Source organism: Chromobacterium fluminis (genome assembly GCF_011602385.1).
Taxonomy (GTDB): Bacteria; Pseudomonadota; Gammaproteobacteria; order Burkholderiales; family Chromobacteriaceae; genus Chromobacterium; species Chromobacterium fluminis.
Map to the genome: position 1 here is coordinate 110,295 of NZ_JAAOMA010000009.1, position 42,561 is coordinate 152,855.

At 63.4% G+C, this 42,561-nt stretch carries 41 protein-coding genes, 1 pseudogene and 1 riboswitch (1 of these 43 cut by a window edge); of the genes and pseudogenes, 18 read left to right on the forward strand and 24 right to left on the reverse strand.

Annotated elements, in window-relative coordinates:
• The 5 genes from HA052_RS08685 to glpK form a co-directional block, all read right to left on the reverse strand.
• Positions 1 to 246, reverse strand: the 5' end (the start) of a protein-coding gene (locus HA052_RS08685; RefSeq protein WP_166451620.1) for a CitMHS family transporter. 1,056 nt of this gene lie to the left of the window's left edge; only the first 246 of its 1,302 coding nucleotides appear in the window; it begins with the start codon at positions 244 to 246; the stop codon falls past the left edge of the window.
• Between the two features lie 468 nt (positions 247 to 714).
• Positions 715 to 2,232, reverse strand: a complete 1,518-nt coding sequence (glpD, locus tag HA052_RS08690; RefSeq protein ID WP_166451621.1) for a glycerol-3-phosphate dehydrogenase — start codon at positions 2,230 to 2,232, stop codon at positions 715 to 717.
• A gap of 245 nt (positions 2,233 to 2,477) precedes the next feature.
• Complete coding sequence (gene glpT, locus HA052_RS08695) at positions 2,478 to 3,824, reverse strand: glycerol-3-phosphate transporter (protein WP_081547545.1); 1,347 nt, start codon at positions 3,822 to 3,824, stop codon at positions 2,478 to 2,480.
• A gap of 124 nt (positions 3,825 to 3,948) precedes the next feature.
• Positions 3,949 to 4,650 carry an MIP/aquaporin family protein gene (locus HA052_RS08700; RefSeq protein WP_081547547.1) on the reverse strand — a complete coding sequence of 234 codons (702 nt, stop codon included), beginning with the start codon at positions 4,648 to 4,650 and terminating at the stop codon, positions 3,949 to 3,951.
• Between the two features lie 86 nt (positions 4,651 to 4,736).
• On the reverse strand, positions 4,737 to 6,242 hold the full coding sequence (glpK, locus tag HA052_RS08705; RefSeq protein WP_166451622.1) for a glycerol kinase GlpK: 1,506 nt from the start codon (positions 6,240 to 6,242) through the stop codon (positions 4,737 to 4,739).
• Positions 6,243 to 6,973: 731 nt separating this feature from the next.
• On the opposite strand from glpK, the gene pyk reads away from it, so the two are divergent.
• From pyk to HA052_RS08720, 3 genes are all read left to right on the forward strand, one after another.
• A complete protein-coding gene (gene pyk / locus HA052_RS08710; RefSeq protein ID WP_166451623.1) occupies positions 6,974 to 8,380 on the forward strand; it encodes a pyruvate kinase in 1,407 nt (468 codons plus the stop codon).
• A 113-nt stretch (positions 8,381 to 8,493) separates the two neighbouring features.
• Positions 8,494 to 9,270, forward strand: a complete 777-nt coding sequence (locus tag HA052_RS08715; protein WP_166451624.1) for a substrate-binding periplasmic protein — start codon at positions 8,494 to 8,496, stop codon at positions 9,268 to 9,270.
• Positions 9,271 to 9,341: 71 nt separating this feature from the next.
• Entirely contained in the window at positions 9,342 to 10,541 is a 1,200-nt protein-coding gene (locus HA052_RS08720) for a winged helix-turn-helix domain-containing protein (RefSeq protein ID WP_166451625.1), read from the forward strand.
• A gap of 5 nt (positions 10,542 to 10,546) precedes the next feature.
• Here the strand turns inward: HA052_RS08720 and HA052_RS08725 are convergent, their stop codons facing one another.
• Positions 10,547 to 11,005, reverse strand: a complete 459-nt coding sequence (locus HA052_RS08725; protein ID WP_166451626.1) for a GNAT family N-acetyltransferase — start codon at positions 11,003 to 11,005, stop codon at positions 10,547 to 10,549.
• Between HA052_RS08725 and HA052_RS08730 the strand changes: the two genes are divergently transcribed.
• A complete protein-coding gene (locus HA052_RS08730) occupies positions 11,004 to 11,495 on the forward strand; it encodes a hypothetical protein (RefSeq protein WP_240937314.1) in 492 nt (163 codons plus the stop codon). The two genes, HA052_RS08725 and HA052_RS08730, sit on opposite strands and share 2 nt — an antisense overlap.
• Positions 11,496 to 11,604: 109 nt before the next feature.
• Positions 11,605 to 12,174: a PTS sugar transporter subunit IIA gene (locus tag HA052_RS08735; protein WP_166451627.1), complete on the forward strand. Its 570-nt coding sequence runs from the start codon at positions 11,605 to 11,607 to the stop codon at positions 12,172 to 12,174.
• A 315-nt stretch (positions 12,175 to 12,489) separates the two neighbouring features.
• On the opposite strand, the gene HA052_RS08740 is transcribed toward HA052_RS08735, so the two are convergent.
• The 4 genes from HA052_RS08740 to thiC form a co-directional block, all read right to left on the reverse strand.
• Positions 12,490 to 13,011 (reverse strand): hypothetical protein, encoded by a 522-nt coding sequence (locus HA052_RS08740; protein WP_166451628.1) that lies wholly within the window; start codon positions 13,009 to 13,011, stop codon positions 12,490 to 12,492.
• Positions 13,012 to 13,405: 394 nt separating this feature from the next.
• Positions 13,406 to 14,167, reverse strand: a complete 762-nt coding sequence (locus tag HA052_RS08745; protein WP_166451629.1) for an SDR family oxidoreductase — start codon at positions 14,165 to 14,167, stop codon at positions 13,406 to 13,408.
• Positions 14,168 to 14,379: 212 nt separating this feature from the next.
• Entirely contained in the window at positions 14,380 to 14,613 is a 234-nt protein-coding gene (locus tag HA052_RS08750) for a DUF2789 domain-containing protein (RefSeq protein ID WP_048412849.1), read from the reverse strand.
• Positions 14,614 to 14,728: 115 nt separating this feature from the next.
• The gene (gene thiC, locus HA052_RS08755; RefSeq protein WP_166451630.1) at positions 14,729 to 16,639 is read right to left on the reverse strand and encodes a phosphomethylpyrimidine synthase ThiC; all 1,911 of its coding nucleotides are present in this window, start codon (positions 16,637 to 16,639) and stop codon (positions 14,729 to 14,731) included.
• 83 nt (positions 16,640 to 16,722) lie between these two features.
• A riboswitch (TPP riboswitch) is annotated at positions 16,723 to 16,873 on the reverse strand.
• 93 nt (positions 16,874 to 16,966) lie between these two features.
• Between thiC and HA052_RS08760 the strand changes: the two genes are divergently transcribed.
• The 4 genes from HA052_RS08760 (at position 16,967) to HA052_RS08775 (ending at position 20,211) form a co-directional block, all read left to right on the forward strand.
• Positions 16,967 to 17,626, forward strand: a complete 660-nt coding sequence (locus HA052_RS08760) for a protein-L-isoaspartate O-methyltransferase family protein (protein WP_166451631.1) — start codon at positions 16,967 to 16,969, stop codon at positions 17,624 to 17,626.
• Positions 17,626 to 17,949 carry a rhodanese-like domain-containing protein gene (locus tag HA052_RS08765; RefSeq protein ID WP_166451632.1) on the forward strand — a complete coding sequence of 108 codons (324 nt, stop codon included), beginning with the start codon at positions 17,626 to 17,628 and terminating at the stop codon, positions 17,947 to 17,949. Before HA052_RS08760 ends, HA052_RS08765 begins: the two co-directional genes overlap by 1 nt.
• A gap of 116 nt (positions 17,950 to 18,065) precedes the next feature.
• A complete protein-coding gene (locus HA052_RS08770) occupies positions 18,066 to 18,788 on the forward strand; it encodes a uracil-DNA glycosylase (RefSeq protein ID WP_166451633.1) in 723 nt (240 codons plus the stop codon).
• Positions 18,789 to 18,891: 103 nt separating this feature from the next.
• Positions 18,892 to 20,211, forward strand: a complete 1,320-nt coding sequence (locus HA052_RS08775) for a CNNM domain-containing protein (protein WP_166451634.1) — start codon at positions 18,892 to 18,894, stop codon at positions 20,209 to 20,211.
• Between the two features lie 93 nt (positions 20,212 to 20,304).
• Here the strand turns inward: HA052_RS08775 and HA052_RS08780 are convergent, their stop codons facing one another.
• The 5 genes and pseudogenes from HA052_RS08780 to HA052_RS08800 all read right to left on the reverse strand — a co-directional run bounded on the left by HA052_RS08780 (position 20,305) and on the right by HA052_RS08800 (position 23,079).
• A complete protein-coding gene (locus tag HA052_RS08780) occupies positions 20,305 to 20,811 on the reverse strand; it encodes a GNAT family N-acetyltransferase (RefSeq protein ID WP_166451654.1) in 507 nt (168 codons plus the stop codon).
• Positions 20,808 to 21,482, reverse strand: a complete 675-nt coding sequence (locus HA052_RS08785; RefSeq protein WP_166451635.1) for a S66 peptidase family protein — start codon at positions 21,480 to 21,482, stop codon at positions 20,808 to 20,810. The genes HA052_RS08780 and HA052_RS08785 overlap by 4 nt, the downstream gene beginning before the upstream one ends.
• A 40-nt stretch (positions 21,483 to 21,522) precedes the next feature.
• A pseudogene (locus HA052_RS28235) lies at positions 21,523 to 21,777 on the reverse strand (LD-carboxypeptidase); the annotation flags it as partial.
• Between the two features lie 39 nt (positions 21,778 to 21,816).
• A complete protein-coding gene (locus HA052_RS08795) occupies positions 21,817 to 22,257 on the reverse strand; it encodes a GNAT family N-acetyltransferase (protein ID WP_166451636.1) in 441 nt (146 codons plus the stop codon).
• A 66-nt stretch (positions 22,258 to 22,323) separates the two neighbouring features.
• Positions 22,324 to 23,079 carry a glycosyltransferase family 2 protein gene (locus tag HA052_RS08800; RefSeq protein WP_166451637.1) on the reverse strand — a complete coding sequence of 252 codons (756 nt, stop codon included), beginning with the start codon at positions 23,077 to 23,079 and terminating at the stop codon, positions 22,324 to 22,326.
• A gap of 511 nt (positions 23,080 to 23,590) precedes the next feature.
• Here HA052_RS08800 and waaC point away from each other — a divergent pair.
• From waaC to HA052_RS27930, 4 genes are all read left to right on the forward strand, one after another.
• Positions 23,591 to 24,550 carry a lipopolysaccharide heptosyltransferase I gene (waaC, locus tag HA052_RS08805; RefSeq protein ID WP_166451638.1) on the forward strand — a complete coding sequence of 320 codons (960 nt, stop codon included), beginning with the start codon at positions 23,591 to 23,593 and terminating at the stop codon, positions 24,548 to 24,550.
• Entirely contained in the window at positions 24,547 to 25,809 is a 1,263-nt protein-coding gene (gene waaA, locus HA052_RS08810; RefSeq protein WP_166451639.1) for a lipid IV(A) 3-deoxy-D-manno-octulosonic acid transferase, read from the forward strand. The genes waaC and waaA overlap by 4 nt, the downstream gene beginning before the upstream one ends.
• A gap of 270 nt (positions 25,810 to 26,079) precedes the next feature.
• Positions 26,080 to 26,682, forward strand: a complete 603-nt coding sequence (locus HA052_RS08815; protein WP_166451640.1) for a CBS domain-containing protein — start codon at positions 26,080 to 26,082, stop codon at positions 26,680 to 26,682.
• 89 nt (positions 26,683 to 26,771) lie between these two features.
• Positions 26,772 to 27,632 (forward strand): methylated-DNA--[protein]-cysteine S-methyltransferase, encoded by an 861-nt coding sequence (locus HA052_RS27930; protein ID WP_166451641.1) that lies wholly within the window; start codon positions 26,772 to 26,774, stop codon positions 27,630 to 27,632.
• Positions 27,633 to 27,645: 13 nt separating this feature from the next.
• On the opposite strand, the gene HA052_RS08825 is transcribed toward HA052_RS27930, so the two are convergent.
• The gene (locus HA052_RS08825; protein ID WP_166451642.1) at positions 27,646 to 28,509 is read right to left on the reverse strand and encodes a LysR substrate-binding domain-containing protein; all 864 of its coding nucleotides are present in this window, start codon (positions 28,507 to 28,509) and stop codon (positions 27,646 to 27,648) included.
• Between the two features lie 97 nt (positions 28,510 to 28,606).
• Here HA052_RS08825 and HA052_RS08830 point away from each other — a divergent pair, with 97 nt between their 5' ends.
• Positions 28,607 to 29,026, forward strand: a complete 420-nt coding sequence (locus HA052_RS08830; protein WP_166451643.1) for an EamA family transporter — start codon at positions 28,607 to 28,609, stop codon at positions 29,024 to 29,026.
• 176 nt (positions 29,027 to 29,202) lie between these two features.
• Here HA052_RS08830 and HA052_RS08835 read toward each other — a convergent pair whose 3' ends face one another.
• Together HA052_RS08835 and ompR are read right to left on the reverse strand one after the other, a co-directional pair.
• Positions 29,203 to 30,507, reverse strand: coding sequence for an ATP-binding protein (locus HA052_RS08835; protein ID WP_081547589.1), 1,305 nt, complete (start codon positions 30,505 to 30,507; stop codon positions 29,203 to 29,205).
• A 3-nt stretch (positions 30,508 to 30,510) separates the two neighbouring features.
• Positions 30,511 to 31,236: an osmolarity response regulator transcription factor OmpR gene (gene ompR, locus HA052_RS08840; RefSeq protein ID WP_081547591.1), complete on the reverse strand. Its 726-nt coding sequence runs from the start codon at positions 31,234 to 31,236 to the stop codon at positions 30,511 to 30,513.
• Between the two features lie 384 nt (positions 31,237 to 31,620).
• Between ompR and HA052_RS08845 the strand changes: the two genes are divergently transcribed.
• Positions 31,621 to 31,875, forward strand: coding sequence for a hypothetical protein (locus tag HA052_RS08845; protein ID WP_166451644.1), 255 nt, complete (start codon positions 31,621 to 31,623; stop codon positions 31,873 to 31,875).
• Positions 31,876 to 32,200: 325 nt separating this feature from the next.
• Positions 32,201 to 32,671: a hypothetical protein gene (locus HA052_RS08850; protein WP_166451645.1), complete on the forward strand. Its 471-nt coding sequence runs from the start codon at positions 32,201 to 32,203 to the stop codon at positions 32,669 to 32,671.
• Positions 32,672 to 32,677: 6 nt separating this feature from the next.
• On the opposite strand, the gene HA052_RS08855 is transcribed toward HA052_RS08850, so the two are convergent.
• Positions 32,678 to 33,592 (reverse strand): transporter substrate-binding domain-containing protein, encoded by a 915-nt coding sequence (locus HA052_RS08855; protein ID WP_166451646.1) that lies wholly within the window; start codon positions 33,590 to 33,592, stop codon positions 32,678 to 32,680.
• A 237-nt stretch (positions 33,593 to 33,829) separates the two neighbouring features.
• Here HA052_RS08855 and alr point away from each other — a divergent pair, with 237 nt between their 5' ends.
• Together alr and HA052_RS08865 are read left to right on the forward strand one after the other, a co-directional pair.
• A complete protein-coding gene (gene alr, locus HA052_RS08860; RefSeq protein WP_081547599.1) occupies positions 33,830 to 35,059 on the forward strand; it encodes an alanine racemase in 1,230 nt (409 codons plus the stop codon).
• 117 nt (positions 35,060 to 35,176) lie between these two features.
• A complete protein-coding gene (locus HA052_RS08865) occupies positions 35,177 to 35,470 on the forward strand; it encodes a hypothetical protein (RefSeq protein WP_166451647.1) in 294 nt (97 codons plus the stop codon).
• A gap of 213 nt (positions 35,471 to 35,683) precedes the next feature.
• On the opposite strand, the gene HA052_RS08870 is transcribed toward HA052_RS08865, so the two are convergent.
• The 5 genes from HA052_RS08870 to parC form a co-directional block, all read right to left on the reverse strand.
• Entirely contained in the window at positions 35,684 to 35,899 is a 216-nt protein-coding gene (locus tag HA052_RS08870) for an HP1242/YdcH family protein (RefSeq protein WP_043593468.1), read from the reverse strand.
• Between the two features lie 322 nt (positions 35,900 to 36,221).
• Positions 36,222 to 36,980, reverse strand: coding sequence for a substrate-binding periplasmic protein (locus HA052_RS08875; RefSeq protein WP_166451648.1), 759 nt, complete (start codon positions 36,978 to 36,980; stop codon positions 36,222 to 36,224).
• Between the two features lie 385 nt (positions 36,981 to 37,365).
• Positions 37,366 to 38,697, reverse strand: a complete 1,332-nt coding sequence (locus HA052_RS08880) for a sigma-54-dependent transcriptional regulator (RefSeq protein ID WP_166451649.1) — start codon at positions 38,695 to 38,697, stop codon at positions 37,366 to 37,368.
• Positions 38,690 to 40,243, reverse strand: a complete 1,554-nt coding sequence (locus tag HA052_RS08885; protein WP_166451650.1) for a sensor histidine kinase — start codon at positions 40,241 to 40,243, stop codon at positions 38,690 to 38,692. Before HA052_RS08885 ends, HA052_RS08880 begins: the two co-directional genes overlap by 8 nt.
• The gene (gene parC, locus HA052_RS08890; RefSeq protein ID WP_166451655.1) at positions 40,240 to 42,558 is read right to left on the reverse strand and encodes a DNA topoisomerase IV subunit A; all 2,319 of its coding nucleotides are present in this window, start codon (positions 42,556 to 42,558) and stop codon (positions 40,240 to 40,242) included. The genes HA052_RS08885 and parC overlap by 4 nt, the downstream gene beginning before the upstream one ends.
• Positions 42,559 to 42,561 lie beyond the last annotated feature (3 nt).

Consider the following 42,561-nt stretch of genomic DNA (forward strand, 5'->3'; position numbering starts at 1 on the left):
GGGACGAAAAACCCCCGTGTCCTGCATTACGCCAAAGAAGGTAATGGCAAAGATGAACATGGTCGCCACTTGGATGACGGAGTTCAGGCCGGCGCTATAGAACTTGCCGATATCGGCGAACCCGAAGCCGGCCAGCAGCGCGCCGATAAAGGGGATCAAGGTGAGACAGACAACGGGCGCAAGCTTGCGCAGGATCAACAGGGACACCACCATGACGATGATGGCGAGGCCAGCAAAAGTAAGCATGAGCTTCTCCGGGAGGCTGAATCGGATGATTCCGGAATTCAGTCGCCAACTGGACTGGCTATCGCCGTATTCCATCAGACGCTGAACAGACCGGGTGCAATGGCGTTTTTTTTATGGTCCGACTTTTGGTCGAACTTGCTTGCACAGCGAGCGGAGCTTTTGTGGGAGCCCTTCCGCTTGTTGAAAGCCAAACAAAGGGACTGGGCGGAAAAGCCTACACGGACAGCGGGATTATTGTCTATACATTTGCGATTGGGATACGAAGCTCCCTGATACCGTCTTGCCCGGCGCAAGACGCGGAAACGACAAAGCCCGGCATCGCCGGGCTTCTATTTCAGAACCTGTTCACGTCGCGGAACCTTACACGGCGAGAGTCGCTTCGGCATCCTCATTTACCGCATGCGCGCTTGGCTTTCTCAGCGATCTCCGCCTTGTCCCGCCATTGAACAGGCCTCGACTGACTGTCGTTCAGGCGGTCAGCCGTTGTTCCCGCGCGGCGCTCTGGCCCTGCAACCAGGCGTCGATCACCTCGGCGGCGTGCGCCGGCAGGTGCAGCTTGAGCTTGGAACGGCGCCACAAGATGTCCTCGCTGCGCGTCGCCCATTCTTCGTCCGCCAAGTAGCGCAGCTCGGCCTCGTACAAGCCGGGCAGCAGTTCCGCGCCCAATTGCTCCAGGCCGGCGGCCTGGCCGATCAGCCTGGCCACGCGGGTGCCGTAGGCGCGCGCCCAACGCCGCGCCAGCGCTTCCGGCAGCCACGGGTATTGCTGACGCAGGTTTTGCAGGAAGCGCTCGAAATCCGCGCCCGGCATGTCGCCGCCCGGCAAGGGAGAGTCCGCGGTCCAGGTGGTCTTGCGGTTGCCCAGCAGCGGCGCCAACTTGTCCACCGCCTCTTCCGCCAGTTTGCGGAAGGTGGTGATCTTGCCGCCGAACACCGACAACAACGGCGCGCCGTCCAGATCCATTTCCAGCGAGTAATCGCGGGTGACGCTGGCGGCGTTGCTGGCTTCGTCGTCCAGCAGCGGGCGCACGCCGGAGTAGGTGGACAGCACGTCGGCCGGGCGGATCTGAGTCTGGAAGTAACGGTTGCTCATCTGACACAGATAGGCCACTTCCTGATCGTCTATCGCCACCTTGGCAGGGTCGCCGTGGTATTCCACGTCGGTGGTACCGATCAGGGTGAAATCCTGCTCGTAGGGAATCGCGAAGATGATGCGCTTGTCCGGATTCTGGAAGATATAGGCATAGGGGTGGTCGAACAGTTTCTTGACCACGATGTGGCTGCCCTTGACCAGGCGGATGGATTTGCTGGACGGCAGCGCCAGCGTGTCCTTGATCAGGCTTTCCACCCACGGGCCGGCGGCGTTGACCAAGGCGCGGGCGCGCACCTGGCTGCGGCTGCCGTCTTCGGCCTGCAGCTCGCACAGCCAGTGTTCGCCGTCGCGGCGGGCGCCGACGCAGGCGGTGCGGGTCTGCACGCGCGCGCCGCGTTCGGCGGCGTCCTTGGCGTTGAGCACCACTAGCCGCGCGTCCTGCACCCAGCCGTCGGAGTAGACGAAACCGCGCTTGAACGCCGGCTTGATCGGCTGGCCGGCCGGGTGGCTGGCGAAGCTGACGGTTTCGGAAGCGGGCAACACTTCGCGGCGCGCCAGGTGATCGTAGAGGAACAGGCCGCAGCGTATCATCCATTCCGGGCGCTGGTTCTTGTCGTGCGGCATCACGAAGCGCAGCGGCCAGATAATGTGCGGCGCGGCCTTGAGCAGCACTTCGCGCTCTTGCAGCGCTTTGCGCACCAGGCCGAATTCATAGTATTCGAGATAGCGCAGGCCGCCGTGAATCAGCTTGGTGCTGGCGGAGGAGGTGTGCGCGGCCAGATCGTCCTTTTCGCACAGCATCACCGACAAGCCGCGTCCGGCCGCGTCGCGCGCGATGCCGGCGCCGTTGATGCCGCCGCCGATCACCATCAGGTCGTAAATCTCCACTGCCATCTTCCCTACCTCTTTCTTTCCAGGGGCGTTGTTCCCTCACTGGCGCGCGTTCAGCGCCCCAGCGATGCCATTCTACCCAGAATAATTATAAACGAACAAAAATACAACATTTTGCTTTCGTTTTAATGTGATTGGAACGCGGTTTTGTCGATATATCTGCCTAAACGCGGAAATACGCAAAAAAACAGGCGGCAACCAGGGTCGCCGCCTCGTAAAGCGCCCGGCAGCGCCGGGCCCTGCGGGATCTAAACTCGGTTCAAGACGGCGCTCTGATCGCGACCATGCCAGGTGGTCAGCGCCAGCAGCACAAAAGCCGCGATGCAAGAGCCCACCATCAACATGAAACCGCCGTCCCAACCGAAGTGATCGACGGTGTAGCCCACCACCGCGTTGGCGGCCACCGAGCCGCCCAGATAGCCGAACAGACCGGTGAAGCCAGCGGCGGTGCCGGCGGCTTTCTTCGGCGCCAGTTCCAGCGCGTGCAGGCCCACCAGCATTACCGGGCCGTAGATCAGGAAGCCGATGGCGATCAGCGCCAGCATGTCCACGGTGGGGTTGCCGGCCGGGTTCAGCCAGTACACCACGGTGGCCACGGTCACCAGGGCCATGAACAACATGCCGGTGGCGCCGCGGTTGCCCTTGAACAGTTTGTCGGACATCCAGCCGCACAGCAGGGTGCCGGGAATGCCGGCCCACTCGTACAGGAAGTAGGCCCACGAGGATTTATCCACCGAGAAGTGCTTGACCTCTTTCAGATAGGTGGGGGCCCAATCCAGCACGCCGTAGCGCAGCAGGTAGATGAAGACGTTGGCGAAGGCGATGTACCACAGCAGCTTGTTGGGCAGGATGTATTTCTTGAAGATGTCGCGCGCGCTCAGTTCTTGCTCGTGACTGGCGTTGTAGTCTTCCGGGTAGTCGTTCTTATAGGCTTCCACCGGCGGCAGGCCGCAAGACTGCGGGGTGTCGCGCATAGTCAGGTAGGCGAAAATGGCGACGCCGATGGCGGCGGCGGCCGGCACGTAGAAGGCCGCGCGCCAGTCGTTGAACCAGCCCATGCCCAGGATGAACAAGGGGCCGATCAGACCGCCGCCCACGTTATGGGCGCAGTTCCAGATCGACACAATGCCGCCGCGTTCCTTCTGCGACCACCAGTGCACCATGGTGCGGCCGCTGGCCGGCCAACCCATGCCCTGGAACCAACCGTTAAGGAACAGCAGCACGAACATGATGCCCACGCTGGACGTGGCCCAAGGCACAAAGCCCATTAGCAGGAAGACGGCGGCGGACAGGATCAGGCCGACGCAGAGGAAGACGCGGGGATTGGAACGGTCCGACACCGCGCCCATCAGAAATTTGGAAATACCGTAAGCAATGGCGACGCCGGACATGGCGAAGCCCAGGTCGCCGCGCGAATAGCCTTGCTCCACCAGGTAGGGCATGGCCAGCGAGAAGTTCTTGCGCACCAGATAATAACCGGCGTAGCCGATGAAGATGCCGAGGAAGATCTGCCAACGCAGTCTTCGGTACAAACTGTCTTGCTCAGAGGAGGGCAATAGCGGCTGATGCGCCGCCGGTCGGAACATGCTGATCATGGGAACACCTCATTTTTTAGTGTGGCAACTACGGTCCGATCTGTGCCGGCTCCGGATTACAAGCGCGGCGGCTAAAGCGCCGCCGCGCAAAAACGGCGGCCGGTTCCAAAGAACCGGCCAGGCATCACAGGGTATAAGCCAAAGCCGCCAGCGCGCCGCCGACCAGGGAGCCCACCACCGGCACCCAGGCATAACCCCAGTCGCTGTCGCGCTTGCCGGCAATCGGCAGGATGGCGTGCATGATGCGCGGCGCCAGATCGCGCGCCGGGCTCATCGCGTAGCCGGTGGTGCCGCCCAGTGACACGCCGATGCCCAACACCAGCAAGGCCACCGGCAGCGCGTCGATGGCGCCCAGCGACATCTTGGGCGCCACCATGCTGAGGATGGCGAACACCAGCACGAAGGTGGCGACGATCTCGGACACCAGATTGCCCGGCAGGCTGCGAATGGCCGGGCCGGTGCAGAAGGTGGCCAGCTTGGTGTCGGCGCAATCGGTGCTGTCAAAATGCTTGCGGTAGATCAGCCACATCAGGCCGGCGCCGGTCATGCCGCCCAGCATCTGCGCCAGCACGTAGCCCGGCACCTTGGCCCACGAGAACTTGCCGGCCACCGCCAGCGCCACCGACACCGCCGGGTTCAGGTGGGCGCCGCTGATCGCCGCCACGCTGAACACGCCGACGAAAACCGCCATCGCCCAACCAAAGGCGATGACGATGAGGCCGCTATTGTGGCCCTTGGTGTTTTTCAGCAGCACATTGGCCACCACGCCGTTGCCCAGCAGCACCAGCAAGGCGGTGCCGATGAATTCGCCCATTAAAGGATTCATGATTGTGTCTTCCGGATAAGGAGTGCGTCCGCCGCGCCCGGGCCGCGGAGCCTATCAGTCGTCGCGTCCGAGGCGGACCGCGTTCATCAAGCCTGTTCGTCGTTGGCCCAGACAGTGGCGGCGTTCACCGCGCGCTGCCAGCCCTTGATCTTGCCGGCCACTTGCGCGGCCTCAAGCTGCGGCTTGAAGCGGCGGTCCAGCTGCCACTGGCCCTGCACGTCGTCGACGTTCTTCCAGTAGCCGACGGCGAGGCCGGCCAGGTAGGCGGCACCCAGCGCGGTGGTTTCGGTGATCTTGGGACGCACCACGTCCACGCTCAAGATGTCGGACTGGAACTGCATCAGCAGTTCGTTGACGGTGGCGCCGCCGTCCACGCGCAATTCGGCGATGTCGAGACCGGCGTCGGCTTCCATCGCCTTGAGCACGTCCATGGTCTGGTAGGCGATGCTGTCCAGCGCCGCGCGGGCGATGTGGGCGGCCTTGGTGCCCAGGGTGGCGCCGACGATGGTGCCGCGCGCGTTCGGATTCCAATGCGGCGCGCCCAGGCCGGCGAAGGCCGGCACCAGGTAGACGCCGTCGCTGTCGGCCACTTCCTGGGCCAGCGGGCCCACGTCGGCGGAATGGCGGATGATGCCCAGGCCGTCGCGCAGCCATTTGACCACCGCGCCGCCGATGAAGATGGAGCCCTCCAGCGCGTACTGCACCTTGCCGTCCACCTGCCAGGCGATGGTGGTCAGCAAATTGTTCTTGGATTCGATCGGCGCGTCGCCGGTGTTCAGCATCATGAAGCAGCCGGTGCCGTAGGTGTTCTTCACCATGCCGGGGCGGGTGCACTGCTGGCCGAACAAGGCCGCCTGCTGGTCGCCGGCCACGCCGGCGATGGGAATTTCCACGCCCAAATGCGCGGCGTGGGTGTGGCCGTAAACTTCGCTGGAGCTTTTCACTTCCGGCAGCATGCTGGCCGGAACGCCCATGATGTCCAGCAGTTCGGCGTCCCATTCCAGGGTATGGATGTTGTACAGCATAGTGCGCGAGGCGTTGGACACGTCGGTGACATGCACTTTGCCGTGGGTGAAGTTCCAGATCAGCCAGCTGTCCACCGTGCCGAAGGCCAGCTTGCCGTCGCGGGCGCGTTCGCGCGCGCCCGGCACATTGTCCAGAACCCACTTGATCTTGCTGCCGGAGAAATAGGCGTCCACCAGCAGGCCGGTCTTGGAACGGATCAACTCCCCCAGGCCACGCGCCTTCAGTTCGTCGCAGAACTCCGCGGTGCGGCGGTCCTGCCAGACGATGGCGTTGTAGACCGGATGACCGGTTTCGCGGTCCCAGACGATGGTGGTTTCACGTTGGTTGGTGATGCCGATGGCGGCGATGCTGCGGCCGTCGATGCCGGCCTTGGCCACCGCCTCGGCCGCCACGCCCACCTGGCCGCCCCAGATTTCCTGCGGATCGTGCTCCACCCAACCCGGCTGCGGGTAAATCTGGCGGAACTCCTTTTGCGCCAACGACACGATGTCGCCGCTGCGATTGAACAAAATGGCGCGAGAACTGGTGGTGCCTTGATCCAAGGCCAACACGAATTGATCCTGCATGGGGTTTCTCCTGTTCAGCCGGTGGGCGGCCTAATGTCTGAATGTTCGTTCGTTGCATGCGGCGGCGGATGCCGGTTGCTGACCGTGCTCCATCGCTCAAGTTATTGATAATGTTTCTTTTTGTACTTATGACGTTCGTTTTATTTTCGAGCCATTCTAGGCCCCGGCAAAAGCTTGTCAATCGTTCTTCGTAAAAAAATCTTAATACTACGACTTTCCATGCCATCCCAATTCATGCTGCAGAGCAATAAAGACAAGGGTTTAGCTCTTGTAGCGCCTCACTACAAATAGTGCTGTTTCAGTAAGTTATCGAGCAAAAACCCTATGTTGCAGCGCATTGACCCGCATCATTCTCCACTGACTCTGTGTTGCAACAAAGTTTTTGTCTTTACATGGAGATAAAATAACCATGATCTGGTCCCAAGATCCACCCGGGGCTAGCTTTTTGGCGGCCAGTCCCTCGTGCCGCCAAGGAGGGAAAAACGCGCAAAAACGAACATTTTTCCCAGCTAAGTGGCGAGATTCGCACAAAGGCCGCTCATTTTCCGGCCCTCCATGCCGCCGCCCCTACGTAGTCAAGCCGCTACAACCTGACTGTGGCAGCATGACAGACAGTTCCATCAAGCGCGGCGCAGCCTCGATGGAAAGACACACGGATGTGATTGGCAAAACAACACCGCCATGTCCGGTCGCGCGCAAGGCCGCGGCTGGATCGGGCATAAAGGACTGTCATGCTTCGCAACACCAAAATCCTCGCCACGCTGGGCCCGGCCTCCAGCACGCCCGAAATCATCCTGGAACTGGCCCGCTCCGGCGTTAACGTGTTCCGCCTCAATATGAGCCACGGCAATCACGACGACCACCGCGCGCGCCTGGCTTCCATCCGCGCCGCCGAAGCCGTGGTAGGCCGCCCGCTGGGCGTGCTGGTGGACCTGCAGGGACCCAAGCTGCGCATAGGCCAATTCGCCTCGCCGGCTACGGTGAACACCGGCGACACCTTCGACTTCGTGCTGGACGAGGTGGACGGCGACGCGCAACGCGCCAGCCTGCCTCACCCGGAAGCCTTCGCCGCGCTCAAGCCCGGCCACCGCATTCTGGTCAACGACGGCAAACTGGCGTTTCACGTGGAACAGGTGGAAGAACGCCGCATCGCCACCCGGGTGGAAGTGGGCGGAGAGTTGTCCAGCCGCAAGGGCTTCAACCTGCCGCAAACCATACTGCCGCTGTCCGCCATCACCGATAAAGACCGGGTGGACGCCGAGTTCGCGCTGAAGGAAGGCGCGGACTGGCTGGCGCTGTCCTTTGTGCAAACCGCCAACGACGTGCGCGAACTACGCGAACTGGTAGGCCGGAAGCTGGGCATCGTGGTCAAGATTGAAAAACCGTCGGCGGTGGACGAACTGGACGCCATCACCGAACTGGCCGACGCGGTCATGGTGGCACGCGGCGATCTGGGCGTGGAGTTGCCGCCGGAAGACGTGCCGGTGGTGCAACGCCGCATCGTTCACCAATGCCGTCACCTGGGCCGCCCGGTCATCGTCGCCACCCAAATGCTGGAATCGATGATCACCGCGCCCACCCCCACCCGCGCCGAGGCCAACGACGTGGCCACCGCGGTTTACGAAGGCGCCGACGCGGTGATGCTGTCCGCGGAAACCGCGGCCGGCCAGTTCCCGCTGGAAGCGGTGCGCATCATGGACCGGGTGATCCGCCGCGTGGAAAGCGCGCCGGACTATCGTCGGGTGATGGCGCTGGATTACAGCGCCGCCGACGCGCCGGACCGCGCCGACGCCATCGCCGCCTGTGTGCGCAAGGTGGGCTCCTTGCTGCCGGTCACCGTATCCGCCGCCTTCACCACCAGTGGCTCCACCTGCCTGCGGCTGGCGCGCGAGCGCCCGCACACGCCCATTCTCGGCATTTCGCCGCGGCTGGACACCGCTCGCCGGCTGACCCTGGTCTGGGGCGTAGTGGCCTATAACGGCCCGGACGCGGAAAACCTGGAAGACATGGTGGTGAAAACCACCTTCGCCGCCACCAAGCTGGGCCTGGCGGAACAAGGCAAGCCCATGGTGATCATCGCCGGGGTGCCATTCGGCACGCCGGGCACCACCAATTTGTTGCGCATCGTCTACCCTTGAACGCCGGCTGAGCGACAAAGCAAACGGAACCCGCGGGTTCCGTTTTTGTTTGCCCCTCGCCGGCCGCGGCAACGACTATGCTTAGCTGATCAGCACGCTCCGGATTCGCCTCGATGACCGCTAGCATCCGCCGCCTCGGCCTGACCCTGCTGCTGCTCGGCGCTTGCCTGGCCGCGCCCTGCCGCGGACAGGACACGGAAACCCTGACCGTGGCGGTAGACGCCAACGCGCCGCCCTTCATGTACGAGGAGAACGAGCGGGTCGGCGGCCTCTACCCGCGCCTGGTCAGCGCCATTTGCGACAAAGCCGGCATTCCCCACATGTTTCGGGCCTTGACCTGGCGCCGCGCGCTGTTCGAACTGGACCGCAGCGCGATGGCAGCAGCCGGCATCTACAAAACCGTCAACCGAGAGCAACGCTACGACTTCAGCCTGCCGCTTTACCAAGAGCGCATCGTGGTGGTCTACCTCCGACAACGCCCTATCGAGTTCCGCGGCCTGCCGGATCTGGACAATAAGCGCGTCGGTGTAATGGCGGGCTGGAGCTACGGCGACGAGTTCGACCGCGCGCGCGCCGACAAGCGTTTCATCGCCTACGACGGCGACTCGGACCGCCAAAACCTTCAACTGCTGCAACGCGGCAATCTTGACGCAGTGCTGGCGATACAGGAAGCGATGGACGCCAGGCTGCAAAACGGCGCCTATGCCAACCTAGCGGTGGCGCCGGCCATCCTGGCCAGCAAACCCACTTATCTGGCCATCAACAAAACCTCGCCGCAACTGCCGCTGCTGCAGCGCTTCAATCAGGCTCTGGAGAAAATGCGCCAGGACGGCAGTTATCAGCAGTTGGTGAAACAGTTTTTCACCGGCCACGCCTCTTCCAAACCCTGAGCGGATCGCGCTCCCCCCGAGCAAAACGGTTTTTGCTATAGTCATCCACTTGTCCTACCGATGACTATGCCATGTCCATTTTGCACCTGTCACCGCAGCAAGCCCGCCATCTGCAACTGGCCGCTCAAGGCCTGCTGAGCCCGCCGCGCCGCAAAGCCGGCAAGGCCGACGTGCTGGCCGCCATCCGCCGCATGGCGCTATTGCAGATCGACACCATCCACGTAGTGGCGCGCAGCCCCTATCTGGTGCTGCACAGCCGGCTGGGATCTTACGATCCGGCCTGGCTGGACGAATTGCTGGCCGAAGGCCGGCTGTTTGAATACTGGGCGCACGAAGCCTGTTTCGTCCCCGCCGAGGACTACGGCCTGCTCCGTCACCGCATGCTCAAGCCGGAGGCGATGGGCTGGAAATTCTCCCTGCGCTGGTTGGAACAACACCGCGCCGACATCGACGCCCTGGTCGAAGGCATCCGCGCCAACGGCCCGGCGCGTTCGGCGGACTTTGAACGCAAGGGCGGCAAGGGCAACGGCTGGTGGGACTGGAAACCGGAGAAGCGCCACCTGGAAGTACTGTTCACGCTGGGACGGCTGATGGTCAAGGAAAGACGCAATTTTCAGCGCGTTTATGATCTGGCGGAACGGGTGAAACCCGGCTGGGACGACGCGCGCGATCTGCCCACGGAGGAACAGGCGCAATGGCGGATGCTGCGCAACAGCTGCCGCGCGCTGGGCGTGGTCAAAGCTGGCTGGGTGGCCGATTACTACCGGCTCAAGCGCGGCCGCTACGACGCCATGCTGCACCAGATGGCCGACGCCGGCGAACTGATTCCAGCCCGCATCGACGGCTGGCAACACGACGTCTTCGTCGACGCCGATCTGGCGGAAGCCGCCTCCGGCGAGCTCAAAGCCAGCGCCACCGCCATTCTGTCGCCGTTCGACCCGCTGGTCTGGGACCGCAAGCGCGCCTCGGAACTGTTCGACTTCGACTACCGCATCGAATGCTATACCCCGGCGCCCAAACGCCAGTACGGCTATTTCGTGCTGCCCATTCTCAACCGCGGCAAGCTGGTCGGCCGGCTGGACGCCAAGGCCCACCGCGCCCAGGGCGTATTCGAAGTCAAGGCGCTGTACCTGGAGCCCGGCGTCCGCCACAGCGCGCGGTTGACCGCCGATCTCAAGACCGCGCTACAAAAACTGGCCGACTGGCACGGCGCGCCGCGGCTGCGCGTGGAACGCGCGCCGGGATCGCTGGCGGCCGCGCTGATGGCCTGACGCTCCTAGATGGGCGTCAGTTGCTTGCGGTACTGGATATAGCCCAGGTTCTCCGCCAACTGGTCGTAGAGCCGCCTTGCCGTGGCGTTGGTCTCATGAGTCAGCCAATACACTCGCGAGCATTCCCGCTCGCGCGCCCACTGGTACACCCATTCGATCAACTGTCGCCCGGCGCCCAGGCCGCGGCAATCCTCAGCCACGAACAGGTCCTGCAAATAGCAATAATCACCCAGAGTCCAACTGCTGGGGTGCAATACGATATGCACCAAGCCCACCGCCCGCTCCCCGTCCCAGGCCAGCCAGCCGCGCATCGCGTGATCCGGCAGCAAATAACGCCGCCAGGTTCCGTTGATAGTGGCTTCGTCCATCGTCACTTGGTAAAAACGCTGATAGCCGCGCCAAAGCGGCAACCAGGCCTCGTAGTCTTCCGCCCGCAGCGGACGGATGGAAAGCGTATTGCTCATGCCGATCTCCAGTGGCGGCGCGAACGCGCCCAATACGCGCATTGTGGCTCAGCCAAGACGAAGTCATAAGAACCACTTGGCCTTGCCGCCAGGAGCCACCGCCGGAACTTCGGCCTTCGCCGACGCTCAATACAGCATTTTCCCCAACGAGGACGTTTACATGCGCGCCACGCTTTTGATCGCCGCCGCTTCCGCCCTGGCTCTGGCCGCTTGCAGCGAGAAGCAAACCAACCAATTGCAAGAATCCGCCTCCAGCGCCATCGGCACGGTGCACAACTCGCTGCAGGACAGCAGCGCGCCGCTGAGCCAACTCAAGGAACAAGCCAGCGCCGCCATCGGCGCGGCCAAGCAAGCCGGCGCCGCCGCCGCCGCGCTAAGCCCGGAACTGAAAGAACAAGTGGACAAGCTGAAAGAGCAAGCCTCCGCCGTGAAGGGCGCGCTGCAGGCTCAGGAGAAAAAGGCCGAACAGCCGCAATCCGATCAAAAATAAGCTCGGCCGCGTTGGCGGCATTTTTATGCCGCCGCGCGTTTTCTTTAGCGGATCTTTAGCCCCCTCTGACTAGGATGAGGTCGCACCCTAGCCAAAGGAGAAATCCGCCATGCTGACCCTGCCCGACCTCTGCGGCCCGCAAGACATCCTGCTCAATCAAACCCTGGCCGACAAGGCCGCGCTGCTGGAGCACGCCGCCTCCCAGCTGGCCCAGCGCCACGCGCTGCACCGCCCAACGCTGGCCGCGGCGCTGCATGAGCGCGAACAGGCCGGCAGCACCGCGCTTGGCCATGGCCTCGCGCTGCCCCACGCCCGCATCGAGGGCCTGACGGAAGCCCGCGCGCTGCTGCTGCGGCTGCAAGCCCCCATCGCCTTCGACGCCCCCGACCAGCAGCCGGTGCACACAGCGCTGGTGCTCCTTTTGCCGCGGCAAAGCCGCGAGGCCCATCTGCATATTTTGGCCAGCTGCGCGCGCATGTTCGCGGAACGCCCGTTCCGCCAGGCGCTGGACCGCTGCCACAGCGCGCAGGCGCTCTATCACCTGCTGTGCGATTGGGCCGATCCGGAAGAATTGAACGACCCGCACTTCCTGCTGGACAGCAACCGCTACTTCATGGACAGCGAAGCCAGCTTGCGGCCGGATTACACAGTGAAGCGCAAGATGGTGGCGCGTTTCTGAAGAACGTGTTTACGATCTCGCGAGCGAAGAGCCTGTTCAAAGTCTGCTGCGCTTCAGCGATACGGCGTTGAAAACGAACTCAAAATGCTCATGTACCACTCGTACATTCCGCTTTTTCGCTCGTTTTCGCCTTGTCTCGCCCTTGCTCGCGAGACTTTGAACAGGCTCTAAGGCCTTGCGGCTGAGGAAGCGGAGTTTACAAGTAGTAAATGAACATTCCGAAGCCGCACTCACCGTGTAATGTTTCACAACGCGCAGCAGATCGTAAACCGGTTCCAACAGCCAGCCCCACCGGGGCCGGCTGCCCTTCCCGGCTTAGCTCCTCTTCTTCCGCCGCAACTTACGCGGCAAGGCTTCCAACTCATCCAGGCTGAGATGGAGGCGGTTCACCGCCTCCACATGCCTCGGCAAGTCCACCTGCTCCACCCCCAGGTTCAACAACAACTCCAGATAGTTGAAGAAGCTTTTGCACATGCGGCGGCGGTGGCCGCGGGCGCTGAAATCCATATCGCTGGCGATGCGGAACAACAGTCCGCGCGCGGAGTGCTGGCGGTTGATTTTCAGCATCTGCGCCAGATGGGCGGCGTACTGATGGCCCAAGGCACGGGCTTCGAACTCATCCTTAGGTTCTGCCGGCTGCCAGTAATGCGGATAGGTGCGGCCTTTGATGCGGCGGATGAAGGGCAGGCTGAGGTCTTTGGCGTGGGGGCCGGCAAACCGGTAGCGGGAGCGCGGCCCTAGCGGCGGGAGTGGAGAGGCGTCCTGATGAACGTCTTGAGTTTCAGTAGTGGACGAAGTGAGTTCGATGCCTAGCACCGGACGGACAGGCTTTACCATTTGCAACCTCCTGTGATGTGTCGTACAAAGCCGGCGCGCCCGCGAGGGCGCCACTTGCCACGGCCCGCCCGAATAGGCAAAGCAATGGCAGCGTATCCGCTGTGGAAACAGCGCATCCGCGACGACATTTCAATTCAGGAGACTAAACCCGAGCGCCGCGATTGCTGCGGCGCGGGGGCTATTGTTGGGGAGGCGCGGGAGGGCGTCAAGCCGGCGGCATCCGGCGGGATGGGAATAGCCGCGCCGAGGGTGCTGCGCGCCGCGAACGGGCCGGCTCTAAAATGATCGACTCAATGTCTTTGGCAATAAACCTCTCCAAAAACATCACCAAAAGCGCCAAAAAGCAGTTAAACATTGACTGCGCGTCATTAAGCGAGGCTTGAAGCGGCGCGAATCACAGCTTGCTGATCGACACCCCGCCATCAACCATCAACGCCGCTCCGGTGACGAAACTGGACGCGTCCGACGCCAGAAACAAGGCCGCGCGCGCAATCTCCTCCGGCGCGGCCATGCGCTTGAGCGCGTGCAGGCCGGCCACCGCCTCGCGCTGCTCCGGCGTCGCCGCCGCCGCACGGCCCATCTCGGTGTCGGTGCCGCCCGGCAACAAGGCGTTGACGCGCAATCCTCTGGCGCCGTATTCCACCGCCAATGTGCGCGCCAGGCCCACCAGCCCCGCCTTGCTGGCCGCGTACGCGGCCATACCGGGAAAGCCGATGGCGTGGCCGACGAAGGACGAGGTGAAAATCATCGAACCGCCGCCTTGCAGCAAGGCCGGCAACTGGTGCTTGGCGCACAAAAAAGCGCTGCTCAGATTACCGTCCAGCGTCGCGCGCCAGTCGTCCAGGGAAATCTGATCCAGGCTGCCCAAGGCGCCCAGGCTGCCGGCGTTGTTGAAAGCGATGTCCAAGCCGCCGAATCTATCCAGCGCCAGTTCCACCGCCGCGCGCGCGCAATCCTCCGAGGTGAGATCGCCGGCCAAGGCTGCCGCCTGGCCGCCGTCGGCGACGATTTCCGACACCAGCCTATCCAGCTTGGCCGCGCGCCGCGCCACCAACACCACGCGCGCGCCTTCTCGCGCGAACAGCTTGGCCGCCGCCATGCCGATGCCGGAACTGGCGCCGGTGACGATGGCGGTTTTATTGATCAATGCGCTCATTGGGTTTCCTCCTGAAAGTGAATGAGGCCCGCGCCGGTCTTCGGTGCGGTGACAACTTCAGTTTCAGGCCGGCAAACCCGTTTGGCATTCCGATTCTTGCTGACTTGATGCGCGGTTTCTGAGACAGCGGAATGTACGAGTGGTACATGAGCATTTTGAAGCAGTACTCACCGTGCCACGCCTCACGACGCGCAGCAGATCGTGAACAGGCTCTAAGCCACCTGCAACAACACCGCCAACTCATCCACCTCCTCGCTCCAGTCCGCGTCCTCGGCCAGGGCCTGGCGCAGGAAATCCGCCTGCGCCGGCGTCCAGAACGGCGCGTCGGCCAGCACGGCGTTGCGCGGCAAGGGATGGCTGGCGATGAAGGCGCGGATGGCGGCGGGTTCGTCCGCCAGGCCCAACTGGCGGAACAGGCCGGACAGAGAGTGCTCGCTGGTGTCCATGACGCTTCTCCTGTGAAGGGATGTCTGATGATAGACCCGAATCGACGCCGCCGCCGCCGACCCTTGCGCCATGAAAAACGGCGGCCGCGGCCGCCGTTTTCTCATGACTCCGGGCTCACACCTTGTCGTAGAGCTTGGAACCACCCTTCAGAAACTCCACCGACTTGGTCTGCATGCCCCGCGTCAACGCGTCCTGATCGCTGATGCCCTGCTTGGCCGCGTACTCGCGCACGTCCTGAGTGATCTTCATGCTGCAGAAGTGCGGCCCGCACATGCTGCAGAAATGCGCGACCTTGGCGCTGTCCTTGGGCAGGGTTTCATCGTGGAAGGCGCGCGCCTTGTCCGGATCCAAACCCAGATTGAACTGGTCTTCCCAACGGAACTCGAAACGCGCCTTGGACAAGGCGTTGTCGCGAATCTGCGCGCCGGGGTGGCCCTTGGCCAGGTCGGCCGCATGCGCGGCCAGCTTGTAGGTGATGATGCCTTCCTTGACGTCGTTCTTGTCCGGCAGGCCCAAGTGCTCCTTCTGGGTGACGTAACACAGCATGGCGGTACCGTACCAGCCTATCTGCGCCGCGCCTATCGCCGAGGTTATGTGGTCGTAGCCGGGCGCGATGTCGGTGGTCAGCGGCCCCAGGGTGTAGAACGGCGCCTCGCGGCACCACTCCAGCTCCTTGTCCATGTTTTCCTTGATCAACTGCATCGGCACGTGGCCGGGGCCCTCTATCATCACCTGCACATCGTGCCGCCAGGCGATCTCCGTCAGTTCGCCCAAGGTTTTCAACTCCGACAACTGCGCCTCGTCGTTGGCGTCCCAGACGCTGCCCGGCCGCAGGCCATCGCCCAGACTGAAGGCCACGTCGTAAGCCTTCATGATCTCGCAGATATCCTCAAAATGCGTGTAGAGAAAGTTCTCGCGGTGATGAGCCAAACACCATTTGGCCATGATGGAGCCACCGCGCGACACGATGCCGGTCATGCGACCGGCGGTCATCGGCACATAGCGCAGCAAGACCCCGGCGTGGATGGTGAAGTAATCGACGCCCTGCTCGGCCTGTTCAATCAGCGTATCGCGGAAGATCTCCCAGTTCAGGTCCTCGGCCTTGCCGCCCACTTTTTCCAGCGCCTGATAAATGGGCACCGTGCCGATGGGCACCGGCGAATTACGGATGATCCATTCACGGGTTTCATGAATGTTCTTGCCGGTGGACAGATCCATGATGGTGTCCGCGCCCCATCGTATGCCCCAAGTCATCTTATCCACTTCTTCGCTGATCGAAGACGTTACCGCGCTATTGCCGATGTTGCCGTTGATTTTGACCAGGAAGTTGCGCCCTATGATCATGGGCTCGGATTCGGGGTGATTGATGTTGGCCGGCAGAATGGCGCGGCCGGCGGCGATCTCGGCGCGCACGAATTCCGGCGTGATCTCCTCCGGCAGCGCCGCGCCGTAAGCCTGGCCCGGGTGCTGGCGCGTCATCAATTCCGCCAGCCGGCTGTTCTTGCCGCCAGCTTCGCGCAGCGCGTCCAGATATTCGCGACGCCGCAGGTTCTCGCGGATGGCGACGAACTCCATTTCCGGCGTGACGATGCCGCGGCGCGCGTAATGCATCTGGCTGACATTGCGGCCCGGCAGCGCCCGCCGCGGCTGGCGCGTCAGGTTGAAACGCAGCTCGGCCAGCTTGGGGTCGGCCTCGCGGGCGCGACCGTATTCGCTGGACAAGCCGGCAAGCTGCTCGCAATCGCCGCGCTCGGCGATCCAGCCGGCGCGCAGCGGCGCCAGCCCGCTCTGGATATCGATGCGCGCGTCCGGGTCGGTATACGGGCCGCTGGTGTCGTAGACGGTGATGGGGGGGTTGGCCTCGCCACCGAACTGGGTGGGCGTGTCGCTCTGGCTGATCTCGCGCATGGGCACGCGGATGTCCGGCCGGCTGCCGGCGACGTGGATCTTGCGGGAATTGGGCAAGGGCTGGATGGCGGCGGTGTCCACCACCATGGCTTGATTGGGTGTTGCGGGCGCGTTCATCGGGCGGTTCTCCTGGTCGATGAATGGCGCAAGGAGCGGGCCGCCGCTTGGGCGGGCTGCGAATCAGTCCGACAAGACCGGGCCAAAAGCAGCTTACGCTTCCCTACGCCGGTATTATCCGGGTCAGGTTCCAAGGGTGTTTCTCACCCGCGCAACAATCTTTAACGATTATCCTATCCTTTCAAGGATATGGATCATCTTGCCGACCGTCGCGCAGGACCCCTAGCGATGCTGTGAAGGTACGGCAAATGTGGGATAATCGCAAGTTATCGTCATGACACGCCGCCGCGTTTTTCTTGCGGCGACAAGCCCCTCCGGAGTGAGCTGATGGATTTTGAGAATGCCCGTTTCAACATGGTCGAGCAGCAGATTCGTCCGTGGGACGTACTTGACACTAATGTGCTGGACCTGCTGTTTCACGTGAAACGCGAACAGTTCGTCGCCGCGGACAAACGCAGCCTGGCCTTTGTCGACACCGAGTTGCCGCTGCCCAACGGCAGCTTCATGCTGCAGCCCAAAATGGAAGCGCGCCTGGCTCAGGACGCCGCCGTCCAGCCCCAGGACAAAATCCTGGAAATCGGCACCGGCAGCGGTTATCTGACCGCCTTGCTGGCCAAGCTGGGCCAACATGTTTACAGCGTGGAAATCGACCCCGCCCAGCGTGAAACCGCGGCGGCCAACCTGAAGCAAGCCGGCATCGCCAATGTGACTCTGGTGGAAGGCGACGGCGTGCTGGGCCTGCCGCAACAAGCGCCGTTCGACGTGATCGTGGTCGGCGGTTCGCTGCCGGTAGTGCCGCAGGAACTGAAAGACCAGTTGGCCGTGGGCGGCCGCCTGATCATGGTGGCGGGCGATCTGCCGGTGATGACCTGCAAGCTGATCAAGCGCGAAACCGAAGCCAGCTTCAGCGAAACCGGTCTGTTCGAAACCTGTATCGCCCGCCTGGCCAAGGCGGAAGCGGTGGAACCGGAACGCTTCGCGTTTTGATGGTTCAGGAAATCCGCGCCCGCGATCTGGCGGCGGCGCTGGCCGACACCGCCGCGGAGTCCCCGGTGCTGCTGGATGTGCGCGAAGCGTGGGAAGTGCAGCTGTGCATGATTCCCGGCTCGTTGCACATCCCGATGAACCTGATCCCGCTGCGCATGAGCGAGCTGCCGGACGCGCCCATCGTGGTGATCTGCCACCATGGCGTGCGCAGCGCGCATGTGGCGCGCTTTCTGCTGGACGCCGGCTTCGAACAGGTGCTGAGCCTGGCCGGCGGCGTGGAAGCCTGGGCCGCGGAAGTGGACCCGCAAATGGCGCGTTACTGATACGTTCTCCATCAGCGCGCATCGCCAGCCGTTCCTGCGGGAACGGCTTTTTCATGGAACGAAACCGGCTTGCCGGATTCCAATCCTCCTCACGATAGCAAGAGTCGTAATCTTCCATGCAAGCATTGTCTTACCTGTCTCCCGCCCTGGCCCGCGTTCATCCGGCTTGGGAGCAAGTGCTGTCAACGCCGGCCATTCAACAGCAACTGGCCGGCATCGATCGGGAACTGCAAGCTCAGCAAGCGCAGGGCAAAGTCCTCTTCCCGCCTGCGCCCTTGACCTTCAACGCGCTGACCTTCACCGCGCCGGCCGATGTCCGCGTAGTGATACTGGGGCAAGATCCCTACCATGGCGACGGCGAGGCGATGGGCCTGTCGTTTTCCGTGCCGCCCGGCGTGCGGGTGCCGCCCAGCTTGCGCAATCTGTACAAGGAGCTGGCGGCGGATCTGGGCTGCGGCGTGCCCAATAGCGGCGACCTGACCCACTGGGCGCAACAAGGCGTGCTGCTGCTCAACAGCGTATTCACGGTAGAGCGGGACAAGGCCGGCAGCCACGCCAAACTGGGCTGGCAAATGGTCAGCGACGCACTGATCGACGCCGTCAACGCGCAAAGCGCCGGCTGCGTGTTCCTGCTGTGGGGTAATTGGGCCAAAACCAAGGCCGAACGCATCGACGCCAGCCGCCACCTGGTGCTGGACGCCGCGCATCCCTCGCCGCTGTCCGCCAGCCGGGGCTTCCACGGCTGCCGCCATTTTTCGCAAGTCAACGCCTGGCTGTTGTCGCGCGGCCGGGGCGCCGTCGAGTGGGGCGCCTCGGCGTCGCAGAACAATCTGTTCTGACCCAGAATACGGGCAGGCGTCCCCGTTCCTGCCCGTTTGACTCTTTTCCGCCGCGCCGGCATGGCCTAAGCTAGGGCTCCCGCCTCTATCCCGTGTTAGCACCGTGGAAATTCTCGTCCTGCTGTGTCTGATTCTGCTCAATGGCCTGTTCGCCATGGCGGAAATCGCCATCGTTTCTTCCCGCAAGGTCCGCCTGCTGCAACGCGCGGACGACGGCCAACGCGGCGCGCAAGCCGCGCTGAAACTGGCCAACGACCCCAGCCGCTTCCTGTCCACGGTGCAGATAGGCATCACCTCGATCAGCATCCTGTCCGGCGTTTACGGCGAGGCCGCGCTGTCCGAACAACTGCGCCGGGCGATGCAGGACTATCCCCTGCTGGAGCCCTACAGCAAGCCGCTGTCGGTGGCGCTGATGGTGTTCATCATCACCCTGCTGTCGCTGATCTTCGGCGAACTGGTGCCCAAGCGGCTGGCGCTGCTCAACCCGGAAGCGGTGGCCACCACGCTGGCGCGGCCCATGCTACTGCTGTCGCGGCTCAGCGCGCCGCTGGTCCAGGCCCTGAGCCGCTGCACCGACGGTCTGCTGCGGCTCTTAGGCGCCAAGAAGAGCAGCGACCCGTCCATCACCGAGGAGGAAATCCGGGTGCTGATGGAACAAGGCGCGGACGAAGGGGTGTTTGACCGCGCCGAACAGGAGCTGGTGGCCAATATCTTCCGCCTGGACAACCGCAAGGTGGCGGCGGCCATGACGCCGCGCAAGGACATCGTGGCGCTGGATCTGGAAGATGCGCCCGAATTGAACCACCGCCTGCTGCAAAACCACCATTTCAACCATTTCCCGGTGTGCCGCGGCAGCATCGAGCAAATCGTCGGCGTGCTGCACGCCAAACGCGTGCTGGACCGCATGCTGGCCGGGGAACAAGCCGACGTCGCCGCCGAACTGTCCCAGCCGCTCTACGTGCCCGCCAAGATCACCTTGATGCAGCTGCTGGAGCAGTTCAAGCAAACCCGCCATCATATGGCGCTGGTGGTGGACGAATACGGCGAGCTGGAAGGCCTGGTGACAATGAACGACGTGCTGGAAGCCATCGTCGGCGATATGCCGGCGATCAGCGCTGAAAACGACGACATCGCCCAGCGAGAGGACGGCAGCTGGCTGATAGACGGCATGCTGTCGCTGGACCGCTTCAAGGAGTTTTTCGACATAGACGAGGCACTGCCGGGCGAAGCCGGCGGCAATATCCACACCCTGGGCGGCATGGTGATGTTCCAGCTGGGCCGGGTGCCCAGCGTCACCGACCGTTTCGACTGGAACGGCTTCGGCTTTGAAGTGGTGGACATGGACAAGACCCGGGTAGACAAGATCCTCCTCACCCGACTGCCGACGCGGCCGGCGGCGCTGCCGGCCGACGACGGCATTTAGAACCTGTTTACGATCTCGCGAGCCAGAGCGAGACAAGACGAAAAGCGCTGAGAAAGCGGAATGCACAGGTGGTAGGCGAGCATTCTTAAGCGCTCAGTCCAGCAAGCGCCCGCATACCGTGCTGCGACGGCTGCCGCTAGCGCGGCGTTCCCAATCGTCGAAGCAGGCCAGTTCGATGAAACCCGCCTTGCGCATCATGCCGCCGGACGCGGCGTTTTCCTCGTGGCGGTCCGCCGTCACCCAGCGCGCGCCGCGCGCGGCCAGATCCTCGCAAGCCTGTCGCAACAACAAGCTGCCCAGCCCCTGCCCGGCCTGATCGCGCCGCACCACCGCCTCCATGATGTAGCCGGCGGCGTCCGCCGCCACGTCGGCCGGCCGGTGTTGGGGAAAAGCGTCGTGCAGCCGATACAGGATGGCGGCGCCCAGCAGGCCGTCTCGCTCGAACAAGGCCGCCCAGGCTTCGCCGGCAGCCACCTGGCGCAAACTCCGCTCCACCCCGTCCGCCGGCAGCCAGTTCCACGGATTGGGCCCATGTTCCGTGATCAGCGTCCGCAACGCGTCCACATCCCCCGCCCCGGCCAAACGATATTGCCAACTCATGCGCATCCTTTCGCAAAACGCAGCGTAGCCTGGCCCGCGTCCACTTCCAGTTCGGCCCAGGCGCCGTTCATCAATGTCCATTGCGGCGGCACATGGCCGATATCGGCGTCCACCGCCACCGGATACGGCAGTCCGTCCAAAGCGGCCTCCAAAGCCCGGCTGTAGCTCAAGGCGTCCGGTCCGCTGCTGCGGCCCAACACCAGCCCGCTCAAGCCGTCCAGCGCGCCGGACAGGCGCAGGCCCAGCAGCGCGCGCAGCAACTCGCAAGGTCTCAGCTCGCAGTTTTCCAGGTAAAGCAGCGCGGGTTCCCGTTTGAACGCGCGCAAATCGAAATAAGGGCTGCCCTGCAGCCGGCTCAGCGTATCCAGGCAGCCGCCTATCAGCCGGCCGGCCATGCGGGCCCTTTGCGCGCCCAACACGCGCAGCGTGGACGGATAACGCTCTCCGGGAGCGTCCCAGCGCCAAAACGCCGTGTAATGGCCTTGCTGAGGCGGCAAACCGTGGCGCAAGGCGTGCAGCAGCGCCGAATTCTCTTCCATCCGCTGCGGATTGCCCAGATCGAATAGGTTCGGCCCGTGCAAGGTCGCCCACCCCGCCAACAGGGTCAGCGGCGTCAGCACGGTGGAAATATCGGAAAACCCGGCCAGCCATTTGGGCGGCAAACGCGCCAAAATCGATGCCGGCCAGCAGTTCCATCGCCCGCTCCCCGCCCCAGGGCGGCAGGATGGCGCGAATCTCCGGATCGAAAAGAAAATGGTTCAGCTCCGCCAGACGTTCGGCGGCCGGCGCGCTGGCGTCCTGGGATTCGCCGCGTTGGCAAACGCCCTCCCCCACTTGCCAGCCCTGATCTCGCAGGCATTGCAGCGCGCGATCCAGCTGCCCGTGCAAGACCGGGGGCACACCGGATGAAAAAGCGGTGACGGCGATGCGATCCCCTGGCTGCAGAGGCGCGGGAAAAACCATCATGGGAGGTATTTCCTGTGGATAACCGTCATGGGCAGTCGATCATTGTCTATCCCTCAGATCCAGGGAGAAGCTGTGGCTGGTTTTCAGTTGCTGATAGCCGAGATGGCGATAGAAGGCGTGGGCTTCAACACGCTTGATGTTGGAACGTAGACGGATGGCCTCGTAGCCCCGCTGTAGCGCCCAGGCTTCACAAGCGCTAAGCAAACGCTGTCCCAGCCCTTGCCTCTGACAAGCCTGACTCACCACGATGCCTACGATCTCGACCGCGGGCGGTGTTTGCAATGAATGCACGCCGCGGCAGTGAGCCCAGCCGAACACGACGCCGTCGCGTTCGGCCACCCAAACTTGGTTGTCCGGCAGCGCAGTCAGCCCGACGAAGCGCTCGCTGATTTCCGCTTCCGTCGCTTCATAGCCCAGATCCAGGCATAGCCGCGCCACCGCAAGCGCATCCTCCGCTCGCATCGTCCTGATGTCCACCATCTGTCTTCGCCCAGTTGCTAAAGGAAATGACATTGTCAGCACAAGGCGGGACTGCCGGCAAGCCGGTTATTTGTTTTTCAAGCGGCGTAGTTCGATCAATTTGGCGTATTTGATGTAGCTGTTGAAGCAGCCGATGCTGATGTGGACCAAACCGGGCACGCCATCGAGAAAACCACGGCGAAAAAAGTAGAACTTGAGGAAGCGAAGCAAGGGGCTGAGGATAAGTTTCGCGATACCCACACGTTTTCCCCCTTGCAACAGCTGTTCAGCCTGCAGACTGGTGTAGCGGTTCTGCTTGCTCAGATATAGCGCGATGTCTTCGCCGGACTCGTGCATCAGCTCGTGCTGCAGCTTATGCACAGGGCCGTTCGCGATCACGTACTCGTGTACCAAATCATCTGACCAGCGCGCATGGCCGCGATGAAACAAGCGTAAGGACCAGTCCGGATAGCCTTCGCCGTGTTTCAGAAAACGACCCATGAAACGGTTGCAACGTGGAAATTGAAAGGCCGTTGCCTGTGGATTGTCCAGCATCTCTTTGATTTCATTGACCAACCCAGGTGAAAGCCACTCGTCTGCATCCAGACACAACACCCAGTCGTGGCTGGCGGCTTCTACCGCCAATTGCTTCTGAGGACCGAATCCCAGCCAGTCTTGGTGGATAACTTTTGCCTTATAGGCGGAAGCTATCGCCAATGTCCTGTCCGTGCTACCTGAATCCACAAGCACGATTTCATCAGCGAAGTCCACGCTGTCCAAACATTTTTCCAGCGATGTTTCCGCATTCTTGGTGATTAGCACCACGCTAATTCGCGCACGCATCTTGTTATATGTTTTCCCATATGTAATTTGAAGAAACTAGTAGAAGTCGTCCGTTTTCTGTGGATAACTATGTTTTTCACATTGTTTTCATGGTGTTGAATGCGATGGGAACTTGTTGTTCACCTATCTTTTTGCAGAAGGAAGACTTGTGGATAAATCGGGGCATTCATTGAAGTTCTTACTTGTCCACAGCTTCGATCCCATTTGTTCCCACCTGCTTGTGCATGGCGTAAATTTGTCTGCGGACCTTCTTACGCCACCAATAACTCTTTAACGCAATTTTATATTGATGAAACTGATATAGTCGGCCATTACTGTGGATAAACTACAAAAACCTCAAAGGGTTCAGTTACTTGTCCTGTTGATGAGCTTTGGATAGTTTAGGTGCGCTGCGGCAGCGCAAATTGTGGATAAATTCGAGCTTAGTTGTCCACAGCGGTTTATCCACAATTGAACTGCAGGGATTTTACTTGGTTAACCACAGGCATGCTCGGGTACAATGCGCGCCATGATGAATGTGCTGATTGTGCGCACCTCGTCGATGGGCGACCTTATCCACACTTGGCCCGCCATTTCCGAGTTGAAAGCGCATTACCCCAATTTCCGCATCAGTTGGCTGGCCGAAGAGGCTTTCGCCGACATTGCCCGTTTGCATCCGGCGGTGGACAGGGTGATTGCCTTGAATTGGCGGAGCTGGCGCAAACGATGGTGGTTGCCGTCCACCTGGCGAGAGATCCGTACCTTGCGACGGCAACTACGCGAGACGCGTTGGGAATTGGTGGTGGACAGCCAGGGCCTGTTGAAAAGCGCTTTGCCGGCCAGTTGGGCCAAGGCGCCGCTGACCGGCTACGACTGGGGCAGCGCTCGGGAATCGTTGGCCAGCTGTTTTTACGATAAGCGCCACAAGGTGAGCTGGAGCTTGTCGGCGATAGAACGCAACCGTCTGTTGTTCGCGCGGATATTTGGTTATCAGCCGCAGGGCGCGCCCCGTTTCGGCGTGCCGGCCGGCGAGCGGCCCGGCTGGGTGCTGTCCGGCCGCTACGCGGTATTGCTGCACGCCACCAGCAAAACGTCCAAAGAGTGGCCGGAAGGCCATTGGGTGGAGCTGGGCAAACGTTTGTCCATGCAGCATGATCTGGTGATGGTGTTGCCCTGGGGCAATGATCGCGAGCGCGAGCGCGCCGAAAGGCTGGCCGCGCAGATGCCGGCCGCGGTGGTGGCGCCCAAGATGAATTTGGTCGAAGCCGCCGGCCTTCTTGGTCACGCCAACGCGGTGGTGGGCGTGGACACCGGGTTGACTCACCTGGCCAATGCGCTGAACGTGCCCTTGGCGGCGATTTACACCGATACGGATCCGGCCGCCACCGGCGTGGTGGAAACGCCGTGGGCCACCAATTTGGGTGGAATCGGGCTGTGCCCGTCTGTGGACGAGGCGCTGCAAGCCTTGTTCGCGCGCAAGGACTGGACATGAATTGGCAACGCAGACTGTATTCCTGGGCCTGGCTGCTGGCCACGCCGCTGGTGCGGCACTATCTGAAGAAACGGGCGCGCAAGGCGCCGGCCTATCTGGAGCATTGGGACGAGCGTTTCGGCAGCCAACTGCAGCCGCGCGCGCAAGGGGCGATCTGGATCCACGCGGTATCGGTGGGTGAAACCCGCGCCGCGCAGCCCTTGGTGGCGGCGTTGCGCGAAGCCTGGCCGGACGCGCCGTTGTTGATGACGCAGATGACGCCCACCGGGCGCGCCACCGCCTTGCAGCTGTATCCCGACGCCGAAGTGCGCTATCTGCCCTACGATTACCCTCAAGCCGCGCAGGCTTTTCTCGCCGCCTACCGGCCGCGCCTGGGCGTGTTGATGGAGACCGAGCTGTGGCCCAATCTGATTCACGCCGCCGCCGAGCAGAAGGTGCCCTTGTTTCTGGCCAATGCGCGTTTGTCTGAAAAATCGCTGAATGGTTATCTGAAAATCAGCGGGCTGATTTCACCCGCGGTGGCGGCGTTGAGCGCCGTTGCCGCGCAAACGCCGGAAGATGGCGAACGTTTGCGGCAATTGGGCGCATGCGAGGTGGAAGTCTGCGGCAACACTAAATACGATATCCAGCCGCCGCCGGCACAGCTGACGCTGGCCGGCGAGTTCAAATCCAGGATAGGCCGACGCCGGGTCCTGGTCTGCGCCAGTACCCGCGATGGTGAAGAGGCCTTGATTCTTGATGCGTGGCGGGCGGCGGGCCAAGAGTTGGGCGACGCGCTGCTGGTGCTGGTGCCGCGTCATCCCGAGCGGTTCGGCGATGTGGCCGCGTTGGCCGAGAGCCGCGGCCTGAGAGTGCAGCGCCGCAGCGACGGCGCGGCGGTGGACCCCGCCACCCGGGTATGGCTGGGCGACAGCATGGGCGAAGCGTTCGCCTACTTCGCTTGCGGCGACCTGGCCTTCGTCGGCGGCAGTTTGCTGCCCTTGGGCTGTCATAATCTGATCGAGCCGGCCAGCGTGGGCGTGCCGGTATTGTTTGGTCCGTCCATTTTCAATTTCAAACAGGCGGCGGCGCTGGCGCTGGCCGCCGGCGCAGCGCGCCAGGTGGCGAACGCCGCGGAGTTGATCGGCGTCGTGGTAGAGCTGTTGGGCGACGAAGGCCGCCGTCTGTCGATGCGCGAGTCGGCGTTGGCCTTCAGCGGCGCCCATAGCGGGGCCAGCCGGCGCATGAGCGCCCTGTTTCGCCGCAAGCTGCAGGCCTAATCCGCGAGGGCGGGAGTCCCGCGCCCTCGCTTGCGAAAAAATTAATGATTCGCCGGCTGATCTGCGCCGCGCCTTCTTCTACTCTTCAAACAAGAGCCGCGTCGCCGACGCGACTCCCCCGAGGCCGCCGGCCCGGGACGGACGTGCAAAACCCAGTCATGCCCCAGGCCGGTCCACGCCGTCGGAAAACTTCCGAGCGGACAGATCGAACATGACTGGCGCAAGGCGCCGCCGCATCGACTCCGCTGTCTAAGAAGACAAGGAGCTACCATGTTAGCCAATTACAGCGTGTTGCCCACGATGAGCCTGCCGTCCACCACCGACCTGGTGCGTCTGGATCAGCGCCCGCACCCGCCCATCACCCTGAACAGCTCGGCCCTGGAGGTCATGACCGATTTGCGATTGATCAATCCGGTGGGCATTCATCAGAGCGCCAGCTTGCGCGAAGCGCACGACCGGATGATCAGCCACGGCATACGGCTGTTGTTCGTTCACGATGGCGACGGGCAATTCACCGGCTTGATCACGGCCACCGATTTGCTGGGCGAGCGGCCTATCCAGTGCATGAAGGAACACGGCAAACATTACGTCGATATCGGCGTTGGCGACGTGATGACGCCGCGCAAGCAACTGGAGGCCCTGAGCCTGCTTGATATCGAACACGCCAGCGTGGGCCACATGGTGGCGACGATGAAGCAGATGGGACGTCAGCACGCGCTGGTGGCTGAGCTTAATTCGAGCAGCGGCCATCACGAGTTGTGCGGGCTGTTCTCCACCTCCCACATGGCCAGGCTGTTGGGCATGCCGCTTTCCTTCATCCGCGTGCCGCAAGCCCTGTCGGAAATTCAATATTCCCTGCTGCACGCGATATGAGGGGCGCTGCGCGCAAGTCGACAAGAATCGGGTCGCCGCGGCGGCCCGATCTGCTTATGCTGGCGCTGTGATCGAATGGAGAACAGACCATGAACGGCGAAATTCTCGAAGAAGACCGCGACTACGGCCGCATCCGCGACGCCATTCGCTATTTGGTGGCGAACGCCGAGCGCCAGCCGGAACTGGCCGAGCTGGCCGACGCGCTGCATCTGTCGGAATCGAGGCTGCAGCGGCTGTTCACTCGTTGGGCCGGGGTCAGTCCCAAGCGTTTTTTGCAGCATCTGACCTGCGAGGCGGCCAAGGCGAGGCTGAGTGGACAGGCCTTGTTGCCGTTGTCGCATGAGCTGGGCCTGTCCGGCGGCGGACGCCTGCACGATCTGTTCGTGACGCTGGAAGCGATGACGCCGGGCGAATACCGCAACGGCGGGGCCGGGCTGGAAATCGAATGGAGCGTGGAGGCCAGCCGTTTCGGCCCGGTGCTGGTGGCGCGGACCGCGCGCGGCGTGTGCGCGGCGCAATTCGTGGCGGACGAGATGGAGGCCGTGGCCTGGCTGAGCCGGCGCTGGCCCAAGGCCGCGCTGCGCCACGTGCCGGGCGGCGGCGCGGCGGTGGCCGCCGCCATGTTCGAGCCGTTGCGCGCCGAAGGCCAGGCGCCGCTGGCGCTGCGGGTGCAGGGCAGCAATTTCCAGATTCAGGTCTGGCGCGCGCTGTTGTCGATTCCCTACGGCGGTTTCGCCAGCTACGGCCAGATCGCCGCCGCGGTGGGACGACCGCGGGCGGCGCGGGCGGTGGGCAGCGCGGTGGGCGCCAATCCGGTGGCCTGGTTGATTCCCTGCCACCGGGTGATCCGCGCCGAGGGCGCTTTGGGCGAATACCGTTGGGGGGCGGAACGCAAGGTGGAACTGATAGGCTGGGAGGGCGCGGTGATGGCCGGCCTGCAGCCGGCTTGATGCGGCTTCGTCGCTATCCCGTCCGTTGGCTGAGCTGTAGAAAGAACAGCCGCGCCAATTGATCCAGAGCGGGGTCCCCCAGGCTCTCCGTCCGCCGGTACAACGCCATCGGCACCGCGGGCAGCGGCGGCAGCGATTCTCGCGGCAGCGGGGCGACGCCGGGCAGCTCGTCGTCCGACAGCAAGGCGCCGACGCCTAGCCCGGCTTGCAAGGCGGCCTGCACCGCCAGCAGGCTGGAGCTTTCCAGGACCACGCGGTAGGAGCGCCCGGCGGTCTCAAGCGCTTGCAGCATGGCGTCGCGCCAACTGCAGGGCGCGGCGAACAGAATCAAAGGCAAGGGTTCGGCGGCCGGCATCGCGCCGTTTTGGGCCAACCAGGGCAGCGGGCATTCCACCACCCAGCTGGGCGTGTCGTCCAGTTGCGTCACCCGCGGGCTGGCGATCAGCAAATCCAACTCTTCGCGTTGGAAGGCCGCGCTCAATTCCCGCCCCGGCGCCACCCGGATGTCCAGTTGCAGTTGTGGCCGCGCCGCGGCGAAGTCCGCCAATACCTGCGGCAGATTGCGGCTGACCAGATCCTCGATCAATCCGATGCGGCAGCGGCTGGCCGGCGCGACCGGCGTGGATGGGCGCATTTGTTCCGTCAGGCTGACGATGCGTTCGGCGTAGGGCAGCAATTGTAGCCCCGCCGTGGTGAGGCTGACGCCGCGCGGCGAACGCTGCAGCAGGGTTTGGCCGCAGTGCCGTTCCAGTTTGCGCAATTGCAGGCTCAAAGCCGGCTGAGTGCGTCCCAAGTCCGTGGCCGCGCGGTTGATGCTGCCGCGGCGAGCCACGGCGATCAGCGCGCGAAGCAAGCCGGTGTCCAAATCTCCAGTCATGATATTTTCTTATAACAATGCCTTGAATTTTCAGTCTACCTATAACTGGCGGGAAGGTTTAGCCTGTAGGCGAATATTTCTGATGAGGCGCGCAAACATGTTTATCGCGGCGTTGTTGCTGGCGGTCGCCGGCTCCGTCGTCTATCACCTGTCGATCAAGCAGGTGCCGGAGGCGGCGAATCCCTTCTTTTCATTGGCGGTCAGTTATGGCGTGGCCATGTTGGTGTGCGTGTTGGGAATGTGGTGCTTGCCCGGAGGCGGCCAGCGCGGATTGGCCGCGCTGAATTGGAGCAGCCTGGGGGTGGCGGCGGGCATCATCGGGATCGAGCTGGGTTTTTTGCTGGCCTATCGCGCCGGCTGGCATGTCGGCTACGCGGCGCTCAGTTCCAATGTGCTGACCGCGCTGGTGTTGCTGCCGCTGGGCTATCTGCTGTTTCGCGAACAACCGTCGCTGGGCAAACTCGGCGGCCTGGCTTTGAGTATGGCCGGCTTGTGGATGATGCTGCGTTTTCGCTGAGCGCCGCCCGGCAGGCGGCGCTTAGAACGTGTTTACGATCTAGCGAGCAAGAGCGAGACAAGGCGAAAATGGCTGAGAAAGCGGAATGTACACGTGGTACATGAGCATTTCGAAGGGGTTTTCAACGCCGTATCGCCGCAGCGCAGCTGATCGTAAACAGGTTCTTAAACCGATTCTCAACCGGCGGTCAACGGTAGGTAAACGGCCAGCTTGAAGCCATCGGACTGATCGCAGAATTCCAGCCGGCCTCTATGCTGCTTGACCACGCGGCTTACGATGGCCAAGCCCAGGCCGCTGCCGCCGTCTGTGCCGCGGTGTTCGGCCAGCCGTTCAAACGGAGCCAACGCTGTTTCGCGCAGCTCGGCCGGAATGCCCTTGCCGTGGTCCAGCACGCTGAGCACGGCGAAGCCGTCGATTTGCTCGACGCAGACTTCCACCGGCGGCGCGCCGTAGCGGCGAGCGTTTTCCAGCAGATTGGACAAGAGCCGCTCCAGCGCCAGCCCGTCGCCTTGCAATTCCGGCTCGGCCCGCCGCTCCAGACGCGCGTCCATGCCTTCGCGGGTGAAGCGGGACACTACGCTGGCGGCGAGGTCGGCCAAGGCCACCGGCTCCAGCCGGGTGGTTTCCTCGGCGCGGGCGAAGTCGATGAACTGGCGCACGATCTGCGACAACTCGTCGATGTCGGCCAGCATATCGTGTTGGTCCGGGCTGTCCTGCTGTAGCTCCAGCGTCAGCTTGAGCCGGGTCAGCGGCGTGCGCAGGTCATGGGACAGGCCGGCCAGCATCAGCCTGCGTTCGCGCGCGGCGCTGTCCAGCGCCTGCGCCATCAGGTTGAAATTATGGGCCAGCACTTTGACCTCGCGCGGGCCGTCTTCCGGCACCGCCGCCGGCATGTTGCCGGCGGCCAATTCTCGGCTGGCCAGCACCACGCGGCTGATGGGTCGCGTTACCCGCCAGGCGACGGCGAAGGCCAGCAAGCTGGCGACGATGGAAGCCAGCAGTGCCGCCTGCATGATGGTGTTGATTGGGCGGTCGCTGTAACGGCCGAAGGGCAGCACCAGCCAGTAGGCCTGGTCCAGCACGTGCACGTTGACCCAGAGTTCGCTGCGATCCTCTATCTGGGCGTGTCGCACTTCGATGGGTTCGTTGAGGCCATGAGACAGCCGCTGCGCCAGGGTTTCGCCCAAGCGCGGCACGTAGTCGGTGAAGTGGACGCCTTGATCGGCGTTGATCGGCAGTAGGCGCGGCAGACCGGGCCGGTTGTAGCCGGCCAGGAATTCGGCGCGCTCGGTGTTGGTCATCGCCTCCATCGTGCCTTCCAGGAAGGCCAGAGTGTCCACCGTTTGCGAATACAGTTGCTTGTCCAAGAGCTTGTGGCGTTCGCCGGCGGCCATCCACAGGGTGACGAACTGGGTGGTCAGCACCACCAGCACCACCAGCACCGCCAGCCGGAAAAATAGCGAGCCGGTCAGCTTGCGCACGGCTTACTCCCGCGGCGTGCCGTCCGGCACGAACACATAGCCGTAGCCCCATACCGTCTGGATGAAGCGCAGTTGGCTGTCGCCGCTTTCCAGCGCCTTGCGCAGCCGGGAGATGTGCACGTCTATGCTGCGGTCCAGCGATTCGCCGTTGCCCTTGCCCAGAGCCATTTCCATCAGTTGCTCGCGGGTCAGCGGCCGGCGCGGGTGGCTGACCAGCACCGACAACACCGCGAACTCCGCGCTGGTCAGCGTGACCGGCTGGCCGGCTTTGCGCAGTTCGCGCTGGCCCAGATTGAGCACGAATTCGCCGAAGCCGACCTCTTCGTCGGCGTCGTGGCGCGCGCCCAGCGCCGGCGTGGCGTGATGACGGCGCAGCACCGATTGGATGCGGGCGGTGAGTTCGCGCGGATTGAACGGTTTGGGCAGGTAGTCGTCGGCGCCCATTTCCAGGCCGAGGATGCGGTCGATGTCCTCGCCGCGCGCGGTGAGCATGATCACCGGAATGGTTTCGCCCTGGGCGCGCAGCCGGCGCACCACCGCCAAGCCGTCTTCGCCCGGCATCATCACGTCCAGCACCATCAGGTCCGGGCGATTGCGCGCCAGCTTGCGGTCCAGGTCTTTGGAGTCCGGCAGAGCTTCCACCGCGTAGCCCTGTTGGCTCAGATAGCGGGTAAGCAGCTCGCGCAGCTTGGCGTCGTCGTCCACGACCAGTATCTTATTGTGTTCCATGCGATTTTTCCTCGGAGCGGTGTGTCAGCTTAGCGGCTGGCCCCGGGCTGCGGCAGCGCGCCTGATGAAGATATGTTAAGCCCGTTCTCGCGATCACACACCTTAACAAATCAGCGATTGTCGCTCATGTCTCCCTCATGCCGCGAGTCTAGGCTGCGTAGTGGGGCGTTCCGGCGCTTTGGGCGCCTTTCGATGCCTTTGGCATCCGCGGCGCATGGTGTATGCTGTCCGCCCTCGCCGGACTTGGGTCCGGAGTCCCTTTTCCAGCATGTTCGACAGGATAAAACAGGTTTCATGACGCGGTTGCCGATTCTTCTCATATTTGCCTTGCTGCAAGCGCTTGCCGGCGCGCCGGCCCTGGCGCGAGGGAAGGAGCGCGGCCCCATGCCGCCGGATAGGGAACCGGCGCAGGGCCGCCGCTGCCAGGCGCAGCCCGATCCGGACTGTAAGGAATTGCGTCGTCTGCGCAATTTGCGTCTGCGCGAGGCGGTGCAGGACGGCGATTTGCCGAAGGAGCAGATGCACCGTCCGCCGCCGCCATATTGGCGGATGAGCCCGGATGGCGCTGCGCCGCCGCCGCCTCCGGATCGCGTCAGGCCTCATTTCTGGCGGGACCGCCGCAAGCATGGCTCGGACTAAGCCTTCTAAGCGTCAAGCCCGGCTGGCGAAGCGGGATTTCTATTGATAAGCTTTGAGTAGAGTACGCCAGCCTTTTCATTCCAATTCAAATTCTCATTGCCGGAACGGTGTGCGAAGCAAGCCGATTTTGCGGGCATGAGCCTGGCTGGCCGTCCGCCGCGCGATAGCGCGCAGCGTCGTTTTCGCTCAATAAAAGCGGTTCACGCTCTTGCGAGCGACAAGGCGTTGCGGCTGAGAAAGCGAACAGTACACGCGGCGCATCAGCATTTCGACATTGAGCGGATCGTCAACAGCTGTGCTTAGGCGGGCGCGGAGATAACCGGTCATGCGCAAGGGGCATGCCTTGAGAAACAATAGGGGATACGGCGCGTCGCGGCGCGCCTGGGGATTGGGGCTGGCCTTGTGCTTGCTGGCGGAAGCGGCGGCGGCGCAATGGGATTGCAGCCGCGCCACGGCGCCGCAGCGTTGCGAGTTGTACCGCCAGGGCACCATGGCCTGCAATGATTTGCCGGTCAACGGCCGGCACGCCTGCCTGGAATTTTACACGCCGGCCTTGAGCTGCCTGCGCGAGCGCGACGCCAAGCGTTGCGAAGCCTTGCGGGCGGCGCACAGCTCTTGCGACGGGCTGGAAGGCAAGGCGCGCCGCGTCTGCGTCAACGAGCGGCTGCCGCCGCCGGATTGCGCACGCTCCGCCAATCCCGCGCGTTGCCGCGCCCGCGCGGAGGCCGAACTCAAATGCGCGGACCGCGAAATCGCCCAGCGGCTGTGTGTGCGCCAGGCTTTGCAAGCGGAGTGAGCGCGTTTATTTAGCCGTGGTCGGATCGAACCACAGGCCGCGGTCGGCGAAAGGCGTGCTGGGAGGCAGGAAGGGGTTGTCGATGCGGATCAGCCGCCGGTGCTTCAGGTCCAGCCGCTGGATCAGCCCGGCGTGGTATTTCTGGAACAGCCGCTGGTATTCGCCGTTGCGCAGCATCAGCCGCATGCCCTGTTCCACGCGTTGCGCCAGCTTCTGCCCTTCCGCGTCGCGGCCGAACCAGAAATAGGTGGGCAGCGGGTAGTACAGCAATAAAGACCGCTCCAGCGCAATATGCTTGTATTGCGGCTGGTAAACGCGGATCTCCTCCTCCACTTCCGCCACGCCGCGCGAGAACGCGTCGCCCAGGCCGCGCTCCAACATGCGGAAAAGACCGTCGTAATTGGGATCGGTCACCACGGTCAGTCCGGCCTGTTTCAGGATGGCGTTGTCGCCCCAGCCGTCTCCCTGGATGATGCTGAAACGGCGCAAGTCCGCCAAGCCGGCCACCCCGTCGAAATCCGCTTGCCGCGCGTCCCGGATCAGCAGTACGCGATAGCCGAGCAAGCCGCGGTCTATCGGAATCCGCACCGGCAGATAGCGACGTTCGTAGTCGCGGTTGGTTTCACGGATCACCACGTTGAGCCGGCCGCGCGGATGGCTCAGCTCCTGCAATTGACGCGCTTCGTTCATGCGCGGCGCAAAGCGCAGGCTGTAATCACCCCAGCTTGCGCGGGTAGCGTCCAAGGCGGCGCGCAGAATCGCCCAATGGTAGTCGTAGCGCTCGTCGGCGGGGGTTTCCGGCGCGTGACCGACGTAGATCATTCCGGCCGCCTGAACGGACGGGGACATGCCGCCGGCCAAGGCGATGAGGACGGCCAGCCAACAGCCGGCCAACCGGCGAAGAAAGAGGGATTGCCGCATCGGATGAACCTCGAAAAAGCGCGCAGACGCAGCGCGCCGCTTCTTCATGATGGATAGCGGCGCCGCGCCACGCAAGGGCCGCTCACCGTTGTCGGGTTTGCGCGCGGTCAAGAGGCTATGCAAAACAAAGACTAGTAGTGAATATTCATATCGACATGAATATATCTGCCTCCTATCATCTCCCGAATGCCGGAATGGCCTTGTCGGCAAGCGGCATTCACACTCGGGGGACGATTTATGCAATTCAAGAAAACACTGCTGGCCTTGTCGCTGGGCCTGGCCTTGGCGCCCGCGCTGACCATGGCGGCGCCGCCGCTGACCGCCGCCAACAGCGGCTCCACCGTAGAAGCCGCGCGCGGCAACGCCTGGCTGGAAATCGATAAAGCGGCGCTGGATCACAACCTGGCCGAGCTCAAGCGCCTGGTGGGCGCAGACACCAAGGTGTGTGCCATCTTGAAGGCGGACGCCTACGGCCACGGCATTGCCAACGTGATGCCGTCCATCATCGGCCAGGGTATTCCCTGCGTGGGCATCGCCAGCAATGAAGAGGCCCGAGTGGCCCGCGCCAGCGGCTACAAAGGCGTGGTGGCGCGCGTGCGCAGCGCCACGCAGGAAGAGATAGCCGACGGCCTGCAATACGATATGCAAGAGCTGGTGGGCAATCTGGAGCTGGCGCGTCAGGCGTCCGCGCTGGCCAAGCGGCAGGGCAAGACGCTGCAAATCCACCTGGCCATCAACTCCGCCGGCATCAGCCGCAATGGCGTGGAACTGGCCAGCAAGCAAGGCCGCCGCGACGCGCTGGCCATGCTCAAGCTGCCCAATCTGCAAGTGGTGGGCATCATGACCCACTTCCCCGTGGAGGATAAGGCCGACGTGCAAAAAGGCCTGGCCGCGTTCAATGAGGAAAGCGCTTGGCTGATCAAGGCCGGCGGACTGGACCGCAGCAAGATCACCCTGCACTGCGCCAATAGCTTCGCCACGCTGGAAGTGCCGGAAGCGCGGCTGGACATGGTGCGCCCGGGCGGCGCCATCTTCGGCGACACCGTGCCCAGCCATACCGAATATCTGCGCGTGATGGCGTTCAAATCGCGGGTGGCGGCGGTCAACCGTTATCCGGCCGGCAATACCGTGGGCTATGACCGCACTTACACCTTGAAGCGCGAGTCCCTGCTTGCCAACATCCCGGTTGGGTATTCCGACGGTTATCGCCGCGCTTTCACCAATAAGGCGCATGTGTTGATCAATGGTCAGCGCGCGCCGGTGGTGGGCAAGGTGTCGATGAACACGCTGATGGTGGATGTGACCGAGATTCCGGGCGCCAAGATAGGCGACGAAGTGGTGTTGTTCGGCAAGCAGGGCAAGGCCGAAATCAGCGCCGCCGAGCTGGAGGACATCAACGGCGCCTTGCTGGCCGACCTCTACACAGTGTGGGGCAATTCCAATCCCAAACTGCTGGTGAACCGCTAAATCGGGCCGCGCCGTCGCCGCCGTTCGCGGCGGCGGCAGTGTGAGTCTTCACAGTCTGCTGGCGAATTGCCTTGGTTTGGACTTAGATGAATCATGTCCCCGCATCAGGAGTAAGCCATGCAGTTCGACGAAGTTCGCCCCGAGCATTTCACCACGCTGTCCCGCAACCCGTTTCCGCATATTCTGATTGACCGGGCCTTGCAGCAGATCGCCGGCGGGAGCGCCGACGGCTCGCAGTTCCGCAAGGACGTGCTGGCCGCCGCGGGCTGGAGCCATGGCGGGCTGACGCCGTTCGGCAAGTATCCGGCCGATGCCTGCGAGGCGTTCAACCGCATCCGCAAAGTGCTGGAAGTCACCCAGGAGCCGGACGCGATCCTGGCGGAGTTGGAGAAGGACGCGCCCAGGGTCTGATTCCGTACACGGCTCATGCAAAAGCCCGCCATCTGGCGGGCTTTGTCATTGCGCGGAGACGCCGGACTTAAGAACCTGTTTACGATCTGCTGCGCGTCGTGAAGCGTGGCACGGTGAGTACGCCTTCGAAATGCTCATGTACCACGCGTACATTCCACTTTCTCAGCCATTTTCGCCTTGTCTCGCCTTAGCTCGCGAGATCGTAAACACGTTCTAATCGGCCGCCTTCCTCAGGATGGCGTACAACTCGTCCTTGAGCCGTAGTTTTTCCTTCTTCAGATTTTCGATTTCGAAGTCGGCGGAAGGCTCGATACGCGCTTCCATATTCTTGATCTTCTGGTCCAGGTCGTTGTGTTTGTTGAACAGGCGGGTGAAGTGATCGTCTTCGGTTTTCAGCTTGCTGATCAGTTCGCGGTATTCGGGAAACATGGGCGACTCCTTGGGCGGGTGGATACATGGAGCGGCTAACGACGCGGGCCTGAGCGAAGCGTAAGGGCAAAATCGGTGGTCGTCAGCGATCGGATACTGCCAAACCATGCTAACACCGCGCGGCGGCGAAGGTTATTGATCCAGAGCAGACGCCCTCCCTTAGGCCAGCCGTGCGCAGCAACGCGCTCTCAGAACGTGTTTACGATCTCTCGAGCTAAGGCGAGACAAGGCGAAAACAGCAGAGAAAGCGGAGTGTACAAGCGGTATATGAGCATTTCGAAGCCGTACTCACCGTGTCTGCAGCAGACTTTAGAACAGGTTCTCAGGGCTTGAACCAGGGGCGCCCGTGCTGGGTGGGAAGCTGATAGCGTTCGGCCAGTTTCTCGTAGCCGCCGGCGGCGGCGAAGCGGCGCAGGCCCAGATTGAAACGGTCGCGGTCGCGGGCATTGCGGAAAGTCAGCCGGTAATGAGTGGGCGTGAACAGCGCGTATGGGCAGAGCTTGGCTCTGATGTCGATCTCGCGGCGGAGATCGTGGCTAAACTGCTGGAAGATGTTGATGTCTGAAATCGCCACGTCGGTGCGCTCGCTGTACAACAGGCGGTTGAGGGTGACCTGCGGCGATTCTTCGCGGTAGGACGGAATCTGCGGCGTCAGCGCGGCGAAAGCTGGCCCCAGATAAAGGTGGGCGCCCTGAAAGGCCGCCACCCGGAAGCGAACCAGGTCGTCCAGCCGCTGTAGGTGGATGCGGCGTTTGCACAGCGTGATCGCCATGTTCTGGTAAACGATGTAGGGCTCGGAAACATGGCCGCCGCTATTGGCGATGGCGGCGTCCACCTGGCCGTTTGCCAGCCAGTTGTGCGCGCGCAGATTGGGGCCGAAGCGGATTTGCGGCTGATAACCCGCCTGGCTTAAGGCCTGGCTGACGATGTCGTATTCCACGCCCTTGCCGCGTTCGGCGTCGATATAGGGTTGTTTGGTTTCGCCCAGCGCCACCCGTAGCGACGGCAGCGCCGCAATCTGGGCGCTGAGCAGCAGGGCCGGCAAGGCGCGGAGGACGAGGTGGAGCGGCGTGAAAGCCATGGGCCGGTAGCGAGTATCGATATGGTTGCAATGGCGCGCCCTTGGGCGGGGCCGTCGAATAGATTCTTTATAGCCGCTGGCCCGGGTCTGGCCTTGCCTGATGCGCGGACGCGAGCCGCGGCTGCCGCATTGTAGCGATTGCGCGGCCGGGCTTCCCGGGTTTCCGGCGGGGGACCGGTAAAAAGCGAGAATATGGCTTATCCACAGGGTTTGACGCAATGCCGTGCTTATCCACAACGTGCTTAGAGCCTGTTCAAAGTCACGCGAGCAATGGCGAGACAAGGCGAAAACGGCTGAGAAAGCGGAATGTACACGTGGTACATGAGCATTTCGAGGGCATTTTCAACGCCGTATCGCCGAAGCGCAGTAGACTTTGAACAGGCTCTTACTTGATGCCCAGTCTTTCCATCCGATAGCGCATCGATCTGAAGGTGACGCCCAGCATTTTGGCGGCTTGGGTGCGGTTGAAGCGGGTGCTCTCCAGCGCCTTGAGGATGGCTTCGCGCTCCACGCGGTCCAGAAAGTCCTGCAGCGCCTCGCCGTCGGCGCAGGTCGGCGCCTCGCCGTCGCCATGGCCGCCGTGATCGCTCGGCAGCAGTTGCAGGTCCCGCAATTCAATGCGGGCGTCGTTGGCCAGGGCCACCGCGCGTTCCAGGATGTTTTCCAGTTCGCGGAAATTGCCCGGATAGTTGTATTCCAGCAAGGCTTTGAGCGCCGCCGGCGCCAGCCGCGGCTTTTCATCGGGGGAAAAGCGTTCCAGCAGGCTGGCGATGTAGCGCGGCAGATCCTCGCGCAGTTCGCGCAGCGGCGGCATGCGCAGCGGGAGCACGTTTAGCCGGTAGTACAGATCCTGGCGAAAGTTGCCGGCGTCTACCCGCGCGGCCAAGTCCTTGTGGGTGGCGCAGATGATGCGCACGTCCACCGCTTCTTCCTGGGCGTTGCCCAGGCGGCGCACTTTCTTTTCCTGGATCGCGCGCAGCAGTTTGACCTGCATCGCCAGCGGCAGGTCGGCCACTTCGTCCAGAAACAGCGTGCCGCCGTTGGCTTGTTGAAAGAAGCCGTCGCGGTCGTTGTCGGCGCCGGTGAACGCGCCTTTGCGGTAGCCGAAGAATTCGCTTTCCATCAGCGTTTCCGGGATGGCGCCGCAGTTGACCGGGATGAACGGCCGTTCGGCGCGCGCGCTGTGCTCGTGTATCATCCGCGCCGCCTGTTCCTTGCCGGTGCCGGATTCGCCGCTGAGGTAAACCGCGGCCTGGCTGCGCGCCAGCTTGCCGATCAAGCGCAGCGCTTCCTGGATCGCCGGCGATTCGCCGTCCAGCCGCACCGCGGCCTCGGCTTTGCCGTTGTCCACGCGCAGCACGGATTTCACCAGGCTGCGCAATTGAGCCAGGCTGACCGGTTTTTGCAGGTAGTCGAAGGCGCCGGCTTTCATCGCCAGCACCGCGTTGTCGGTATTGCCGTAGGCGGTGATCACCGCGATGGGCACGTCCAGGCCCTGTTCGGCGATATGGCGCACCACTTCGATGCCCTCGCCGTCCGGCAGGCGCATATCGGTCAGCGCCAGGTCGAAGGGCTGGCTGTTCAGGCTGAGTTTGGCGGCGCCGACGCTGGCGGCGGTGGCCACGTCCAGCCCCATCTTGATCAGGGTCAGTTCCAGCAGTTCGCGGATGTCCGGTTCATCGTCGATCACCAGCACGCGCAGGGAGGATTTAGCCATAAGCCTTGTGACAGATCAGACGGAACACGCCGCCGGGCGGGCAGTAGTCCAGCCGCGCGTCGTTGGCTTCCGCCAGTTCGCGCGCGATGTACAGGCCCAGTCCGGTGCCGGCGCTTTCCGTGGTGAAAAAGGGTTCGAACAAGCGGGCCTGGGCATCTTCGCTCATGCCTGGGCCATCGTCCATTACCTTGATGGTCAGGTGGTTTTCCACTTCGCCCACTTCGATGCGCACCGCGCCCGGCTGTTTGCTGGAGTAGCGCCAGGCGTTGGCCAGCAGATTGTTGAGAATCTGGCCAAAGTGGCCGCGGTCGAACTGGACCGCGGCGGCCTGCGCCTGATAGACGCAGCAGATCGCGCCGGCGGCGGCGGCCTCCACCACGCCGAAGTGGTCCAGCAGCTCATCCAGGAAGGGCTGCAGCCGTATCGGCTCGGCTTTGATCCGGTCGCGGCGGTTCAAGGCCAGCACTTCTTGCACCATGTGGTTGATGCGTTTGCTGTTGCCCTGCACGATGCGGATCAGCCGTTGGCGTGTGGGATCGGTTTCGTCTTCGGCCAGCAGGTCGGCCGCGTGGTTGATCGCCGACAGCGGGTTGCGGATTTCATGGGCGATATTGGCGGTGAGCCGCCCCAGCGCCGCCAGTTTGACGCGTTTGCCCTCCTCCGCCATGTCCGCCATGTCGCGCATGAACAGCAGGAGCGCGTGGTCGTCGCCCATCAGCACCGGCACCATGCGGCCCACCAATTGGCGGCCGCGGATGTTGCGGTCGATGAAGCTGGGATTGGGAGGGCAGCCGTTGTGTCGCCAGCGTTCCACCAGCGGCAGCAGTTCGGGAACGGCGTGGCCGCGGCGCATGGCGCCAAAGTAGCGCGCCGCTTGATTGTTGAACTGACGCAGCAGGCCGGAGGGGTCCAGCACCACCACCGCGTCGCGCTGGCTTTGCAACACCAGCTCGTTCAGGCGGTTGAGGTTGGCGATCTCGCCGCCGCGGCGGGTGGCCAGCGCTTCGGAGTCGCGCGCCACCCGGCCCAGCTTCCAGGTGACGATGGAGGTGATGAAGCCGGCGGTGGCCAGCAGCGCGGAGTAGTAGAAATCCGAGCCGCGGCCTATGCCCAGGTATTGCTCGACGCCGACGAAGGACAGCAGGATCAGCGTGGCGATGGAGGCGTAGAACAGCGCGTAGCGGCCGGAGGACAGCAGGCCGGCCACCGCCAGATAGGGCAAGAGCAGGATGCCGTAGCCGCTGCGCACGCCGTCGTTGATGCCCATCAGCAGCACGATCATCGCGATGTCGGCGGCGATGGCCAGGGTCAGCTGCAGGGTGTGGGCCAGCCGGCCGTTGCGCAGCAGGAACCAGGCGCCGATCAGCGCGGCGTAGACACCGCTCCACAGATAAAAGGCCTTGCCGCCGGCCACCAGCGATTCGCCTTCGCGGTTGGCGAACAGGGACATCGCCAGCAGCACCAGCAGCAGCGCCGCCCGGAAGCTGTTGATGAAGACCAGCCCGCTGCGCGGGGTCAACGGCGTCGGCGGGCGGTCCTGGTTCATGTCGTCGGCAGCTCGCAGATGGCGCTGACGCTCCATTTCTTCGGCATCAGCTTGCCCTTCTTGCCGCGCTTGCCGGCGAATTCCGCCAGCGCCAGTTTTTCATCGGAGGCCTTGCCGCGCACAGACAGCGTGGACAGCAGCGCTTTTTCGCCGTTGATGAGGCCGACGGCGGTGACGGCTTCGCCGTCTTCCACCGCCATCAGCATCAGGCCGCGGCCCTTGGCCAGCTCCTTGAGTTCGGCGGCCGGGAAGGCCAGCAGCCGGCCGTTGTCAGCGGCGGCCACCAACTGGGTGGCTTCAGCGATGCCGGCGGCCGGCAGCGGCGCGGGGGTCAGCACGGTTTCTTCCGGGTTCAGCGTTAGGAAGGCTTTGCCGGCCTTGACCCGTCCGGCCATGTCGCCCAGCTTGGCGATGAAGCCGTAGCCGCCGGAACCGGCGACGACGAAGCGGGCCTCGTCTTTTCCGGATAGCATCTGAGCCGGCTTGGCGCCGTCCTGCAGGTCCACCAGCGAAGCCACCGGCACGCCGTCGCCGCGGCCGGTGGGCACGTCGGCCGGATCCACGGTGTAGGCGCGGCCCTTGGAGTCCAGCACGATCACCGACCACACGGTGCGGGTTTCCACCACGGTGTGCAGCGCGTCGCCGTCCTTGAAGGCCAGCGCGGTGAGGTCGACGTTGTGGCCGACGCGGGCGCGGATCCAGCCCTTTTGCGACAGGATGATGGTGACCGGCTCGTCGGCTATGGTCTGGGTCAGCACCGCGCGCTCGGCGGTCTTGATCTCGCTGCGGCGCTTGTCGCCGTACTTGGCGGCGTCGGCCTGGATTTCTTCGCGCATCATGGTGCGCAGCGCGTCCGGAGTGTCCAGCACGTGGCGCAGGCCTTCGCGCTCCTCGCGCAGGTCGGACAGCTCTTTCTCCAGCTTGAAGCCTTCCAGCCGTGCCAGTTGGCGCAGGCGGATTTCCAGGATGTCCTCGGCCTGGATCTCGGTCAGGCCAAAGGCCTTGATCAGGTCCGGCTTGGGCTCGTCGGATTCGCGGATCACGCGTATCACTTCATCGATGTGGATGAAGGCGATCATCCGCCCTTCCAGGATGTGGATGCGCTTTTCCACCTGGGCCAGCCGGTGCTGCAGGCGGCGGGTGACGGTGACGCGGCGGAAGTCCAGCCATTCGCTGAGAATGGGCTTGAGGCCTTTCTGACCCGGCCGTCCGTCCAGGCCTATCATCACCAGGTTCATCGAGGCGTTGCCTTCCAGGCTGGTTTGCGCCAGCAAGGTGTTGATGAACTCGTCCGGGTCCTGGCGGCTGGATTTGGGTTCGAACACCAGGCGTACCGGGCACGCGCTATCGGACTCGTCGCGTACGCGGTCCAGCAGCGACAACATCAGGCTCTTCAGGTTTTGCTGATCCTGAGTCAGCGTCTTCTTGCCGGTTTTGACCTTGGGATTGGTGGCTTCTTCGATTTCCGCCAGCACTTTCTGCGCGCTGGAGCCGGGTGGCAGCTCGGACACGATCACGCGCCACTGGCCGCGCGCCAGTTTTTCCACTTCCCATTTGGCGCGCACGCGCACGCTGCCCCGGCCGCTCTCATAGGCGGCGAGGATGTCTTCGGCCGGGGTGATGATCTGGCCGCCGCCGGGGAAGTCCGGGCCGGGCACGTATTGCATCAGCGCCGCGGTGTCCAGCTCCGGATTGTCCAGCAAGGCGACGCAGGCGCTGGCCACTTCGGTCAGATTGTGCGGCGGGATTTCGGTGGCGAGACCCACGGCGATGCCGGAGGCGCCGTTGAGCAGCACCATGGGCAGGCGCGCCGGCAGCAAGCGCGGCTCCTCGAAGGCGCCGTCGTAATTGGGCACGAAGTCCACGGTGCCCATGTCGATTTCCGACAGCAGCAGGTCGGCGATCGGCGTCAGCCGCGCCTCGGTGTAACGCATCGCCGCCGCGCCGTCGCCGTCGCGGCTGCCGAAGTTGCCCTGGCCGTCGATCAGCGGGTAGCGCAGTGTGAAGTCCTGCGCCATGCGCACCAGCGCTTCGTAGGCGGAGCTGTCGCCGTGCGGGTGGTATTTACCCAGGATTTCGCCGACCACGCGCGCCGATTTCACCGGCTTGGCGCCGTGGGCCAGGCCCATGTCGCGCATCGCGTACAGGATGCGGCGCTGCACGGGTTTCTGGCCGTCGGCCACTTCCGGCAGCGCGCGGCCCTTGACCACGCTCATCGCGTATTCCAGGTAGGCGCGCTCGGCGTAAAGGTCCAGCGGAATCCACTCGCCGTCGTCGGCGTCTGCCGCGGGCGGAGTGGGCGGCGGCGGGGTCAGGGC

What these genes read in the sequence shown, in the direction of transcription:
- glpD (WP_166451621.1), bottom strand. Translation starts at nt 2,232, where the DNA reads ATGGCAGTGGAGATTTACGACCTGATGGTGATCGGCGGCGGCATCAAC.
- glpT (WP_081547545.1), bottom strand. Translation starts at nt 3,824, where the DNA reads ATGATCAGCATGTTCCGACCGGCGGCGCATCAGCCGCTATTGCCCTCC.
- HA052_RS08700 (WP_081547547.1), bottom strand. Translation starts at nt 4,650, where the DNA reads ATGAATCCTTTAATGGGCGAATTCATCGGCACCGCCTTGCTGGTGCTG.
- glpK (WP_166451622.1), bottom strand. Translation starts at nt 6,242, where the DNA reads ATGCAGGATCAATTCGTGTTGGCCTTGGATCAAGGCACCACCAGTTCT.
- pyk (WP_166451623.1), top strand. Translation starts at nt 6,974, where the DNA reads ATGCTTCGCAACACCAAAATCCTCGCCACGCTGGGCCCGGCCTCCAGC.
- HA052_RS08715 (WP_166451624.1), top strand. Translation starts at nt 8,494, where the DNA reads ATGACCGCTAGCATCCGCCGCCTCGGCCTGACCCTGCTGCTGCTCGGC.
- HA052_RS08720 (WP_166451625.1), top strand. Translation starts at nt 9,342, where the DNA reads ATGTCCATTTTGCACCTGTCACCGCAGCAAGCCCGCCATCTGCAACTG.
- HA052_RS08730 (WP_240937314.1), top strand. Translation starts at nt 11,004, where the DNA reads ATGCCGATCTCCAGTGGCGGCGCGAACGCGCCCAATACGCGCATTGTG.
- HA052_RS08725 (WP_166451626.1), bottom strand. Translation starts at nt 11,005, where the DNA reads ATGAGCAATACGCTTTCCATCCGTCCGCTGCGGGCGGAAGACTACGAG.
- HA052_RS08735 (WP_166451627.1), top strand. Translation starts at nt 11,605, where the DNA reads ATGCTGACCCTGCCCGACCTCTGCGGCCCGCAAGACATCCTGCTCAAT.
- HA052_RS08740 (WP_166451628.1), bottom strand. Translation starts at nt 13,011, where the DNA reads ATGGTAAAGCCTGTCCGTCCGGTGCTAGGCATCGAACTCACTTCGTCC.
- HA052_RS08745 (WP_166451629.1), bottom strand. Translation starts at nt 14,167, where the DNA reads ATGAGCGCATTGATCAATAAAACCGCCATCGTCACCGGCGCCAGTTCC.
- HA052_RS08750 (WP_048412849.1), bottom strand. Translation starts at nt 14,613, where the DNA reads ATGGACACCAGCGAGCACTCTCTGTCCGGCCTGTTCCGCCAGTTGGGC.
- thiC (WP_166451630.1), bottom strand. Translation starts at nt 16,639, where the DNA reads ATGAACGCGCCCGCAACACCCAATCAAGCCATGGTGGTGGACACCGCC.
- HA052_RS08760 (WP_166451631.1), top strand. Translation starts at nt 16,967, where the DNA reads ATGGATTTTGAGAATGCCCGTTTCAACATGGTCGAGCAGCAGATTCGT.
- HA052_RS08765 (WP_166451632.1), top strand. Translation starts at nt 17,626, where the DNA reads ATGGTTCAGGAAATCCGCGCCCGCGATCTGGCGGCGGCGCTGGCCGAC.
- HA052_RS08770 (WP_166451633.1), top strand. Translation starts at nt 18,066, where the DNA reads ATGCAAGCATTGTCTTACCTGTCTCCCGCCCTGGCCCGCGTTCATCCG.
- HA052_RS08780 (WP_166451654.1), bottom strand. Translation starts at nt 20,811, where the DNA reads ATGAGTTGGCAATATCGTTTGGCCGGGGCGGGGGATGTGGACGCGTTG.
- HA052_RS08795 (WP_166451636.1), bottom strand. Translation starts at nt 22,257, where the DNA reads ATGGTGGACATCAGGACGATGCGAGCGGAGGATGCGCTTGCGGTGGCG.
- HA052_RS08800 (WP_166451637.1), bottom strand. Translation starts at nt 23,079, where the DNA reads ATGCGTGCGCGAATTAGCGTGGTGCTAATCACCAAGAATGCGGAAACA.
- waaC (WP_166451638.1), top strand. Translation starts at nt 23,591, where the DNA reads ATGAATGTGCTGATTGTGCGCACCTCGTCGATGGGCGACCTTATCCAC.
- waaA (WP_166451639.1), top strand. Translation starts at nt 24,547, where the DNA reads ATGAATTGGCAACGCAGACTGTATTCCTGGGCCTGGCTGCTGGCCACG.
- HA052_RS08815 (WP_166451640.1), top strand. Translation starts at nt 26,080, where the DNA reads ATGTTAGCCAATTACAGCGTGTTGCCCACGATGAGCCTGCCGTCCACC.
- HA052_RS27930 (WP_166451641.1), top strand. Translation starts at nt 26,772, where the DNA reads ATGAACGGCGAAATTCTCGAAGAAGACCGCGACTACGGCCGCATCCGC.
- HA052_RS08825 (WP_166451642.1), bottom strand. Translation starts at nt 28,509, where the DNA reads ATGACTGGAGATTTGGACACCGGCTTGCTTCGCGCGCTGATCGCCGTG.
- HA052_RS08830 (WP_166451643.1), top strand. Translation starts at nt 28,607, where the DNA reads ATGTTTATCGCGGCGTTGTTGCTGGCGGTCGCCGGCTCCGTCGTCTAT.
- ompR (WP_081547591.1), bottom strand. Translation starts at nt 31,236, where the DNA reads ATGGAACACAATAAGATACTGGTCGTGGACGACGACGCCAAGCTGCGC.
- HA052_RS08845 (WP_166451644.1), top strand. Translation starts at nt 31,621, where the DNA reads ATGCCGCCGGATAGGGAACCGGCGCAGGGCCGCCGCTGCCAGGCGCAG.
- HA052_RS08850 (WP_166451645.1), top strand. Translation starts at nt 32,201, where the DNA reads ATGCGCAAGGGGCATGCCTTGAGAAACAATAGGGGATACGGCGCGTCG.
- HA052_RS08855 (WP_166451646.1), bottom strand. Translation starts at nt 33,592, where the DNA reads ATGCGGCAATCCCTCTTTCTTCGCCGGTTGGCCGGCTGTTGGCTGGCC.
- alr (WP_081547599.1), top strand. Translation starts at nt 33,830, where the DNA reads ATGCAATTCAAGAAAACACTGCTGGCCTTGTCGCTGGGCCTGGCCTTG.
- HA052_RS08865 (WP_166451647.1), top strand. Translation starts at nt 35,177, where the DNA reads ATGCAGTTCGACGAAGTTCGCCCCGAGCATTTCACCACGCTGTCCCGC.
- HA052_RS08870 (WP_043593468.1), bottom strand. Translation starts at nt 35,899, where the DNA reads ATGTTTCCCGAATACCGCGAACTGATCAGCAAGCTGAAAACCGAAGAC.
- HA052_RS08875 (WP_166451648.1), bottom strand. Translation starts at nt 36,980, where the DNA reads ATGGCTTTCACGCCGCTCCACCTCGTCCTCCGCGCCTTGCCGGCCCTG.
- HA052_RS08880 (WP_166451649.1), bottom strand. Translation starts at nt 38,697, where the DNA reads ATGGCTAAATCCTCCCTGCGCGTGCTGGTGATCGACGATGAACCGGAC.
- HA052_RS08885 (WP_166451650.1), bottom strand. Translation starts at nt 40,243, where the DNA reads ATGAACCAGGACCGCCCGCCGACGCCGTTGACCCCGCGCAGCGGGCTG.